Below are 56,731 nucleotides of genomic sequence, written 5' to 3'. Positions count from 1 at the left end.
GCAGCGCCTTACTGTTCACCAATCCCCCAGAACAGTATCGCGACGATACTGATTCCAAGCATCCACAAACAATCCAAGCAAAGTGACCGGAATTAAACCCAGAACGATTCCGCAGAGAAGTGGTTCGATCATGGCCTCGCGCCCAGTTGAAAGATTAAGCACAATTGTTTCATGCTCCTGAACTCACCGTGACGGGCCCGTCATCAAACAATCAAAGCAAAAACGGGTTCATTGGAGCCCTAGTGGTACTGGCAGCAGCTGTCTGCATTGCAATTTTGTTATGGGTACTAGGGCACTCACAACGAGACCCCTACGTCAACGCCACCCTTGATTTGGAGGGATCTTTGGAGCAAGGAGGTCGGCTGTTCCGCATCAACTGCGCTGGCTGCCACGGGATTACTGCCCAAGGAAACTTAGGCCCGAATCTCCTTGACGTGAGCGAACGCCGCAACGACGCCCAGCTGATCAGGCAAGTGGTAAGCGGCAATACGCCGCCGATGCCCAGATTCCAGCTGGAACCTCAAGAAATGGCCGACCTACTGGCTTATTTAAATTCCCTGAATTGAACAAGGTCATCCGCTCAATCCAAACGACTGTTGTTCTGGTTGAGCCAATTGGTCCACTGAATCTGGGCAGTGTGGCCAGACTCTGCGCCAACTTCGGAGTACAAGAACTACGCCTGGTCTCGCCCCGCTGCGACCCTGCTGATCCCGAGGCACGACGCATGGCTGTCCATGGCGTAGCAATGCTTGAGCAGGCAAAACAATTCTCATGCTTGCTCGATGCCGTAGCTGACTGTCACAGAGTTGTAGCCAGCTGCGGCCGATTGGATCATGGCAACATCCCCCTGCAACCCCCCGAACAAGCAGTGTCATGGTTACTAGAGAGCATGAGTGCAGCACCTGTGGCACTGGTATTTGGCCGTGAAGACAGGGGCCTTACCAACGAGGAACTTCAACTCGCCCAACGTGTACTCACTCTGCACAGCTCCCACGGATATCCATCCCTCAACCTCTCGCATGCAGTAGCGATCGTGCTGCATGAGCTACAACGTTGCCAAGGGCAAGGAACGCTCAGGGAATGGCAATCGGCATGGCCGGACCCAGCATCACCTCGTCAACTCGACGCATGCTTAACAGACGCACAGGATCTCCTGTTAGAGGTGGGATTTCTTTTGAGCCATACGGCCCAAGCCCGCATGGCCAAAGTCCGTGGTTTACTTCAACGCGCTGCCGTCCGTCCCGAGGAAGTAGCCCTGCTGAGAGGGATGGTGAGGCAACTGCGCTGGGCCATCCATTCTCGTCACTCTTAACCTCAGCCGAACTCACTGATCTTCACTTCCTTGTCAAGCAGTCGCCCTTACCGCAACCGCTCAAACGGGGCTGGACCCCTACGGCTTTTGTTGCGTCTGATCTTGATGGGCATCGGCCTCGGCGTGATTACAGGTTCAGCGCTCAAGATGCTCGGCCCACAGGTGAAGCAGGGCAAACTGGACTTGCCGGAGTGGCTTCCTGGGCGAAATTGGATTTCCCTGAAGGGCCTCCCCAGTGGCTTCAACATCGTTGAGGAAGCCACAAACCCCATGCTCAGCAATGGGAATAGTTTGCAACTAGGCAATTTCCAGACGAAGCAAGAACTCACAACGTTGAGCAACCGCTGGAGAGAACTGGCCAAGCAACAAAAAGACTTACAAGCAAGCGCATTCTTGCTAGTGCTTGATGATGGACGCTATGCCGAGCTCTCCGCCGAGACAGCACTGCCTGCAGCTAGCTCAATCAAAACAGCAATCCTGCTGGTAGCTCTCGAACTCATCGATTCCGGTCAGCTCAGCTGGAATGAACCCCTGAAGCTCACCAAAGAGATTATTGGTGGTGGTGCTGGCTGGATGGCCAGCAAGCCGCTTGGCAGCCAATTCCCTGCCCACGAAGTTGCCACCGAGATGATTCGGGTGAGCGATAACACCGCCACCAATCTGCTGATTCAACGCATTGGTGGCAAGGACGTCCTCAATGCACGCTTCAATGCTCTCGGCCTGAGCTCCACGGTGGTGAATAACTGGTTGCCGGATCTACAAGGCACCAATACCACCAGCAGCCACGATCTGGCACGGGCCATCGCACTTGTCGATACTGGGAAAGCCCTTAGCCCACGCACACGGGATCTATTCAGGGAGGCAATGAGCACCTCCGTCAGCAACCGCCTATTACCTGGTGGATTTCTTAAGGGACTGGGCGGCAAGCAAGGAGAGCCTGACAACAGCCTCCTGGCAAAGGGCTACCGCATCTACAACAAAACCGGCGACATCGGCATCGCTTATGCGGATGCTGGCCTGATCGAACTACCTGATGGCAGTCGTGCAGTGGCAGGGTTCATGGTGAAAGGCCCCTTCAACGACCCCCGCTCCACAGAACTGATCCGCGACATGTCAGCCGCTATGGCTCCAGTACTCAAGCCAAAGCCATCGACACCTCGAACGGAATCAACAAAAAGCAATCAGCCATGAAGATCCCCGCCCTTTTGTCATTTGCGCTTTTCAACTTATCCGGAGCAGTGCTTGACACCCCCGCTCTGATTGCTGCCCCAACCGTCAAACAAAGACAGCAACAGGTCAGGCCCCTACCAGGCGGGCTTGACAAGGTGCTGATGGTTAATGACAACAATCCCGAACTCATTACAGGCGAAGGGATTCTGCTCTCCACCTTCCCTACCAAAAACACACAAAGCTCAAGCGCCAAAGCTGACAAAAGCAACCTAGCCGTGCCACTCGATGGTCGTTTCGATCTATTCAGTCACCACGTGTATGCCGGCCTTCCTGATCATCTCGAATCCACCCTCTGGCTAGCAGTGCTGGCTCAGCCACGGGGTGACGAGCCTGTGCAACTGACCCTATTGAGAGGCAGCACCTCCCTATCGCAAGCCACCGAAGCAGGACAGACAGCTGCACCATTTCTGCCTCTGCCGAAAGTGATTGCCGAAACCACGAGCCCTATTGCCGCTGGCCCAGGCAGCAGGGTAGCTGGCGATCTCCTGCGGGGAGAGCGAGCTCAAGAGCTGCCAGAGCGATGGGAACTCCTGCCAGGCAGCCCGAGTGCCCTATTGGTACTCCCCATTCCCGTAGCAGGTCTCGATCCACTGCTCAACGGTCGCAACCTTCAAATGCGGCTGCATAGCTCCGGCCCCATCTCACTGGCAACCGTGGCTGCATACGGCAATCCCAAAACAGCCCCTCCACTCTCTCGCTGGATTGAGCTGCTTGAAAGCGGCGAACTCAGCCCCAAGGAACATCACCCCACGCCTCGAGGTAGCAGCGGCAAGATCGTGTATTCGCGCGTCAGCGGAATCCAATTGGGCAGCACATGGAAGACAACCCTGACTGATCCTGATAGCACCGTGCTAAGCGCAATCAACACTCCCATCTCCTGGCCTATCAGCAGCCTCGAGAGGGGCAGCCTCGGCACAGATCAGGTCCAAACTGCTGAATTACAAGCGCACTACGACAACACGGCATGGGCTGCCCATGGCAACTACGGAGTTGAATATGACCTCACCCTGCCGCTACACAACGGATCAAAGCAGGAAAAATCCTTCTTGCTGACCCTTGAGTCCCCCTTAAAGAAGGACAACAACAACACAAGCCTGGACTTTCGCGTTTCAGCCAGCGGACCTGTGATGTATCGAGGGCTAATCGAGGTCAGTGGACTCGATAGCGAGTCCAGTCGACCCATGGGCCGTCGCCGCTTCCACCTAGTCCTGCGGCAGGGGCAGATGGGGCCAGACCTTGGTCGCATCAGCTTGACGCCAGGAGAAACTAGAGATGTCCGAATTCGACTGATCTACCCAGCTGATGCCACCCCACCGCAAGTGCTCACACTCCTGCCTGTGAAACAATCCAAAACAACTCCAGACATCAACCCGTGAGTTCAACCCGCAAGCGCAGGGTCTTTCCCTTTACCGCCGTGATTGGCCAGGAAGAGATGAAACTGGCTCTGCTGCTCAACGTGATCGACCCGCGAATCGGCGGAGTCATGATCATGGGAGATCGAGGCACGGGCAAGTCCACCGCGATCCGAGCCCTAGCAGATCTCCTTCCAGGGATTGATGTCGTCGCTGGCGACCCTTACAACAGCTCACCCACTGATCCGGATCTACAGAGCAGTGACGTACGCCAACGCATTGAACATGGTGAAAGCCTTGCCACTGAGGAGCGACAGGTGCCGATGGTGGATTTGCCTCTCGGTGCCACTGAAGATCGTCTTTGCGGCACCATCGACATCGAGAAGGCCCTCAGCGAAGGAGTTCGTGCATTCGAGCCAGGCCTACTGGCCAAGGCCAACCGCGGCTTGCTCTACGTCGATGAAGTCAATCTGCTTGACGACCATCTTGTCGATGTGCTGCTGGATTCAGCGGCATCAGGATGGAACACGGTGGAACGTGAAGGGGTATCAGTGCGACACCCTGCCCGATTCGTACTGATCGGCTCCGGCAACCCCGAGGAGGGCGAGCTACGCCCCCAACTCCTTGATCGCTTTGGCATGAGTGTTGAGGTGCGCACTGTCCGCGATCCAGATCTACGGGTGCAGGTGGTTGATCAGCGCACCGCCTTTGATAGCGATCCCGATACCTTTGCCACATCGGTGCAAGCCAACCAAGATGCCTTACAACAACGCGTTATTGAGGCCCAGCAACGTCTTGAACAGGTGAGCCTCGACAACGATTTGCGCCTACGAATCTCGGCTGTCTGTGGCGAACTAGATGTAGATGGACTACGTGGCGATATCGTCACAAACCGTGCCGCCAGGGCTCTAGCAGCCTTTGCAGGACGAACAGAGGTTTCGGAAGAAGATGTGGCACGCGTGATCTCTTGCTCTCTACGCCATCGATTGCGAAAAGACCCCCTCGAGCAGATTGATTCAGGGGATCGGGTCGTCAAAATTTTCTGCAAAGTGTTCGAACGCAGCGAGAACAGCGATCAGGCTGACTTCGCGCTAACAACTCAAGCAGGCTGAACGCTTGCGCATCCTTGGCATCGACCCTGGCATTGCCAGGGTGGGCTACGGGGTCATCGACACCAGCAACGGACAACAGCAGATGCTCGATTGCGGCATCATCCGCACCAATCCCGGCATTGACGATGGTGAACGGATGGTGGAAATCGCCAGCGATCTACGCCTGCTCATCCGTCGTTGGAAGCCCCAACTGGCCGCTGTGGAGAAATTCTTCTTCTACCGCTCCAGCACGACAATCAGCGTGGTCCAGGCACGTGGAGTCATCATCATGACCCTGGCACGCTTTCGAGTGCCAGTGATGGAATTCCCACCGATGCAGATCAAGCTTGCTCTGGCGGGCTCAGGCCATGCTGAAAAAGATGAAGTGCTCGATGCGGTGATGCGTGAATTGAATCTTGATCAGCCGCCCCGACCCGATGATGCCGCCGACGCCCTGGCCATAGCACTCACGGGTTGGTTCCAGCGCTAAAACCACTGATGGACTCCTCCTGCTCACCAAAACACGGCTGGTTTGACAGCGTGGCTGAGTCCTACGCCCAACAGCGCCCCTATTACCCGGAATCCCTGTTTACCTGGATCAGCAGTAAAGCCGCCAGCCACCAACGTTGCTGGGACGTTGCCTGTGGTAGCGGCCAGGCCTCTCTAGGGCTTGCAAGGCACTTTGATCGCGTCGATGCAAGCGATCTCAGCCCAGCTCAGGTTGCTGCCGCACCAGCTCACTCAAACATTCATTACCAAGTAGCAGCAGCTGAAGATTCCGGGTTTCCCAACGCATGCATGGACGCAATTGTGGTGGCCGCCGCCATTCACTGGCTAGATGTACCCCGATTCAACGAAGAAGCATTAAAGGTGGCACGCCCAGGTGGACTGATGGTCTGGGTGGGCTATGACCCCCCACAAGGGGCTCCCCCTGCACTGCAGTTGTGGCTAGACCAGCTTTACAGCGAAAGGCTATCGAGCTGGTGGCCTCCCCAGCGTCACCATGTCGACAACCACTATCAGGACCTGCCATTCCCCACCATCAGCAAAACGTTGCCCCAAGAGCTCTTCATCTCCCTCAAATGGAGCTGTGAACAGCTGATCGGTTACATAGGCACCTGGTCGGCTTTGAGGAAAGCAACGCAGGAGGGACATGACTTGCTGCCACAACTAAGCATGGAACTGCAGAGACTCTGGCCAGCAGATCAAACAACAATCCCCCTAATCTTTCCACTCATGGGCCGCTGGGGTTACATAACGCGATGAATCAAGCCATCGCCAAAGCCAAGCTTCGTCGTCAATTCAAGGCACTGCGCGCTCAACAATTACCTGCAGTTCAAGACACAATCATTCAGCAGGTTGTCAACACTATTCAGGGTTACTTAAAAGCTGGGAAGCTACGAGGACACATTGGTGTTTATTGGCCGCTTAGCGGAGAAGTAGATCTCCGCGAACTGAAACTCAACTTGAAGTTGCCTTTGGCACTACCAGTCAGTGGGGAGGACGGAAGACTCAGTTACCACCCTTGGACTCTTACTCCACTGCGAAAAGATGCCTGCATGATCCCCGCCCCGCTAGATGAAGCCATCCTTGATGCTGATGCAATAGGCCTCTTGCTGATCCCTGCTCTGGCGATGGATCAACGAGGGATCAGACTCGGCTATGGAGGCGGTTTCTTCGACCGCTTCAGAAGCAATTTGGCTTGGCGCAAAGTGCGAACGCTTGCAGTCTTGCCACAAGCCTGCATATCAACAGAGTTACTGCCTCGTGACAGTTGGGATATACCCCTTGATGGCTGGATTAGTGAAAGAGGAGTTGCCAGAGTAAAATAAAAACTTAGAATCAGCTACCAAATTACGAATAAAAAATGCATCAAGAAAGCCCTGGCATTAAAAAGAGACAAGCTTTATATTTAATATTTTCTTGACTATTAGCCATCACTGAACCAGCCTGCTTTGAGGCTTAAGCGATCGAGCAGAATGACAGCACTAGCACTTAATTCATACACAAAAGTTCAGTCCATAGAGATAGACGGCGAAGAATACGTGATCACCCTTAGACCAGTTGTTCAATCTAACTTATTCAATTCACTCGGAGTAGGCGATGATTATATATTCCAGACAACTATCGACGACAAAACCTTCACCTTTCAGGCTGTTTTTGATGATCAAGGGCCAAGCATAATCCTTGAACTAGAGAATGATGATGCCGATGCAATCATTGAGACAATCGACCAAAACAATGACAATAAGATTAGCGATGAGGAATTCGAGGAAGGCATGGAGAATGCCGTGGTGTTATACGAGGAGGATATTGAGCTTCACCAAAATCATTCCTTAGACTCAGAAGTGAGATTACTGCTAGAAGCAGAGGATATTGTTTTTTTTCAATACGATCCCATAGAAGGCAAGACTGGGAAACTGTTATTTGGGCAATCAATCGCTTCAGTCGAGACGGATAATCAGGGAAATATCCTTTCATTCATTTGCCCTCAAAGGTCATTTAATACGTCTTTACTAGGCTACACTCTTGACCTTACAGGAGAAGTAGAAGTCGGCCAAATTGGAGGAGCGATCGACCCGATTACAGGAGAGGGAAACATCTATGTTGATGAACTCAAATGGCTATTTGGGGGGAACATCATCACACCACAAGGCAATTCATATGAAGTCACTAAAAACGAAGCTGCATTCATCCCCATCAGAGATGCAGATAATAACAGTGGTCTACTAACCCTTGCTAGCATTGAAAATTCAGCCCATGGCAGCGGGAATATAGAAAACGTCTTCAGCTCTTATTTTGTCAACGGGCTGCAAGGCTCTACAACTCAAGATAGCTTTTAAAAAGACTTAATGCTTCAAGGAGTCAATCAACTTTATCCAGGTCTTGCTACTGAAGGCACTGCAATTCAATGGAATATCGACTTACAACATCCAACTCCTGTTTGAGGTCGTGATTATGAAGACATTGCTCATTCGTTGCACATGGGTCATTGATCAATTGAAAGCTAAAACAAAATAAATTGGAGTTGAATCAAATCTAATTCCAAGAATTGGTCTCAAAAAATATTCAACTCGACATTGCTGCCATTTTTCAGCAGCCAAATATGCGCCTGTGGCAAATATTTCGTACGACAATAATCACACGTCTCAAAGGCTGCCACACAGGCACTAGTCAATCCTGCAAGAATCTCTCAAAATGATTTTCAGAGTTTTCAGAGATCATTCAATGCGGACCCTGATCCAGCCTTTGTTTCTATTGATCGCAACAACATCTCTTGGTCTCGGGCAAGGTCAGGCAGCGAAAGCCCATGCCATTGAAAGCACTCTCAACTACCTCGATGGCAGCCTGGAACTTCAAAGCCATTTCTCAACGGGAACACCTGTTGAGGGAGCAGTGGTACGCGTCTTAGAGGCCAACGGAGCACCAGGCCGAGAGCTGGGTCGAATGGATCAACAGGGAAAACTGAGCTTGAGCCTGCCAGACATGCAAGAAGGAACCCTCGACCTGCAGGTGGATGCTGGCCCAGGTCACCGTGACTATCTGATGCTGCCAATCCGCTCAGGCAAGGTGAAGCTCGATGAGGTGGTCAGCCAACCCAAAACTCCACAAACACCATGGTTCCTCGCCAGCACTGGCTCGCCTCTCCTGCTTGGTCTTGCAGGTGTTTTGTTTAGCGTGCGTGAACAGCGCCTCAAATTCTGATCCTTCGCCATGGCTGAGCCCACCGCCGCACCCTCAAGCTTTGGCAGTGAAGCCCTTGACAGCATGGTCGAGAGACTTAACGGCACCTCTGATCCCCGCCGCCGCTACGAATATGTTCTATGGCTGGCCAAAAAGCTGCCACCAATGTCCCCGGAATTACAAACCGACGCCATCAAGGTGAAGGGATGCATTTCCCAGGTCCATGTGCTTGGTGAACTCGTGGAAGGACGGCTTCACTGGCAGGGAGACTCCGACGCGCTGATTACACGAGGCTTGCTGGCAATGCTGATTCAAGGCCTCAACAATCTCACGCCTGAGCAAGTCATGGCCGTGGATCCAAGCTTCATTGAAGCCACAGGCCTTCAAGGCAGCCTTACCCCCTCAAGAGCTAACGGATTCCTCAATATCCTCCTCAACATGAAGGCCCAGGCACAGCAACTTGCCAGGGTTTCGTCTTCAACAACTTCTTAGAGTCCGGCCAGCAATTACACGACTGGACACAGCTGCCATGGGCACGAAATTAGGAATCGGTCTCCTGGGGCTTGGAACAGTAGGCGCAGGTGTAGCAGGCATCCTCCAAGCCCCTGAAGGGCGGCATCCACTGGTGGCTGAGCTTGAACTGGTCCGTGTAGCGGTTCGAGATCTGCAAAGACCTCGCCCGATTGAGCTCCGCCCATCCTTACTGACCAACAACCCACAGGCCGTTGTTGATGATCCCTCTGTTCACGTGGTTGTTGAAGTCATGGGAGGGATCGAACCAGCCCGAACCCTGATCATGCGAGCCATTGCCGCCGGCAAAGCGGTCGTTACAGCTAACAAAGCAGTGATTGCAAGACATGGCGAAGAGATTGCCTCTGCTGCTGCTGCTGCTGGGGTCTACGTCCTCATCGAAGCTGCCGTCGGCGGTGGCATCCCGATCATCGAGCCACTTAAGCAATCACTAGGTGGCAACCGGATCGAACGCGTGAGCGGCATCATCAACGGCACCACCAACTACATCCTCAGCCGCATGGCACAGGAAGGGGTGGCCTATGACGACGTGCTCAAGACCGCCCAAGATCTTGGCTACGCAGAGGCAGATCCAGCGGCCGACGTTGAGGGGTTCGATGCGGCCGACAAGATTGCCATCCTCACTGGACTCGCCTTCGGTGGACCTGTCGACCGTGACTCAATTCCCACCCAAGGCATCAACAACCTTCAAAGCCGCGATGTGGACTACGCCACACAGCTTGGCTACAGGGTGAAACTATTGGCTATCGCCGAACGTCTCAACTCAGATGCTCAGACCAGTCAGTCCTTGCCCTTAGCTGTAAGGGTGCAGCCAACCATGATTCCTCTCGACCACCCGCTTGCTGGCGTGAATGGCGTGAACAACGCCATCCTGGTTGAGGGCGATCCGATCGGCCGCGTGATGTTTTATGGCCCAGGAGCAGGCTCTGGACCCACCGCCTCAGCTGTGGTGGCGGACATCCTCAACATCGCTGGCATACGCCAATTAGGGGAAATCAACGGCAGCCTCGACCCCCTTCTTGCCGCAAGCAGTTGGCGTTCCTGTCACCTCGTTGATCCAAGCGCAATCCGTCAGCGCAACTATGTGCGCTTCAACGCAGAAGACGCCCCAGGAGTGATCGGTCGGATCGGTAGCTGCTTCGGCGATCGTGGCATCTCGATTCAATCAATCGTGCAATTCGATGCCTCAGAGACCGGCGCCGAAATCGTTGTGATTACCCATGAAATAAGCCAAGGCCAGATGCAAGATGCCCTGACTGCAATTACCTCTATGGCTGAGGTCAAAGGAGTTGCCGCCCATCTCAGCTGCCTTTAACTTCCAGCCCCCCTGAGGATGAGCCCCCTGCTTACGTAAGAGTTATAAAACAAGTTGAGAGGCAAGTCTGCAGACGCTGACCTGTGCCCCCAAAGGTTCATGTCTACCGCTTCGATGATGTCAAGAGTCCAACTCTTTTCCAAGCCGGACTTCCGACCAATCATGGATCTCCATCAAGGCGACTGTGTTCAACTCCTCAATGGTAAAGAGCAATTCCAGGTAATCGGAATCGACGATGACCACAATCGCTGTTGGGTGAGACGTTGGCCACTACTGCCCAATGGATCCCCGGTGTTTGAAGTGTCGATGCAACACATCACCTGCTCTTCCCATAAAACACAACGACACTCACTAGCAAATCTTTGAATCAAGGCCATCCGATCCGCACTCATTGTGCCCAGCTCCGGCCGTCGTAATTCTCTAGGCTGGGCGGCTGCTCTCTTTGGTTTCTCCCTAGCGCTGAGCCAAATTGCCTGTCAGCCTGCTCGCCTTAGTCAGCGACTCATCGTGGCTAGTGCTGGCAAGATCACATCCCTCGATCCTGCCCAGGCCAGTACTTTTGATGCTCTGCAATTGCTGAGCGCCCTGGGGGAGCCCCTCTACCGGCTTAATCACAAAGGGGACCTAGAGCCACGTCTGGCATCCGCTCCACCTCAGATCAGTGATGGCGGCCTCACCATCTCGATCCCTCTACGGAAGGATGTGCTGTTTCACGATGGCACCCACTTCAATGCCGCCGCGATGGCGTTCAGTCTGCGGCGATTTCTGCGTATCGGCACCCTCAACTACGTGATAGGTGGACGGATTGCCACCGTGGAGACAGCCAGTCCCTACCTGCTACGCCTTCGATTAACGCGACCCTCAAGTTCTCTAGAGGGACTACTCACCTCAATCAATCTGACGCCGATATCACCAACTGCTTACGCCAAGCACAAAGATCAGTTCCTCAATAAGCAATTCATTGGAACCGGCCCTTACCGACTCACTAGCTTTCAAACCCAGCAACAACGCCTTGAGCCTTTTCTGCAGTACTGGAGTACCCAGGCCAGTAATGCTGGAATTGATTTCATTAATCTGAGCAACTCCACTGCCCTATTTGGTGCTCTACGAAGCGGTGAAGTGGATGTACTCCTCTCCAATTCACTGGACGAAGACCAACGCCTTGCGCTCCATCACCTTGCCAAGCAAGCGAAGCTCCGCGAAGGAGAGGGACCAGCACTTGAGATCGGCTACATCACTCTCCTCAGCAATGCCCCTCCACTCAATCAACCCCTCTTACGTCAGGCCCTCGCCTACAGCCTCGACCGTCAGCTGATGGTGAAGCGCGTGAGCTATGGACTAAGACGCCCGCTGCGGTCTTTAGTGCCGCCAAACTTGCAGGCTGAACCACTCACACCTTGGCCCAGCTACAACCCTCAACGAGCCAAGCAGCTGCTGAAAAAGGCAGGCTATTGCGGAACTCAAAAGCTGACACTCCCTTTTACTTTCCGTTCCAACGTGCCAGCAGACAAGTTATTGGCGCTTACATGGCAGGCACAGGTGGAACGTGATCTCTCGGATTGCCTGACACTGAAGCTCAATAGCGTCGAATCGACCACCGTTTACCGCCAACTGGGGGAAGGCGCATTCCAGGCCGTCATCCTTGAGTGGCGAGGCGCCTATCCCGACCCGGAAGCCTATTTAGCTCCATTATTAAGCTGCAGCAAAGCCAATGGATCTGTATGCGAAGAAGGGGAAGCGGCAATTAGCGGCAGCTTCTGGACCACAGATGGGCTGGAAACGAGCCTTCGCCACAGCGATGAACTTCGCGGACCCGATCGTCTCCACCAGCTCAGAGAGATCGAACGCTCCGCCGCCGGCGGAGCGGCCTATCTACCAATCTGGCTGGTAGCTCCACGAGCTTGGGCCCAGCGGCGCTTATCCAAGCCAGAGTTTGACGGGAGCGGCCATTTAATGCTCCAGCGTCTACGGGAGCTGCACTGATGGGCCGCGGGAGAGAACTACTGCGCTACAGCTCCACCCGCTTGGCCCTGGCACCGCTGATGCTCTGGCTCATTGCCAGCATGGTGTTTCTCCTCCTACGGGTGGCACCAGGAGACCCAGTCGATGCCGTATTAGGCAATCGTGCGCCGGCTGCAGCCCGCGCTGCTCTGCGCACCAAGCTTGGACTGGATCAACCGCTTTTGCATCAATACCTGCACTTCATCAAAGACTTAATTCATGGCGATCTAGGCCAAGCTCTTCTCAACCAGGAACCAGTGAGCAAGATCATTGCCAGAGCCCTACCAGCCAGCTTGGAACTAAGCCTGACGGCACTATTGATTGCAGCAGTGGTTGGTCTGGTCGTTGGTTTCAGTGGTATTGCCCGCCCGGAAGGCAAGCTAGATCTCGCAGGCCGCCTCTACGGCATTGGCACCTATGCCCTGCCACCGTTCTGGGCCGCGATGATTGTTCAACTGCTGTTTGCAGTCATTCTCGGTTGGCTACCAATTGGCGGACGTTTTCCCCCGAGCTTGCTACCACCAGAGGGGAGCGGCTTCCTGATCCTCGACAGTCTGCGGAGCAGCGACTGGATATCTCTTCAAGGAGCAGTGAGACACCTGGTGTTACCGGCAGGGACCCTAGGCCTTCTCCTCAGTGGGATTTTTACCCGTACCCTGCGACTCAATCTAGGCCGCACACTGCAATCCGATTACGTTGAAGCTGCCCGTAGTCGGGGGCTGAATGAGCAACAGGTGGTGCTCAACCATGCCCTCCCTAATGCCCTTCTGCCAGTACTCACCATTGCTGGGATCACAGTGGCATCGCTGATTGGCGGCGCACTGTTAATTGAAGTCACCTTCTCCTGGCCAGGCATCGCCCTACGGCTCCAAGAAGCAATCAACCAACGTGACTACCCAGTGGTTCAAGGAATTGTGGTTGTCGTGGCTGCCCTGATGGTGCTGGTAAGCGTGAGCGTGGATCTGCTCGTTGCTCTGATTGATCCCCGCGTCCGCTACTGAGATTTGCGAAGTCTCTCTGCTGCGTTGCGATCCAAACGATGAAGCCGCAAATCCCCGACCTGCTGATGTTTGGAGCCCTGAAGGGCTTCGCCAGCCTCAACCTGCTCCAAAAAGATTTGAATCTCCACTGCCAACAATCGCTGCACAGCTAGCGGCTCACGCCCTACCAGCTCTTCGCCTAGTTGAAAGAGATCATCGCCACGACCCTCACCCATCTGACCTTCAACCCGCACCGGTGAAAAATGGCTAGCGCCCTCCACAAGCACGACTCGACTAGCGGGATGGGGTGAGATTGCCAAAAGCAAATCGAGCTGCTCACTCAGCGGAGGAGTAATCAAATCAAGGGTGCCGCCAGTCAGTAACACTGGAACCGACAAAGGCACAGCCCCATCACGAGGCCACAGCAAGCTACCAAAACTGTTGAGAGCCACGATTGCCTCTAGCTGAGGGATTGACTGCAGTTTTGGTATTTGCACATCAACCAACTGACATTGCAATAAGCGCGAGAGATTGGTGAGAGGAAGATCGTCTAGAGCCTTACGACAACGGGTATACAAACCAGGATCCGGGGTCATACCAGCAGCCAATAGAGCCGTCAGTGCCCCGAGGGAGTGACCCATCAGCACCAACTTCTGACCAGGCAATACCAACGTGCCTTGCTCTCGTGCCTGCAGGACAGCCTGCAGATCCGCCAAGCGGTCAGGCAACACATCTGCTCCAGGTGGAAGTCGTTGCCCCTTCAGCAGGGCATGCACCGCTTTGGCATCACTCCCTGGATGCTCAAGCACCACAACCGGCCAGCCCTTACGTTGAAGGCTGAGAGCCAACCAACGAAAATGATCCTGGCTTCCACCCAAGCCGGGCATGAGCACCACCCAGCTCGACCGCAACGGAGTGCCATCAGGTGGGCGCCACAGCTCTAGCTGGAGGGGCTTGGTGCGATGAGCCACTGGCAAAGATTTGAACTCAGGCCCTGCGGCAAAAACTTCCTGACCTGCCAGCTCTTGCAAAACTGGAACTTGTGTGGCGGGAAACCTCCCGAGCGCTAACACCAACTGCTGCTGCTGTTGCAACTGACGCCGCCAGCGACTTGCTACCTGAAGTAGAGCATCAAGATCGAGGCGTACATTTTCAGCAGGGAGCTCCTCAAGCAAGTCCAGAGCGGTCACCTCTGACTGACTGTTCAAGAGCAGTTCCAGAGTGTTGAACAAGACAATGCCACTACTGTCGGCATCGACCCTCACCAAATCACTGACGGCATCAAGCAGCTGACGTCCTGCCCAACTACGCAGCATCTGTCGAGCCATGCTCTGATCTGTAAGCAAAGATGCCTGAAGCAGCTCAAATAGATCGAAGCGGCTATCGGCATCGAGCAAATTGAGCCAGGGGATGAGTTCAGAACTACTGCTGCCCCCAGGCCGCCCCAAATCGACCAACTCCCTAATCCAAACCGGTATCACCATCCCCTCAAGCTGCACCTCCAATCGCTCCGCAGCTCTCAGCGGCGATACTCCAGCAAGTCCGAACAGCCAAGCGCCAAATAGCCCAATCACAATTCGCTGTCCAATTGGGCGTGTTAATGCCAACGCCGAATACCGCTAACGAGTCAAACCATTTTCACTCAAGCCTTGAAAGGCTTAGATCGGTTCAGTGAATGGTGCTCCTGGGTGCCATCGACAGATCAGATGCCGCCATTGAACTTCCAACTTCTGCTCAAACCTGGCGAGAAACGACTTATCAGCAGTGTCCGCCATTTGCCAAGCGAACCAATTAGCCGAGAAAGAGCTACCAAAGAACAATCTCGTCAACACCTATACCTGAATAATCAACACAGCGAATAACAACAATCATTCCCCCAAAACACCTCGCATAAGATCTTTAGCCGAAAGCTATCCGGCTATATGATTGTTCAAATTAAAGCGGCACTCTTGCTAGAGCACCAGACAGGCCAGCAGAAGAGACGAATCAAACAATGAAAGGCGATCCAAACAACAAGCAAGCATTAAAGGCTAAGAAGAGTGGTACAAGGAAATATTTGCGCACGCAAATGCATGGATCATTCATCAAGCCTATAATAGGCAATAAATTTATAAAATATATTATGATTGCCAGCAATTTCCACCCCTATAAAAGACAACATCCAAGCAACATGAGAATGCTATTAGGCGCAACAACTGCTATGGCACTTCTGATTACATCCGCAGCCTCCGCCAATGAAACCAACCTTCAAATCAAAAACGCCAGCAAACAACTTGCGGTGAGCATTCGCGCCTTTGCAACTGGGACATCTGCCGCTAGCGAATGTCTCGTCAAAAGCGGACAACTGAGCAAGAGGATTGCAAAAGAGACATTACCCTTATCACTTCTCGAGGTTGGCATTAGCCCTGAAGTCCTTGACAATCCTCAGGTCATCAAAGCAACCTCAATCTTGAGCCCTACACTTAATGCTGACTGCACATCGACGAAGATGAGCATCGAAGCCATCAATCGTCTGATAAAGGATGAGCTATAGAAATACTTCCAACCGGAAAACAAATCAATAAAAGAAAAAATCTATAAATAAGTCTCTCCCAAAGCATATGAACTAGACCGTTCAGCCTGGCCAAGGGATACAAAAAACGTAGACAATAGGTAAAATACTTACTCGAAGCAAGAAATGCGATTCAAATGACAAAGATAAGATAAGTAATTAAGACCTGTAAGCCGGCTCTAGAGCAGCCTATGATTAGTGATGTTTGCCTAAACACCAAAGATGGCTTACCCCGAGTCTCAAGTCGTAATGGGCGGTTTGGTGCATATCCCCATTATTATCGGTGTTTTTTGGGCGCTAAACAACCTAACCACAGGCGGCAGCAAAGCCAAGAAAGCCGCAGAAGCTCAGGCCAAACAGGCGGCTGAGGAAGCAGCTGCCAAAGCCGCTGCGGAAGCAGCAGCCAAACAGGCTGCTGAGCAAGCTGCTGCCAAAGCTGCAGCGGAAGCTGCAGCCGCCAAAAAGGCTGCTGAGGCCGCAGCCGCAGCTCCAGCAACAACAGCAGTGGCTCCAGTGAGTGGCGAAGCCGATGCATCACAAGCCTCTAGCAACGACAATCAAGCCACTCCTGCCCAAGACCAAGAAGCGCTCTAGGCATAGAACAGATCACCAGAAGTCATAAACATCAAACGATATCGATAAACGTTCCGAAAAGTTGTTTACAATTACACAAGCCTAGACGAAGGCCTGTTTTTCAATGCATTCAACTTTAAATAAATAGCCTCATAAGAAAAATTAATAGCATAAAATATAATCAAAAAAGGCTAGCTTTGCCTAAGGCTTACCAAAGACATAGTTCATTAATAAGCTGATATCTAACCAATCAATACATAGACATCTAGAATCAGGACATTCCAAGCAAAAGCAAACCATCAAATACGCAAGAAGACGAATAACAATTGGCCACCAACCATAACTCTTCATTTACATTCAGCCGCCAATACGCAACAATCCCTAAGAAGACATGAGCAGATCAGGAAATAGCATCAGCAAATCAACTCATGCTCACGAATGAAGTGCTAAATTCGAAGAACCTAAACAAACCATAAGGAAGAATTCGGCACGTTTAAAAAAATGGTCGCTAAACAATGTTCGCCAGAAAAGCCGATACTTTTTCACGAGTAAGTAAAACGAGAACTTTGATTAACCACACATATTTCTCTTGAATATCTAATGAGCAAACTTGAAACTTAATTATAGAAATAAATTCACGAAACACTAAGCACTACAGGCCTAATTTCCACGCCAAGATGTGTTTAAGGAGAAGTTAATGACCAACATTCAATTGGCGCATTGCGCCTATCTGTGTGAGGAACCAAATGAAACTCTTCCAGCAATTGCTGGTGGCACCTGCTGCCTTGGGCCTTATGGCGCCAATGGCTGCTAATGCCGCAGACCTAGACATCAAAGGTGTGTCCGATTATTCGGCCTCCAGCGAGCAGGTCACCAGCATCTCTCAATTCCAAGATGTTTACCCAACTGATTGGGCTTATCAGGCTCTGAGCAACCTGATTGAGCGCTACGGCTGTGTAGCTGGCTATCCAAGCGGTAGCTACCTGGGCAACAGAGCAATGACCCGCTTTGAAGCGGCTGCTCTATTGAATGCTTGCCTCGACCGCATCACTGAAGTCACCGACGAACTGCGTCGCCTTCTCAACGAATTCGAGCAGGAGCTCGCCATCCTCAAGGGCCGTGTTGATGGCCTAGAAGCGCGCGTTGGTGAACTCGAAGCCACTCAGTTCTCCACCATCACCAAGCTTGTTGGTCAGACATTCATAATAAGTCGACGTCTCAACGAAGGCTGGATCAAATGCGTTGATCAATACAAATACTGCTTTAACTTTTAAAAAGATGATATCGGCTTACAACAATCATCAGTAAAGAGCTAGCTCAATCAGGCCAAGCAAAAGAGATCTTCTCAACGTCTATACATATAAGGTTAGTTCAATAACGAACCATCAGCATTACAATCACGTAGATCATTCCACTTGGCCAAATTTTCTTCTAAGTTGTCAAACTCATTTTCTGAGTCATTGATTTGATGGGCTTTAATTAATGCTTGAAATGCCTCGACGCCATACTTGCTTGCGATTCTTTGCTTGATACAGGCTTTATACTTAGAGCCAGCCTTTAATTCCTCCTCCGCTCCTCTTAAATTATCCTGAGCCAACTCACTCTTTTCTCTCCATTCCAGCATGTGGTTCGTGAATTCTTCTTGTGCCCCATCAGCGAAAGCAGATTCACTATGTACTACAAGCAAGAGCAACAACACTAATCCTGCTAAGAAATGACGCATTCCTCGTCCCTAGAGGCCTCATGATTATCCCATAAAAGTTTATAGAACCATTTCTCTTTCGGCGAATGCCTAACTCTTTCGACACCTTTCTTTGTTAAAATAAAGATTGGCTCACCTGATTCTGAGACCTGCTTGATATCTACATTACCTAGCATCCACATGCGCATAAATACTTGATTGTCCGTCATGGTCCCAAGATATTCCTTGCAACTTTTACCAACATCAATAAACCAGAGAGAAAGTAGATCTGCCTTCTCTCTATCTCCCTTACAAAGCTGAAGCGTAGTCCGAGAAATAGCCGTTGCATCGCCTTGCTTAAGAGCAAAACGAATCAAGGCATTTCCAAGACTAATCCGTTCGCGATCTACACTCATGGCGCCATTTCTGCTGGGCATATATAAGGAGTCGAAAATCGTAAGCAAAGTTATAAAATTGACTCTAGCCAAGAAAGCAGCTTGCACTCCGGCCTAAATGCTCGCAAGTTATGGAATGAAGATGCGCGGCAAGATGGCTTAGTTTTGAAGGATTTACAAGCTGAACCTATCAAGCTAACATTCTGTTCAAATAGAATCTAAAAGGTCTAAAAAGGTTATTGAAAGCCTAACATTCAAAACCATTTTCTATCCAATTGGATTAGTAACCTCTCTGGTATAACGCAAGCCAAGCCTGAAAAAGGTTTATTTAAGAGCAATCAGAGCTGAGTTAGCACAATCAATCCCACCTCAGCAGCCATTGCAAGGGTAATACAAACTCATCAAAGCAACGAGGTTCTCTTGAAGAAACCTCCAAAAAGATTGGATACCGTTAATGAAAAAGGTAAGTCACAACCAAGCCTTGAATTGATCGTCTAAACAAAACTATCAATACATACTCAACAGACTATCCTTAATAGCTAGAGGCCCTAGTCCAAAGAAGAGGAGCGGCCTCTAGCTAAAAAGAATTTTTCAAAAGATGCCTGGAATAATCCAGCCAGTCAGTGCATAATCATAGCGATTAGACCTTTTAACAAGCCTTTTCGTGAATTTCTTGAGAGAGTTAAGGGGATTGAATTCCATAATAAGTTAGAAGAGATTATTAATGCCCTAAAGTTTTCACTTAAGGGCATTAATATCTATAAATTGCTTAAAATAATCCAGGGATAATCTGCCCTGTAGCCGCATAACTGGCGAGTGCTCCAATAAAGCCAATCATTGCCCAGCGGCCGTTTTGTAGCTCTGCATTTTCATTCATGATGATTGAGAGGTAGAGGAATTGTGTAAGGAAAGGTCAGGAAAGGCAAAAAGGTCTCATGCCAATTGGCAATCAGACAAGAATGAGAGTCAATGGCATATTCTCCGCTAATCCACTGTTTAAAAAAGATGATTAGCCTGAATAATGATCATTAAAATCAAAAAATGCCTGGTAAGATTTGCCCTGTGAACAAATAAGCCACGACAGCAGATAAGAAGCCAATCATTGCCCAACGTCCGTTGGCCAGTTCTGCTTCTTTACTAAAAGCGGTGTATTCAGGATCAATTTGCATGCGAGGTTCGCTTGCATACATGTTCTGACGTCCACCGTCTTCAGTGATGACATTTGTAGAAGAAGTCATGATCTTTCTGCTTAAACCACACCAGGAATAATTTGGCCTGTCGTTAGATAGGCTCCGACCGCAGCCCAAAATCCCATCATTGCGGCCATTCCATTAACACGCTCAGCGGTTAACTTCTGATTTTCGACCCTATTGGTCTTGGGTGTTTTTTCCATAAGAAGGAATTTGAGTTCAGGTTCCTTTGATCACGAAGACCAGCGCTCCGGCCTTCGTTACAAAAGCTTAACACAAGAGGTTGCGAAGTGTGACGATCCTGTTTACAGGGGCAGGTTCACCGGCTTAAAGCTCTCAAAACTCCCTTTAAAGCATGGTATTTACATGCCTATATCTTATCACCAAGCTCTCAAATTAATGCATTAAAAGAAGAAAATTTTAGAAATATACGCGAATTTATACTCCTAAGATGTTTTTTTTGGACGCCTTGGCTTATATGCTCTCAATCATTCATGGCAGTCTCAATGACTCCTTATCAACATTTGATGATGTAAACATCACCAAGCCTATTGGATTTGAATTCTTCTCACTATTCTTGTAAGAGAGTTTAGAAACTTAAGCCTCTATCATTTCTCTATCTAACTCAATATAGAGGCAGGCGACTAATGAATGCTCAAAACAGCACTCCGTCCATGCTTGCTCAACCGCTCTCTCAATTTTAGAACTTGCATCAAAGCCTCAAAAGGCTTGGACTGCACAAGCCTGAATCAAGCAAAAATCCCACGACCTCCAAAGCTTTAGGTGTAAACACCTAGGCGCTGCTTGATATGGGCCGTAATTGGAAGAATTTATTTCAAAGCCCTCCCTAGTCTCTTGAAAGAGCTATTCCATAGATACTGGCATTTGGCTGATGGCGACAAGCTCATCACATTCAACAAACTGGCAAGAAGCCTTTATTGGTGCTCTTACCACCTGTTCAAGTCTTTTAAATTACCGTTTGCCAGGTAGATCATCTATGCGAGTTCAGCTTAGTGAATTCAGAACTCAAGGTGAACTGAATAGAAATTAGATTGACTTGATCAATCAACAAACCAAGAGTTTTGCTTACCTTCAGGGCTATGGTTTGGTTTGCTTTTTTTGGTCGAATAGAAAGTATGCCCCAGAAAAATAAAAACTAGACGTTAAAGAGAAACTCCATAACATCACCCTCCTCTACGACGTAGTCCTTACCCTCACTACGCAGCCAGCCCTTGTTGCGTGCTTCAGCAAAGGAACCGGCCTCAAGCAACTTCTGGTAAGCAATGGTTTGAGCACGTATGAAACCACGCTCGAAGTCAGTATGAATCACACCAGCTGTCTGCGGCGCCGTCATGCCGGCCTTAAACGTCCAAGCACGGGTTTCCTTCTCCCCTGTGGTGAAGTAAGTACGAAGACCTAGAAGCCGATAGGTCGCCTTGATCAAACTCTTCAACCCCCCCTCACTCACTCCGAGGCCTTCAAGGTAATCAATACGCTCTGCTTCGCCGAGTTCAATTAACTCAGCCTCCACCTGGGCTGAAATCCGCACGCATTCAGCATCCTCACGCGTCGCCAAGGTCGTCACCTCCTCACAGTAGGCATTGCCGTCGGCAAGATCATCTTCGCTCACATTGGTGGCGTAAATGATTGGCTTAGCCGTTAGCAGGCCAAGCGGTTTAATCATCTTTGCTTCTTCATCACTGAGCTCTACAGCACGAGCAGCACCACCTTGCTCAAGCACAGATTGAATCCGCTCAAGCGCAGCATCTTCGAGCTGGGCGTCATTGCTTGTGCGCGTCTGTTTTTTCAAGCGCAAGCGCCGTTTCTCGATCTGACTGAGATCGGCAAAGCCGAGTTCAAGGTTGATGACCTCAGCATCCCTAGAAGGGCCAACTGATCCAGAGACATGGATCACATCCTCGTCTTCAAAGCAACGCACCACATGCACGATGGCGTCAACCTCGCGAATATTGGCAAGAAATTTGTTGCCCAACCCCTCTCCCTCACTAGCCCCCTTGACCAAACCAGCGATATCAACAAACTCCATGCGCGTTGGAATCAGCTCCTTGCTCTTGCTTAGATCGCAAAGCAGCTGCAACCGCTCATCAGGTACCGCAACACTGCCCACATTCGGTTCAATGGTGCAGAAGGGAAAGTTGGCAGCTTGAGCCTGCGCGTTGGCCACAAGTGCATTGAAAAGCGTGGACTTACCCACATTTGGTAGTCCAACAATTCCGGCTTTAAGCATGAGGGCAAATCTAGCCGTGCCCATGCCAGAAACCATTGCAAAAGCAAGATGGCACTGCACAACAACGATAGAGACGCTTGGCGGAGACGTAATCGTGCCTTGCTGCAGTCAGGCACACTGACCAGCGAGACTGCTTGACATCGTTGGTGGGTTGATGGCCAGCACAAAGGCCTCGCCCATATCGGCACATCAGGAGCAGAGATTGGTCCATCTCACACAACTCAAAGGTGCTTTAGGGCAACGCAAACGCTTGATCAGCCTCAGTGCAGCTGTGGTGCTAATCACCGCAGGGGGGATGGCCTGGAGGTTCAGCTCCCAGCAGCGCTTGGGTCGCGATCTCAGCAATTACACCGTAGAAACCGAGAGGGGCACCCTTCCTGGGATCGTGAGCGCCAACGGCGAATTGCAGGCAAAGCGGAGCGTGAATGTCAGTCCCAAAAAAGCAGGTTTGCTGAAAGAGCTCTATGTCGATCAAGGCGACGAGGTCAAAAAGGGAGAGGTGCTCGCTCGCATGGATAGTGGCGACTACAACGACCGCTTAGATGAAGCGAAGGCACTTGAAAGAAAAGAGCAAGCTGAATACGAAACGAGAAAAGCAGACCATGAGCGGCGCAACAACCTCTACCAACAAGGAGCCATCTCAGCCGACGACGCGAGCAAATATCGCCGCCTCTACCTGACCAGCCGCGCCAACCTTGCCGCCGCACAAGAGCGTGTTCAACAACGCATTACTGAAGGGAGCGAACTGCTTATCAGAGCACCCTTCAGTGGTGTGATCACAGCCCGTTATGCGGAGCCAGGAGCCTTTGTGACCCCAACAACAGCAGCCTCTGCAACTGCCGGCGCCAGCAGCTCCTCCCTGGTTGAACTCTCAGAAGGAATGGAGGTGAACGCCAAAGTGCCCGAAAGCGACATCGGCCGCATCCGCATCGGCCAAAATGCCAGCGTGCGTGTTGACGCCTTCCCAGAACAACGTTTTATGGCCCGCGTCAGTGAGATCGCCCCGAGGGCAGCAAAAACTGAGAATGTCATCTCTTTCGCAGTCAAGCTCAACCTGATCAAGCCTTCGCCCCAACTGCTGATAGGCATGTCCGCAGACGTGGATTTTCAAACGGGCAAGACTGCACCCAGCACGTTGGTTCCCACCGTGGCGATTGTGACTGAAAAGGGCAAACCTGGTGTGCTTCTGGTGGGGCAAAAAAATCAACCACGCTTTCAAGCGGTGGAACTAGGCACCAGTAGTGGCAGCAAAACAGCCATCCTGAGTGGAGTTAATCCCGGCACACGCATCTTTATCGATCTGCCCCCATGGGCCAAACCAAAACGCGACTGATGCCATCCCCCATCAATCCGCCCCATGCCTGAGGCTGCTAACAAGCCACTGTTGCTGCTGGTGGATGGCCACTCGCTGGCCTTCCGCAGCTTTTATGCCTTCAGCAAAGGTGGCGAAGGGGGATTGGCCACAAAAGACGGTACCCCTACCAGCGTTACCTATGGCTTCCTAAAAGCCCTGCTGGACAACTGCAAGGGCCTTAGCCCGCAAGGGATTGTGATCGCCTTTGATACAGCTGAGCCAACCTTCCGCCATCAAGCAGACGTCAACTACAAAGCCAATCGTGATGTTGCGCCAGACATCTTTTTTCAGGACCTCAAACAACTGCAAGAGATCCTTGAAAACAACCTACAACTTCCCCTTTGCCTTGCCCCTGGCTATGAAGCCGATGATGTGCTCGGCACCCTCGCCAACCAAGCGAGCAGAGATGGTTGGGGTGTACGCATCCTCTCCGGCGACCGTGACCTCTTTCAGCTGGTTGATGATCAGCGCGACATTGCCGTGCTCTATATGGGTGGTGGACCGTACGCCAAAAACAGTGGTCCCAGCCTGATCGATGAAGCTGGGGTGCTCAGCAAACTTGGTGTCATCCCAAGCAAGGTGGTTGAGCTCAAGGCCCTCACTGGCGACAGCTCTGACAACATCCCCGGGGTCAAAGGTGTGGGTCCTAAAACAGCCATCACCCTTCTTAAGGAGAATGGCGATCTCGATGGCATCTACAACGCGCTGGCTGAAGTGGAAGCAGAAGGCGAGAAAGCCAGCCGCGGTGCCATTAAAGGAGCACTCAAAAGCAAGCTCAGCAACGATCGTGATAACGCCTATCTGTCGCTCCATCTCGCAGAGATCCTGGTCGATATCCCCCTACCAAAAGCGCCACGCCTAGAGCTAGGCAGCGTTGACAACGATGGACTCACTGACCGCCTGAGCGCCCTGGAACTCAACAGCCTGGTGCGCCAAGTACCAAGTTTCGTGGCCACCTTCTCCAGCGGGGGATTCAAAGCCAATCGCCACGAACTTGAACCATCCAGATCTGCGACAAGCCCAGTAGAGCCTGACTCTTCAACAGAAACAAAGGCTTCAAACGACAACGAACTACCGGCGCTAGAGCCACAACTGATTACCAATCCAGAAGAGCTGCAAGAGCTTGTCAAACGGCTGATGGGCAGTCGAGATCGCCTCAAACCAGTGGCAATCGACACAGAAACAACCGCCCTCAACCCCTTTTGCGCCGAACTGGTGGGCTTAGGCGTCTGTTGGGGTGAGGGGCTGCAAGACCTGGCCTACATCCCGATCGGGCACCATCCGCCTGCCGCACTACTGGATGCAGACGCTGCATGCCAACTCCCCCTAGAGGCTGTGCTCAAAGCGATAGCTCCTTGGTTGGCGAGTAACGACCACCCCAAAGCACTGCAGAACGCCAAATACGACAGGCTCATCCTTTTGCGCCATGGACTCGCCCTCGAGGGGGTCGTGATGGACACGTTGCTGGCCGACTACCTCCGTGATGCCGCCGCCAAACACGGCCTGGAAGTGATGGCAGACCGTGAATTCAAGATCACGCCAACCGGCTTCAGCGAGCTGGTTGGCAAGGGCCAAACCTTTGCTGATGTCGCAATCCCAACGGCCAGCCTCTACTGCGGCATGGACGTGCATCTCACCCGACGACTTGCCATCCGACTGAGAGCTCAACTTGAGAACATGGGAGCCAAGCTGCTTCCCCTACTGGAGCAAGTTGAGCAACCCCTAGAACCGGTTTTGGCGCTGATGGAAGCCACCGGTATCCGCATCGACCTGCCTTATTTAAAGGAACTCTCGGTTGAACTTGGCAACACCCTCGAGAAACTTGAGCAACAAGCCCAAGAGGCCGCAGGGGTGAACTTCAATCTGGCCTCCCCCAAGCAATTGGGAGAACTGCTATTCGAAACACTTGGGCTCAATCGCAAAAAATCCAGGCGCACCAAAACGGGCTGGAGCACCGATGCCAACGTGCTGGAAAAACTCGAAGCTGATCATCCCGTGGTGCCGTTGGTGCTGGAGCACAGAGTGCTCAGCAAACTGCGCAGCACCTACGTGGATGCCTTGCCGCAGCTTGTGGAATCAGAAACCGGCAGGGTGCACACCGATTTCAACCAAGCGGTTACGGCAACAGGCCGGCTGAGTAGCAGCAACCCCAACCTGCAAAACATCCCCATCCGCACGGAATTCAGCAGACGAATCCGCAAGGCTTTTCTTCCCCAAAAGAACTGGAAACTGCTCAGTGCGGACTATTCACAGATCGAATTGCGCATCCTCACCCACCTCTCTGGAGAGGAGGTTTTGCAAGAGGCCTTCCGCAATGGGGATGACGTGCACGCTCTCACTGCAAGGTTGCTCCTCGATAAAGATGAGGTGAGTGAAGATGAACGCCGACTCGGCAAGACCATCAACTTCGGCGTGATCTATGGCATGGGCGCCCAGCGCTTTTCACGTTCAACCGGCCTTAGCCAAGCGGAGGCCAAAGACTTCCTTAGCCGTTACAAACAGCGCTACGCGAAAGTGTTTACCTTCCTCGAACTGCAAGAGCGGCTTGCACTCAGCAAAGGCTATGTAGAAACCCTGTTAGGGCGGCGACGGCCCTTCCATTTTGATCGCAACGGATTAGGCCGATTGCTGGGCAAAGATCCAATGGACATTGATCTCGACGTAGCCCGCCGCGGTGGCATGGAAGCCCAACAGCTCAGGGCGGCAGCCAATGCACCGATCCAGGGTTCCAGTGCCGACATCATCAAAGTGGCGATGGTGCAGTTGCAACAACAGCTAACGGCAGCAGATCTACCGGCACGCCTGCTGCTACAGGTGCACGACGAACTGGTGTTAGAAGTAGACCCCACCGCACTTGAAGATGTTCAGCAGTTGGTGATGCAAACGATGGAAAAGGCTGTTGAGCTGAGCGTGCCACTCGTGGTGGAAACAGGCATTGGCGATAACTGGATGGACGCGAAATAAAAACCTCAACAGACAAAAAACTAGACGGCAGTTGACCTCCATCAACAAGGCCAAGCAAACACTTGTTTGTATCAATTCAGAGCATGCGTTTAAGCAATAAAAAGGCCCGCTAAGCGAGCCTTGCAATAGATCTAAATCTGTGGATCTACTAAATCTGTGGATCTAAATTGATGGTTCATCCAAACAATAAAATCGCAAGCCTGAGAGAGAAAGTCTTGGGTACTACAAGCCAAAAAGGCAGCCCAGCAATAGTTTTAGAGTTGACTAGATATTCTTAAATTGAACGAAGAATAGATTTGTTAGAATCAACTCTTCCATAATCCTCATCCAATATGCCTGAAAAGAACTAGCCATATTCCCTGATTCAATAAAACCCTCCACAAGGCAATCCTGCTGATGAATCTCAACCTGCGCAAACGACTGCAAAACCTAAAGCTTGTAGCCGGTCTGGCCAACTTTTTAAAAGATCCTGACCTGGACAGCGTGTTTGCAGTTGCAGGCAGTCTTCAAGACAGCCCACTGGCCGAGAAGATGGAACGCCACCTGATGGCTAATGCACGCTTTAAGGCCATCGTTGACGAGGGTTGGCGGCCAAAACCGATAGACCTCAACGATCTGCAGAAGCTTCCGCAAGGAAGCCTTGGCCGCAGCTACGCCGATCAACTCCTCAGCCAAGGCATCGATCCAAATGCGCTGATTGATCCAACACCTGTGACTTCCCCCAAGGAGTTCATCGTGCATCGCCTCAAGGAAACGCACGACATCGTTCACGTGCTAACAGGCTTCGGCATCGATGGGGTCAGTGAGCTAGGCCTGCAAGGGTTCAACCTTGCTCAGAACCATTCACCCCTGGCCGTGATGTTGATCTTTGGTGGCATGCTCAACGCACTGCAAGACGATGAGCCGCTTGGCCCGCTGCTTCAGGCTCTAAGCCAAGGCTTCCAGATGGGACTGGATGCTGACTTAGTTATTGCTCACAAACTTGAAGAAGGCTGGGAGCGGCCACTTGTGCAATGGCGCGAAGAACTAAGGCTGCCTCACCCCAACGCGAGCTAAGAATCAGCTCGAGCCGAACACAAGTTCAGAACGCTTGGCCCTAGCCTCAAAGCAAGCTCCAGCCCTACCAGTGTCCCTGCGGCTCACAAACACCCTCACTCGCCGCACGGAACCCTTCACTCCGCTCAAGGACGGGCACGTCAGCATTTACTGCTGCGGCGTCACGGTCTACGACCTCTGCCATCTCGGCCATGCCCGCAGCTACATCGCCTGGGATGTGCTGCGTCGCTATTTGATCTGGCGTGGTTACACAGTCACCTTCGTGCAGAACTTCACTGATATCGACGACAAAATCCTCAAGCGTGCCGCTGAAAAGAAATGCTCCATGCAGGAGATCAGCGAGCAAAACATCGAAGCCTTCCATCAAGACATGGATTCCCTAGGCATCCTGCGGCCCGATCGCATGCCCCGCGCCACACAATGTCTAGACGGGATACGCGCCTTGATCAGTGAATTAGAAGCTAGTGGGGCTGCCTACTCTGTCGATGGCGATGTCTACTTCGCCGTGATGAAACATCACGGCTACGGCAAGCTCAGTGGTCGTGATCTCGAGGAGCAGCAGCAAAACGCAGATGGTCGTATAGCCGATGCCGAAGAGGCGCGCAAGCAACACTCCTTTGATTTCGCACTATGGAAGGGAGCTAAAAGCGGAGAGCCAAGCTTTCCCTCACCCTGGGGAGCAGGGCGCCCGGGCTGGCATATCGAGTGTTCCGCCATGGTGCGCGAGGAATTGGGCGAAACAATCGACATCCACCTGGGGGGAGCTGACCTGATCTTCCCTCATCACGAAAACGAGATTGCTCAATCTGAAGCAGCTACCGGCAAGCAGCTTGCTCGCTATTGGCTACACAACGGCATGGTGAATGTCGGCGGTCAGAAAATGAGCAAGTCACTCGGCAACTTCACCACGATCAGAGCCCTACTAGAAAGCGGCGTCTCCCCAATGACGCTACGCCTGTTCATCCTGCAGGCCCATTACCGCAAACCGCTCGACTTCACAGCCGATGCCATCAACGCTGCAGCCACCGGATGGAAAGGTCTCAACGCAGCCCTTGGCCTCGGGAACATCTATAGCGAAACCCTGAGCTGGCCTGAATGCAAACCCCTGCCACAAGGAGTCATTCAACCCGCCCATCCCTCCAATCAGGAGCAATGCAACGAAATACGTCAACACTTCATCGATGCACTGGACGATGACCTCAATAGCTCAGGGGCCATCGCCGTGCTGTTCGATCTTGCCCGCCCCCTGCGTGCCCTAGCGAACCGCTTGGAGCGTGGTGACACAAAGGCAATTCAAGAAACAGCGAAGCTGAACTTGCTCCCACGTTGGCAACTGCTGGTGGAGCTGGCCAATGTGCTCGGGCTTGAGGCCGAAAAAGCCGCGCAACCAGCCCCCGAGAGAAACAACAGGGTTGATGAAAACCATATCCAACGCGCCATTGCCGCTCGCAAAGAGGCCAAAGCTGCCCGTGATTTCGCCAAAGCCGATCGCATCCGCGAAGAGCTGCGCGCCCAAGGGATCGAACTGATCGATAAACCAGGAGGCCTCACAGACTGGATCAGCAGCTGATCATCATCCGCGGAACGTTCTAGTTTTCAACCATCAGCGCCTCGATGAGCGACTTCGACTTCGCCAGCTCTAGGGATACAAACGCTTCAGCCAAATCGACAATGCCACCTCTGCTTTAGAGAACTGAGTGCATGAGCCCCAACCGTGAACGCTTGATCAGGTCCCAGTCCATGTCTGCAGCAGATCCACGACGCTAACGATCAAACCAAAAGCCACAACAGGTGGTGACACCCAACGCAGCATGAACAGCAACAAGCGACTTAACCCAAATGGTGTCTCACAACCAGCGAGATCCTCCTTGAAGCGACGGGGCACCACCCAACCCAACAAAAGAGCCAGCAGTAATCCGCCAAGAATTAACAATAGATTCAGCAAAGAATCCATCCAGCCCAGAACATCCGTTGATGTAGCCGCAGGCAGACCGAGCACAAAAATCACTGCTACAGAAAGCCATACCGCCCGAATACGGCTGCAACCAAAGCGATCGATCAGGCAAGCCACTGGCACCTCAAGCAAAGACACCGCAGAGGTGATAGCAGCGATGTAAGCAAGCGCGAAAAAAAGCACAGCCACAACACGACCAGTGTCTCCGAGAGAAGCCAACCCCGTAGGGATAGAAATGAATAAGGCTCCAACGGTGGAATCGCTGATCACATCCTTGAGAGCAAACGTCATCACCACTGGGAAGGTGATCATCCCTGCCAACAAACCCACGGCTGTATCCATGCTCACCACTGCTACCGCTTCGCGAGGCAGGTGATTGCGGCGATCCAAATAGGCTGCATAGGCAAGGATGCAGCCAATACCAGTGCCAATTGAAAAGAAGGCTTGGTTAAAGGCGTTGCGCACCGTCGTGGTATTGAACAACTGATCAGCGTCCCAGCGGAACAGGAAGGTGTGATAGCCCTGCAAGGCTCCCTCGAGAGTGGACGCCCAACACGCCAGTGCAATCAGCAACAAAAAAAGCAAAGGCAGCCCCCAGCGAGAGAGGCGCTCAATACCACCACGAACACCGGCTGCCACAACCAAAGCAGTAAGCACCAAGCTGACCATCTGACCCCATAGGGCGTTGCTGCCCTTGCTCACGACGCCGAAGAAGCTCTCCGCCTCCGTCATGTCAGCGGGCAAACCCACCAACAGGGCATGAAACAGGGTGTGACCGGTCCAACCCATCAACACGGCATAAAAAGCCAAAATTCCGCAAGGGGCAATCACAAACAGCCAGCCCATCGGTTGCCAGCGGGCCCCAGCTGCTGCAACCGGTGCTAGCAGAGGACTTTTGCCCGTACTGCGGCCAAGCACCATCTCGGCAATCAACACCGGCAGGCAAACCACCAACACAATCACGACATAGAGGAGCAGAAAAGCCGCCCCACCCCCCTGAGAGGATCGATAGGCGAAGCCCCAGAGATTGCCAAGCCCCACTGCACTGCCTGCAGCGGCAAGCACAAAGCCCAAGCCCGATCGCCAATGTTCCCGAACTGCCATAACTGGAGCTCCTTGTTAAGACAAGCTTGCCAGTGTCTGGCCATCTAGTGGGAGACTGGCTTCAACTGCCGGAACAGTGTGAAAGCCATCAGCGTGCTGGGCTCCACAGGTTCGATCGGTACTCAAACCCTCGAGATTGCCGAAGAATTCCCTGAGCGCTTCCGGGTGGTTGCACTCACGGCCGGCACAAACGTCTCTCTTGTCGTGGAGCAGATCCAACGACATCATCCCGAGGTTGTAGCGCTCGCCGACGCGTCGCTACTGCCAGAGCTGAAGCAGCAACTCAACGCACTGCCTAGCGAGCAACAACCACCTCACTTACCTCAGTTGTTAGCGGGCCCAGAAGGGCTCAATGTGGCCGCCTCATGGGATAGCGCTGATCTCGTGGTAAGCGGCATCGTCGGCTGTGCTGGGCTACTGCCAACACTGGCAGCAATCAAAGCCGGCAAGGATCTTGCCCTCGCCAACAAAGAAACCCTGATCGCTGCAGCACCTGTCGTGCTGCCGGAATTAAAACGCAGCGGCAGTCGGCTGCTTCCAGCAGATTCCGAACACTCGGCCATTTTCCAGTGTCTGCAAGGAACACCCTGGGCTGAGAACGCACGTCTCTCCACAGGAGTTCCTACCCCTGGACTGCGCCACATCCAGCTCACAGCATCTGGAGGTGCCTTCCGCGACTGGTCAGCAAAAGACCTTGAGAAAGCCACCATTGCCGATGCAACCAGCCACCCCAACTGGAGCATGGGACGCAAAATCACCGTGGATTCAGCCACCTTGATGAATAAAGGGCTAGAGGTCATCGAAGCCCATTACCTCTTTGGCATCGACTACGACCAAATCGAGATCGTGATCCACCCTCAAAGCATCATCCACTCGATGATCGAGCTGGCTGATTCCTCCGTGCTGGCGCAGCTCGGCTGGCCAGACATGAAACTACCTATCCTCTACTGCCTGAGCTGGCCGGAGCGGCTCGAAACTCCTTGGCGGCGACTGAATCTCGCCGAAGTAGGCGAACTCACCTTCCGCGCCCCTGATACCAAAAAATACCCCTGCATGAAACTTGCCTACGCCGCAGGACGTGCCGGCGGAACCATGCCAGCCGTACTCAATGCTGCCAATGAAGAAGCAGTGGCCCAGTTCCTTGAGGAGCGCATCCATTTTCTTGACATCCCGGAGGTGATCGAGGCTGCCTGTGAACGCCACAAGCCCGACCTGCAGACACAACCCAAGCTTGATGACGTGCTTGCCGTCGATGCATGGGCACGCAAGGCCGTACAAGAGCAGGTGAAACGGGGCACCCGTCGCCTACCACTGCCAGCCCTGACAGCATGAATTTCAAGGTGAGTCATCACCTACTTCTTTGCGCCACAGCCAACAAGGCGGCCTGTTGCAGTGCAGATGTCGGCAACGCCAGCTGGGCCAATCTCAAAAAACTAATCAAACATCATGACCTCGAAAACATCGATCGCCCAGAAGGTGTGGTTCTGCGTAGCAAGGTTGACTGTCTTCGCATCTGCAACGACGGACCAATCCTGCTGATCTGGCCAGACGGGATCTGGTATGGAGGAGTGACACCAGAACGAATCGAATCAATCGTGAAAGAGCATGTGCTTGGCGGCCAACCAATCGAAGCCTGGATCATCCGCCGGACCCCTCAGCAGCAGAGACATCCCTGAGTTTTTACTGGGTTTTTAGTCAAGCTCCAAACTTTGACAGCCAACGGGCCACCACCTGATCCCCCCAGCAACCTCCGATGGCATGGAAACCATTGTGGCCGCCTTGAGCTGTCAACAACACTTGGATTCGCTGCTCACTGGATGGAGACATGTTCGCTGCCAACTGTTGAGCGGCTTCTGCTGGCACCCAGGGATCATCTAGCGCTTGCAGGAGCAATGTTGGCGGCAGGCGGCTGGGGTTCTCAAGCAAGGCGATCAACGGTGAGGCGCCAGCGTAGTAAGCATCAACATCGCCATAACCCCAGCGCGGTGCTGTGATGGCAGCATCAAACTCTCGGATCGTTGCTGGCGGGCTCTGACCCTTCTCCCCATTGAGCACTTCCCTTTCCTGCACAGTCACGCCGAAGGGATCCGCCAAGGTTTGACGAATCAATCGCTGCAGCAACCAACGCTGATAAACCCTATTGCGGGGTCGCTCGATTGAGGCACTGCAAGCCGCTAAATCAAGGGGACTACTGGTACAAACCAATCCATCCAAAACCGCTTGGCCAGGCGCGCGCGCGTGGCTTGGCTCAAGACAGGCATTGAGAAGCATCGTGCCCCCAAGGGAAATACCGGCCCCAAGCAGAGGAACTGCCCCTCTCGAAGCAACACCCTCGCGACCAAGCTGATCACAGAGCTGCCTGGCCCTTAACAACACCGGGCCAAGATCGCTGTTGCACTCAGCGGCATAGGTCCCTGCTGAGAGATGCCGCCCAGGGTCTGCACCACGCAAATTCAAGCGCAGCACGGCAAAACCAGCCGTCTGAAGAGCGCAGGCCATGCGTCGTAGACCTTCGCGTCGACTGGAGCCCCCCAATCCATGCAGCAGCAAAACCAAGCCACGCGCCTGGCGGGTGCTTTGAGGGCGATCAAACAAAGCCAACAACTGACCAGAACCCGCCATACCGCTCGGCAAGGCTGGTACTTCAATTTCAATCTCTTCGCCTCGATCACTCGGCAAGCGCACCGGTCTCAGGGTGTCTCTGAGGGTCTGCAAATCACCGCCCAGCCAAGGCAATCTCTGTCTAAAAGAAGGCATCCCGAGCTGCTTCAGCAGCTCGGGATGGGGTTCACCCCTTCTTGCCAACACCAAGCTCCTTTAGTTCAACCAAAAGATCACCCAACACCTTCTTGGCATCACCAAACACCATGGAAGTATTGGCAAGTTCAAATAGATCATTCTTAATCCCTGAGTAGCCCGCACTCATACCCCGCTTCACTACGAACACCGTGCGAGCTTCCTGCACATCAAGCACAGGCATGCCATAAAGAGGTGAACTTGTATCGGTCTTGGCCTGAGGATTCACAACATCGTTCGCCCCTAGCACAAGCACCACGTCAGTGGCTGGGAACTCAGGATTAATCACATCCATCTCCTTGAGCTGCTCATAAGGAACATCAGCCTCAGCCAAGAGAACGTTCATATGACCAGGCATCCGTCCAGCAACGGGATGGATGGCATAGGTGACCTCAATTCCAGCTGCTTCCAAAGCACGGGTGACTTCCCTAAGCGTGTGCTGGGCCTGTGCTACAGCCAGGCCGTAACCGGGAACGATGACAACCCGCTCTGCTGCCTCAAGGGTGAGCGCACACTCCTCAGCGCTGCAACTGGTGATGTTTTTATATTCACCACCGCCGCCAGAAGCAGCGCTTGCTCCTAACGCTCCACCAAACAATACGGATACCAAAGAGCGATTCATGCCGTTGCACATCACCTGAGTAAGGATCAGACCAGCCGCTCCAACCATGGCGCCAGCCACAATCAGCAACTGACTACCAACAACGAAACCTGCCGCCGCCGCCGCAACACCCGAATAACTGTTCAAAAGTGAGATCACCACTGGCATATCAGCACCGCCGATCGGTAGCGTCACGCCGATTCCCAACAAACCAGACCCGATCACCAGCAACCAAAGCGCACTGACGTTGTCGCCACGGCGGCCAAGTTCGATGGCAGCCACTAAAGACATCACAGCAAGCGCAATGTTCACGACATGCCGAACCCTGCTCTGCATCCAAGGGGGTGTTGACAGCCAGCCCTGCAGCTTTGCCATCGCCACGATGGATCCTGAAAAGGTGATCGAGCCAACAAAAACAGACACCACAATCGAGATGTCTTCAACCACTGCGCTGCCTGCTTCGCCAGCACCAGCGGCTGTCGGGAAGATTGCAATGCCGAGAGCTACCAACAACGACGACATGCCTCCGCAGCCGTTAAACAGAGCAACGGTCTCCGGCATGGAGGTCATCGGCACTCGCTGCGCTGTGATCGCACCGAGACATCCACCGACCACCGTGCCGAAGATGATCCAAATCCAGGCTTCAGCAGCGATACCGCTGGTGCCGAGATAGTTCACGATCAAGCCCACCACGGCAAGCGCCATGGCAAAAGCTGCAAGGAGATTGGCCTCACGAGCAGAGCGCACCTTCGAAAGGCCCTTGATCCCAAGGGCAAGGAGTAAAACCGCGACCAGATCAATCGCGAACTTGAGGATCTCAGCAATATTCATCAGTGGTTGTCCTTGCGGCGAGCGGACTTGCGGCTGAACATGGCCAGCATCCGATCAGTAACGAGAAATCCGCCAATCACGTTGAACAAGGCGAAACCAAGAGCAACAGCACCCATCGCCAGCAGAGGGATGTTGTTACCGGCCTTGATGATCAGGGTGAGAGCAGCCAACATCGTGATCCCCGAGATCGCATTGGCACCACTCATCAAAGGCGTATGCAAAGTGGGGGGCACCTTGCCGATCAGTTCAAGGCCAAGCAGGCTGCCAAGCAGCAGCACCCAAAGGGCCTCACTCAAGAACGACATCAGTTGGACCCTCCCATGTTGAACACATTGTTATGGCGAATCTCACCGTTGTGACTGATCAGGCATCCTGCAATTAACTCATCCTCAATGTTGAGACTGAGCTGACCGTCCTTCAAAACGGGCTCCAACAGAGCCACCAAATTGCGGGAGTAAAGAGCACTAGCGTGATTGGGCACACTGCAAGGGAGATCGGAGGCACCGATCAACTTCACGCCGTTGCGATCGACTGTTTCACCAGGACGCGTATTCGCACAATTTCCACCCTGTTCAACGGCAAGATCGACCACCACAGCTCCTGGGCGCATGCGATCGAGCATGAGATCACTGATCAATCTGGGAGCTTTTCTCCCAGGCACCTGAGCAGTACAGATCACCACATCGGCCTCCGCTAACTGATTGGAGAGCTGCTCACGCTGAGCCGCCAGGAAAGCCTCAGAAGCCTGCTTGGCATAGCCACCAGACTCATCTGGCCTCTGCTCAATCTCAGGGGGATCGATAAAGCGTGCTCCAAGTGACTCCACCTGCTCCTTCACGGCAGAGCGAACATCACTGACGTAGACCACCGCACCCAGCCGCTTTGCCGTAGCAACTGCCTGCAATCCAGCCACACCAGCACCCAATACCACGACCCGTGCTGGCTGCACTGTGCCAGCTGCCGTCATCAACATCGGGAAGTAACGATCAAGGGCAGCTGCAGCCAAGAGCACCGCTTTGTAGCCAGCAATATTGGCCTGAGAGGAAAGAGCATCCGCAGACTGTGCCCGACTAATTCTCGGCAGCAGCTCTAGGGCCATCGCTGAGAGCTTTGCTGTCTTCAGAGACGCTGCTAAAGAACTGTTGGCATAGGGCGCCAACAAACCAACAACAAGGGCCCCAGATCGCATCCTTGCCAAAGCACTAGCAGAGGGAGATTGAACGCATAGGACGACATCGGCCTCGCTCCAGGCCTGTGAATCTCCCGGAGCAACCAGCTCCGCACCAATGGTGTTGAAATCACCATCAACAAAACCTGCGGCAAGGCCGGCACCCCGCTCAATGGCAACCTTGCTGCCCAGAGAAAGAAACTTTTTCACCGTGTCCGGCGAAGCCGCAACACGGGTTTCTCCCATCGCCGATTCCAGCTGAATTAAGAGTCTGGGCAAGAGAGAAGACTGGTTTAACCAGGCGAGATTACGGGGTCGACCTCCCGATACCGGGAGCTTTCCTGAAGAAAAGTTTTTTTAGCTGAACTTTTAGCTATGAAGGAGTGTTGACTCCAACTGCCTCAATGGGCCTAACCGCAATCGAATGTCCAGATGGTGTTTGCCATAGCCATCACGGAGGCCATGCCGTGGAGCGCTCCACAATGCAGAACAACCTTCAGGGACACGGGAGAGAATGGTGTGAACGCCTAGCAGAACGGATCTACGAGATTTCGGTGGATACCTTCTCCCAAACAGTGATGCCGAGCCTCCATTCCGCAGGATGGCAGCGACGCCATTTGGATTGGGAATTCAAGCTCGACAAACAGGAGTCGGAGCCTGACAAGGCTTTGGTAGACGGGATTATCAACGCCACCGAGAGTTTCCTCCGCAGCAGTGAAGTCCACAGACTGTTCATTCAAGAACTGGTTCAGGGAACCTTTGCTGAAGCCGGTTCAGACACCCTGAGGGCATCAGCCGTTCAAAAGCTGATCGAAAACGAATTGCTAACGATGCTCAAGGAGAAAAAGGAGCAATTGCTCGATCGCTTAGCTGGTCAACTCATGGATGAGGCTCAGGGCAACTTCGAGATCGCACACACTGCCGCAAGCGAAGGCCTCAATGAGGTTGAGCACCTGCTCGTAAACCACACCGAAGCGCTCTGAACTCAGTCAGACAATTGGTAACAACTCCTGTTCCATAGCCAAGGCCTCAAGCTTCAACCCTTGGCTATGGAGCCAGCGTGCTCTCAGGATCAGCGGATCAATGTCAAATTCATGAAGCCAGCACTGCTCCAGGCTGCGGCGTTGCTGAAAAATAAACTGTGATGAATGGCGGCGCTTGGCCATGGTGCCAGGGGGCCGAAAACCCCAGAAGCTCTTGGCCAGAAGCTAAAGATGCCAGCAGCGAAATAAATGGTTAGAAAGACCTATCTTCTCGTGCAATGTCATCTCCAAGCCTTCCTTTGAACTGCTGGGAGAGTCCTGCCAGCCCAAAATCCGACCCCGGATTTGGCAGCAACAGCTGATTCAGCTGCTTCGTCGCAGACTGTCTCCACAGGCAATCCAAGGGCGAAATGTGCTTGTGCATGCGGGCCCAGGTGCAGGCAAAACCCTCGGCGCCCTCCTCAGCTTCGAGGCCATGCAGCGAGGGGGTGGCTTAACGCGATTCATAGTTTTTTGCCACCGCAACTCGATCCTGAATCAATGGCACCAAGCATCTAAACAACTAGGACTCAACTTGCAGGACTGGGAAGCCTGCCCAGAACGACCCGAGATCCTCCAACAAGCAGACGGCTGGGCAGTGACCTATCAAGGTGCCGGTCTTCAGTTAGAGACCCTGATAGCAGAACTAAAAGACTGGGCCGGTGACGGCTTACTCGCTATTGCCGATGAAGCCCACCACCTCGGGATGAATCCAGATGAACCTCAGGGGCCAGCCTGGGGACGCACCTTTGTTGCTCTCACTGGCAGCAGCAAAATACGGCTTGGTCTGACTGGCACGCCCTTCCGCGCCGACAATCTGGCCTTCTGTGCAGCCCGAAGAGTGCGCGTAGAAGCCGAGGGAGCTCTGGTGGAGCAGATCAGCCCAGATCTCTGCGTGGAACCCAGTGAGCTGATTCATGCAGGAGATGTGCGCCCCCTCGAATTCCGCTTCCAGGATGGCTGGGTGGAACACAGCCGTCCTGGACAGCCCGATCGAGATGTCTCACCCCTCTCTGCTGAAGTGCGTGAAAGCTGGCGAGCACGCAATCTACGTAGGGCTATTCGGATCTCAGACTCAAGCAGTATTGCCTTGCAACTGTTACTACGTGCACGACGTCAACTTGAGAAGGTACGTCGCCACCATCACGATGCAGCAGGCCTTGTGATCGCTAGAGATATCGAACACGCTGGTGGCATCGCCCAGCTCCTGCAAGAGGAAGGCGATCGTGTCGAGCTGGTGCACTCCCAAGACCGTGATGCCAGTGCTCGCCTGGCAGCCTTCCAAACAAGCAAAGCCGACTGGTTAGTCAGCATCGACATGTGTGCCGAGGGATTCGATGCCCCAAGACTTCGCGTGGTTGCTTATCTCACAACGGTGGTAACGCGCAGCAGATTCATCCAGGGAATCACTCGCGCGGTAAGGATCTCCACAGCAAGAGCATCGTTAGAGCCGGTACCTCGTCACCCTTCCTATGTCTTTGCACCTGCAGATCCCTTACTGATGGGCCATGCCCGAAGCTGGTCGAAGACAGAGCCATATCTCATCAAAGACAGCGAAGCGAAAGCAGAGGAAAACACAACGACGGGTCACTGGCGAGGCCCAAGCCTGCCACTCGAAGCAGTCAACGATGGAGCAGGTGCTGTCATCCGACTGCGCACACCAAATCTGCCCAGTTTTTTGCAGCGTTGACGACAACTTTTCCAAAAGAAAAATGCGACGTTCTATAAAATCAAACCAAATACAGACCACTTACATGCAATTCTCTGGCCAATGGGGACCAATCATGAACACAGCTATTCGACGACGTATAAGCGTTTCAACGTGTTGGGCATCCGCCAGAATCGCTTTACTAGACAGCAAAGAGAGCTACGAAGACAGTTACGCCATCACCCAAGAATTCCGCGAGTGGATCACATGTCCAGGTGGACATCACGAACTACTTGAGGCCTCAGTTCTTGCGGTGCCGAACCTTTCCAGCAAAAGCCATTCCTACGACAAAACAAGCGACGCAGACGAGGCCCTAGAGATCTAGGCAAATTTAACCAGGGATTTCTGCTGACTTGAAATATTTTACGCGCAGAAGTCAAGCCGTAAGAGAACCAATGAAAGCCTCAACTCATGAGAGCATAAATTATCACTTCTCAGAGATAATTACCAGAGCTGTTCTCAGCAAAATATCATCAACTAGGCTATTTAATTGATCAAGACATCAAGCAATTATTTAGTATAAAATTGGCATCAAGCAACAAAGATTTGCCTACCAGTAAAAAAACAGCTTGCATCATTATCACATGAAAGTTGAAGTGGCAAAACCTAATAAGCAGCAGTGTCAATCCTTATAAGGATTCAAGCCCAGCCCATCTATTCTTATGAAGCTGATTAACGTCGTCGAGGGCCACCTGGGCGATTTCCACCCGGGCGCCCCCCTGGGGCTCCAGCATTTCGCTCTCGATAAGTGATTCTGCCTCGAGTGAGGTCATAGGGACTGATCTCCACCAGCACCTTGTCACCAGCGAGCAATTTGATGCGGAACTTAGTGAGCTTGCCGGCGGCACGACATAAACACTGATGACCGGCGGGCTGCTCAAGGGTGACCAGATAGAACCCGTTGCCTTGTTCCTTCTCAATCACACCCGAGGTTTCGATCATGCGGTTGCGCCGTGGCTCATTGGTTCAATCGGAGTTTAGGTTGCGGCCCCTGCAAACACGGCAGAGTCAAAAAGTCTCTAGGGCCGATTGTCATTTCGCCACGCTCCATGATGGTCCACCGTTAAGACTCAGGCTTAAACGATGACTCATTTCTATTGAAGCAATCAAGCGCTGACGATCCCTACAACGATTTATCTATGCTGATACTGCTCGCGTCTACTGACTAATCAGCTGACCACCCAAGCAGACGACTTCACGACCCTTCTGCTGAACAAGCCCTACGGCTTCCTAAGCCAGTTCACCCCAGAACCAGGCAGCCAGTGGAGGTGCTTAGCAGACTTGATCCCCATACCCAGGGTGTATGCGGCAGGCCGCCTAGATGCTGACAGTGAAGGCCTCTTGGTTCTCACTGCCCATGGGCGCCTGCAGCATCGACTCACCAATCCCCATTTGAGCCACTGGCGGGTTTATTGGGTGCAAGTAGAAGGTTCTCCTAGTGAAAGTCAACTACAAAAACTTGCTTCAGGAGTGATCATCAAGGGAAAGAGAACCCGTCCTGCCCTAGTGAGCTGGCTGAAGGGAAACTCTGCTCCGATCGTGAGAGAGCGTGAACCACCCATCCGTGTGCGAAAAAGCATCCCCACTAGCTGGCTTGAATTGAAGTTAAAAGAAGGGAGAAACAGACAGGTTCGACGGATGACAGCAGCCGTAGGGCTGCCAACCCTTCGCTTGATCCGTCATCGCATCGAGCTTTTGGATGGTGAGCCACCCCTCAGCATTGAAGGGATGGATCCTGGCCAATGGAGGCAGGTCTCATCAAGAGAGACCAACCTCCTGCTGTCCCTCCTCAATCGTCCGGCAGCTGACCCACAAGCGTGACGGCGCGAAATTCAATGTCTTCAACCACCTGCCAGGGTTGATCAGAACGATCGGCATAGCTCACCTTCTCAAAGCCCAAAGCACGAAAATCCTGCAGGAAGGCCTCTTCCTGCCAGGCACCACTAATGCAGCCACTCCAGAGTTCCGGATCCTGCTGAAGAGCAAGGGGTACTGGCTTATCACAGACGATATCGCTAACAGCAAGCCGTCCACCTGGCCGCAAAACCCTGCGAATGTTGGCCAGCAGATTCTTACGATCTGCAGGATTCACCAAATTGAGCACACAGTTGCTCAACACCAAATCAATCGACCGATCGGCAATAAGCGGAGCTCCATCGACCTGAGGGGCTTCAAGCGCTTCGATAGCGCCCTCCACAAAGCGCACATTGGCAAAGCCAATCCGCTCCGCCACAACTGGTGCGGCCTGTCGAGCCAGGTTGAGCATCTCAACATTGCGATCCACCCCAATCACCGCACCCGCCGAACCAATCAGCTGGGCACAAATAAAAGCGTTCTTGCCACTGCCACTGCCAAGATCAAGCACAGTGTCACCAGGCTTAACCCAGCGAGTTGGGTCACCGCAGCCGTAATCGCGCTCCACAACTTCACGAGGGATGGCCTTAAGCAGGCCGAGGTCGAAAGCCACCGGGGTACACAAACAAGCTTCCTGGGCATGCGCTGCAGCTCCATAGCGCTCCTCTACAGCCTGCGTCTGATCTAACGCATCAGCTCCAGAGCCTGAAGCAGAGGGACTACAGCAGCTACTGCTCATGAAAAAAGCCCTTCAAGAAAGATCAATCCATTGTGGTCGGTAGGGAAAGAATCGATGGCTAAACCTGGATGACCCAAGGCATTAGCCCAAGGCCTCCAACAGCTCATTCACTGTCTGCAACTGGCCGTAGTAGTAATTGGCCCTAGCCCGGCGCTCAGCATCCTCGAGGCCGTCAAAGGCATCGAAGCCAAGGTTGCGCCAAAGCTCATGCCCACAAGCCCGATCGAGCTCCTGAGTAGCCTCACAAGACAAATTGTCTAGTCGGCGCTGCAGGTTTTTAACTTGAACAACAGACATGCCAGCAGGAGCAAAACAGATACGCGAATGGTACAAATAAACCATCCTCGCGCCAGTGTTGGATGGAGGATTCCTTAAAAAGGCAGCTTTTTCCTGCTTTCCTCGTCGAGATCTGCCTCCATCTCACGCAAACGCTTGAGGATCGTGTCGTAGTACTCGGAGATATAACTTTCAAGAGGGGTGGTTTCCGAAGGATCCAAGCCAAAGCAGGAATAGGTGTCATCCATCGGTGCATCCAAAGCAATTCCCCCTCCAGTGACCTCTGCAAAAGCAAGCCTTTCAGCCATATTCACTGACTGTTCAAAGAATGAGACCACTCTCTGGCTCAATCCGATCAGAAAAGGTGACACACGAATCACCTTGGCTGTTTTACTGCTGGACTTTTCGCAAAATTGCACAATTTCTTCGGAGGTCCAAGCCTTCGGACCCACGACAGGAAAGCTGCGGCGGATCGTTTCAGGACGCTCCAAAGCAGCCACAGCAAAACGTGCGACGTCTTGGGTATTCATGTATGCAACTGCTGTAGGCGTTTCACTCACCCAAACCGTCTGATTTTCAAGAACAGGTATGGCGATTTGACCGATCAACCCCTGCATAAAGGCCACACCCTGCAAAATCGTGTAATCGAATGACGAATCTGCCAACAGCCTCTCGGTGCAGAATTTGATGTCCATCAGTGGCACGTTGGGATGCTTCTCAGCTGCCAACAAAGAAAGAAAGACGTAGCGCTTCACTCCTGCTTTCTCACAAGCCCTCAGCAGATTGAGCTTTCCATCCCAATCGGTTGTGTAGACACTTGCAGAATCATCGGGACGGCTCGTGGCCGCATCAATGACAGCATCGATGCCATCAAGAGCGTAATCAATAGTCTCCGGATCAAGCAGATCGCCGCAGGTGAGCTCGCAACCCCACTCCTGCAGGAAAGCCCCTTTCCGAGGTTTACGGACCATGCAGCGGACCTGATGGCCAGCATCAATGGCACGACGAGCTATCTGCCGCCCAAGGGTGCCAGTTCCACCAACCACCAGAACCTGCATAGGGCCCTTCAATACAAGCAAGGAGCCTATATCGAGCGACTCCAGTCTGCGAACCTCAGTCCCCCTGAAGCTTCAACAAGAGAGCACCACCTGCAAGACCAACTGGGATCAATACCCAGAAGACGGCAGCAATCCCGAAAATCTCCGAAGCCATGAATGGGCATGTGAATCACGCACACCATTTAACGCCCTTCCTGACACATCTCGTGGCAAATCCGCAAAAGCTCGGTCACTGTCGCATCGGTTCGTAGTTGTCCTGCCATCACGGCACTGCCGCAAGCCTCATGGCCAGCAAAACGCAAAGCCCTGACCAATGCCAAAACAGACGGCGGGCCAGACAAAACCAGACGCTTGGCCAGTTCAGCTGTGGACCAGCAATAGACCGGCAAGCCGATATCAGACTGCAAGCGATGCAACAGCCGAAGTGTGGCGGATGCGATCGGAACGATCGACTGTTCTGCTAACACCAACAAATCGGCCAACACAACTGGCGACTGAAGGGGGCCCAGCCAAAGGGGACCGCTCACCGCCCAGCGGCCACCTCCTTGAGAACACATACACCCTGACCATCCCTGCAGGGAGAGCAGTGGTTGAGCAAGCTGAGCACCACAAGCCTCACAGCGAGCTAAAAGCCCAAGCTGGCTCTCCTCACCAGCAGCAATTCGACGCTTGATCCTTACCGCAACACGAAAAGTACGACCTTCACTAAAGCTGACCAGGGGCTCCAAGCCACGCCCTAGCAGCCAGGCATGTCGTGCAAGAACCCCAAGCTGCAGCCTCAAAGCGATCTCCCAGCTGGCTGGATGCACCCGAGCCGCAGCAGCCAAACTTCGAATTGCCCCTGGCCGGTCATGACCTGTGGGAGAGCGCCCATCACTGCTTGCAAGCAGCAACAACCCCTCAGAAGCGAGAACCTGCAACACAGGTTGCAGAAACGCATTCGGACAACCAAAACAATCGAGATCAATCAGATCAAAACGACACTGATCGAGGTAGGCACGGCTCAGCAGGACCTCAGCGGGCTGATGAAAAAGCTTTAGCGAGATTTGCTCTTGGCGCAGAGGGGCCAGATTCCTCTCCAAAAGAGAAGCGCGCTCAAGATCGGCATCATTCACCCACAGCTCTGGCAGCTGCTCTACTCCTGACGCCAAAAATGAGGGCTTAACAGCCTCCAACCCCCAGCGCAAAGCACGAATACCGCAACCAGCCATAAGGTCCAACCAGCGCAAAGCAGGCGAAAACTTCTCTCTCCTCTGCTGCTGAAAAGCAGCCAATAAAACCGAAAGGTCACGGGAAGGACGAGACTCTGGGCGGAAGAAACCACCTCCTGGCTCCAAAACGACTGAGCCTTCGCGATAGTGGGTGGTGGGTTGGTTCAAGCCGCTTTGTTTGCAACTGACTTCCAGACTGCCGAGCGGGCCATTCAAGAGACAGGTGCTGACTGGGGCGAATCCCATGATTGGTATTGGCAAGGCCTACGTTGTCACTGGCGTGTACTGGGAGCAGAGGATGCACGGCCACTCGTGCTCATCCACGGATTCGGTGCCAGCAGCGCTCATTGGCGAAACAATGCTTCACCCCTAAAAGCGGCAGGATTCCGCGTCTACAGCCTTGATCTGATCGGTTTTGGAGCTTCAGCCCAACCAGGACTGAAACAATTTCGACGCCTCGACAATCGACTGTGGGGCAAACAATTAGCAGCCTTTCTTAAGCAAATTGTCCAGGCCAGCCCCTCTCAACAAGCAGTACTAATAGGCAATTCTCTAGGAGCACTAACGGCTCTCACCACAGCCGCATTCCGCCCAGACCTTGTTGGAGCTGTGGTAGCAGCTCCATTACCGGATCCTGCATTGATTGAACCATTGAGCTTCCGCCCCACACGCTGGTGGCGCCGGTTGAAGCACAAGTTGATCGCAATCATCTTCCGCCTCTTGCCTCTGGAACTGATTGTTCCTCTCATCGCACGAACGCCACTCCTTAAAGCAGCGCTTCAGATGGGCTACCACCACTCCATCCAGTTAGACCATGAGCTACTACACCTGATCGCCCAACCTGCAAGGCGACCCTCGGCAGCTCGCGCCCTACGAGCGATGTGCGTTGGCATGACACTGCGGCCAGTTGGCTGCACAGCTCCTCGCTTACTAAAACGCCTGGCTAGCAGGCCCGATCGCCCCCCCATATTGCTTCTCTGGGGACGAGAGGACCGTTTTGTGCCATTAAAAATTGGCCATCGACTGCAGCATCAATACCCATGGATAACGCTTTCAGTGCTTGATGAAACTGGCCATTGCCCCCATGACGAATCCAGTCAGGCTTTTGATCAAGCCGTGTTCAGCTGGCTGAACCTTAATTTAGGTAATGAACAATAAAGGGCATGAAGCACACCCTTTCAGTGCTAGTCGAAGACGAATCCGGAGCTCTAAGCCGGATCGCAGGACTTTTTGCACGCCGTGGTTTCAACATCGACAGCCTTGCGGTGGGCCCAGCCGAAACGCCTGGACAATCCCGACTGACGATGGTTGTAGAGGGAGACGATCATGCCCTTCAACAGATGAGCAAACAGCTCGACAAACTCGTCAACGTCCTGCAGGTGCTTGATCTAACCAGGCAACCTGCAGTCGAACGAGAACTGATGCTGCTCAAAGTTTCCGCACCCGCTCACCAGCGCAGCTCCATTTTCGATCTCGTTCAGGTCTTCCGAGCGAAAGTTGTTGATGTGGCCGATGGCGCGCTTACCCTTGAGGTGGTGGGTGACCCAGGCAAGCTGGTGGCGCTCGAAAGCTTGCTGACCCCTTACGGGATCATCGAAATCGCCCGCACCGGCAAGGTCGCTCTTGTAAGGGCCTCAGGGGTAAACACCGAACTCTTAAAGGTCTCTCCGAGCGGGAGCCGAATACCGGCCTAAGTGATTAGCAATGTCTTAAGGGTTTTTATTTCGCCAGTACCAGGCTGGCTTTAAAAATACGATCACCCTGCTGAATCGAATCCACCACCTCCAACCCCTTGATCACCCTGCCAAAAACGGCATAACGGCCATCAAGTTCGGGCAAAGGGCGCAAAGCAATGTAAAACTGAGCACTGGCTGAATCCAGCGCCGGAGAACGAGCCATAGCCAGAGCCCCCTTCTTATGAGTCAATTGCAATTGCAGCAACTCTCTGGGGTTGGTGATCAACTTTCCATAGCGAGGCTGGTCATCTGTTTTCAACTTCACTTCAAAAGGAATGAAGCGGGCCTGAGCACTGGCGGGATCGATGAAACTACCCTTCCCGTAATTGGTCTTGAGCGTTTTAGGATCCTTTGAAGCAGGATCACCGCCCTGAATAACAAAGGAAACGGGCTCTTTCACGACCCGATGAAAAACAGTGCCGTTATAGACACCACGTTTAACAAGATCGACGAAATTACCTGCGGTAACAGGAGCAGCATCACCATCCACCTCAAGGGTGATTGAGCCTCGATTCGTACTCATCAGCACATTGGCTTTGCCTTGCAAGCAGGGGCTAGTCAGCGAGGAACAAACCGCCTTGATCGATGCCGTAGTGGACTTGCTGCAGCCAACCAATAAGGGCACACAAAGCAGAAGTCCCCAGATGTGTTGACGCCGAATCAAACGCGCAAGGGATGAGAGCAACACAATTCAAAGCCCTTCAAGATTCACGTCAAGAAAACGCGCTAGCTCAGCACCATCCTGTTCTAACTGTGCGAGGGGGAGAGGCTGACCGACGCGGGTAAGAGTGATGTCTCGCCGACCTTGAACCCGCAAGGACAAGCGGCGAAGGGGATTGAAACCATCACGTACCTCAACCTTTACGGCTTTGACATCCTTGAGGGGGAACTCCGCGCTGATCAGCTTGAAATATCCGCGACGGCAAATTTTCACCATCCCGGAAGCCTTGTCAAAGTTGTTGCTACCTGCACCCAAATTGATGTTGATCATTGCCCAGAGGTAACTCGCAAGCAGCAAACCTGCTATGCCATAGAGACCCATCACCAAGCCCTGAGGCACGAATAGGAGAGTCGAAGGACTGCCGATGGGAAGAAGATCTCGCCCCAAATAACTAGACAGACAAGTCAGTGTGAAGCCAAGGCCGCCGATTGTGACGATGACGGCCAAGAGCTGATTGGAGAGACGTCGAAAACCGAGAACCGATTGCTCAAGCCGCTCTAGAGAAGCATCTCCGGCCTTAGGGGTTTCCTGGAGATCAGCTGACATGACTACCCAATATGAATCTCCATTCTGGACTGCTACAGCCCACAACGGGCAGATTTGAAGCAAGCCAAAGGAGCAACACCACTACAAGGGGTTTCAGCTCATGGCAACTCTCTCCCAAAGGCCCCTTGGGGATTGTTAAAGTCTTCGGGTATCCCACAGCTTGCGGCAGAACCGCACCGTTTTTTTTTCCCATGACGATCGCTGTAGGACGCGCGCCTCAGCGGGGATGGTTTGACGTCCTCGATGATTGGCTCAAGCGCGACCGCTTCGTTTTTGTTGGCTGGTCTGGCCTCCTCTTGTTCCCTACGGCCTACTTGGCCCTAGGAGGCTGGTTTACCGGCACCACCTTCGTTACCTCCTGGTACACCCACGGCATTGCAAGTTCCTATCTGGAAGGCTGCAATTTCCTTAGCGCCGCTGTAAGCACCCCCGCAGATGCGATGGGGCATAGCTTGCTGCTGCTATGGGGCCCTGAAGCTCAGGGTGATTTCGTGCGCTGGTGTCAGCTTGGTGGCCTCTGGACCTTCGTAGCCCTTCACGGCTCCTTCTCTCTGATCGGCTTCATGCTGAGACAGTTCGAGATTGCCCGTTTGGTTGGCATTCGCCCTTACAACGCACTTGCCTTCTCAGGCCCAGTCGTTGTCTTCCTGGCGTGTTTCCTCATTTACCCCCTAGGACAACACAGCTGGTTCTTTGCTCCCTCGTTTGGGGTTGCAGCAATCTTCCGCTTCATTCTCTTCCTTCAGGGCTTCCATAACTGGACTCTGAATCCCTTCCACATGATGGGAGTAGCAGGAATCCTCGGTGGAGCCTTGCTTTGTGGCATCCATGGCGCAACGGTGCAGAACACCTTGTTCGAGGATGGCGCTATGTCAAACACCTTTAAAGGGTTTGATCCCACCCAGGAAGAAGAGACCTATTCAATGGTCACCGCCAACCGTTTCTGGAGCCAGATTTTCGGAATCGCCTTCTCCAACAAACGCTGGCTGCACTTCTTCATGCTCTTCGTGCCTGTCATGGGCATGTGGACGCCTTCGGTTGGCATCGTTGGCTTAGCAGTCAACCTGCGTGCCTACGACTTCGTGTCGCAGGAAGTACGCGCCGCTGAAGACCCCGAATTCGAGACCTTCTACACCAAGAACGTTCTTCTTAACGAAGGTATCCGAGCCTGGATGTCCGTTGCGGACCAACCTCACGAAAACTTTGTATTCCCTGAAGAGGTAATGCCACGTGGAAACGCCCTTTAAATCTGGTTCCATACTGCAGAATGCCGGGGGATACAGCCTTGAATCCACCGGTTATGCATGGTGGGCAGGTAATGCCCGGTTTATCAACCTTTCTGGACGCCTCCTTGGCGCCCACGTTGCCCATGCAGGTCTGATGACTTTCTGGGCAGGAGCCATGATCCTGTTCGAAGTCAGTCACTTCACCTTCGACAAGCCAATTTTCGAACAAGGCCTGATCTGCATGCCACATGTGGCAGCGCTTGGTTATGGCGTTGGTACAGGTGGCGAAATCGTAGACATCTACCCGTTCTTCCATTGCGGGGTGATGCACTTAATCATCTCTGCTGTGTTCGGCTTAGGTGGGGTCTATCACGCCTTGGTCGGCCCTGAAAAACTGCAGGATTACAGCTCTCCATTTTTCAGGCTTGATTGGAAAGACAAGAATCAGATGACCAATATTCTTGGTTACAACCTGATTTTTCTAGGCTGGGGAGCTCTTGCTCTGGTTCTCAAGGCCTGCTTCTTTGGCGGCATCTATGACACCTGGGCTCCAGGTGGTGGCGACGTGAGATTAATCACCAGCCCCACACTTGATCCCGGCGTGATCTTTGGATACGTGTTCAGTTCTCCTTGGGGAGGTACCGGTTGGATCACTGGTGTCAACTCAATGGAAGACCTGATTGGCGGCCACATTTACGTTGCTGCTCTTCTATTCGTTGGGGGCCATTTCCACATTGCCACCAAGCCATGGGGATGGGTTCGTAGAGCCTTCATCTGGAACGGAGAGGCCTACCTCAGCTACGCCCTTGCTGGCCTGAGCTGTTGTGGTTTCATTGCCACGGCCTACATATGGTTCAACGTCACCGCCTATCCATCAGAGTTCTACGGTCCATCGAACGCCGAAGCCTCTCAAGCCCAGAGCTTCACCTTCCTTGTTCGTGACCAACGCCTTGGAGCAAATATTGGTACTGCCATGGGGCCAACTGGCCTTGGTAAGTACCTGATGCGTTCTCCCACTGGTGAAATCATCTTTGGTGGAGAAACGATGCGCTTCTGGGACTTCCGTGGTCCTTGGTTAGAACCACTGCGTGGACCTAACGGCCTGAGCCTTGACAAGCTTCAGAACGATGTTCAGCCATGGCAAGTGCGCCGTGCTGCTGAATACATGACCCACGCCCCCAACGCTTCCATCAATTCAGTAGGTGGAATCATCACGGAGCCAAATTCGGTTAACTTCGTGAACCTTCGCCAGTGGTTAGCTGGTCATGCGTTCTTCCTAGCTTGGTTCACCATCGTGGGGCACTGGTTCCACGCTGGTCGCGCCAGGGCTGTTGCAGCCGGGTTTGAAAAAGGCATCGATCGTAAGACCGAACCAGCCTTGTCAATGCCTGATCTGGACTGATTCTCAAAATCAAGCATCGATCTTGTTAATCGGGAAAACCTTCAACCCTCGCCATTGCGGCGAGGGTTTTTTTCTTGCAGCCAAAGCGCATCAAAAAAACACAGCGCAACAATCACATGCTCAATAGAACCTAAAGAACAACAACTTGCCTCAAAAAACCACAGCAATGATCAACCTTAACAATGGAAAAATCAACGCCAAGCTTTCAATAACTCACTATCAGTTAATCCAACTTATTCATTAATAACTAGCAACCAGCGCCGCAACAGGGGCAAACTCAAGCCAATCACATTGCTAAAACAACCCTCAAGGCGCTCCACCATCAAGCCACCCTGACCCTCAAGAGCAAAGCCACCCGCGCATAACAATGGTTCACCAGTAGCCACATAAGCCTCGATCTCAGAATCACTCAAGGCAGCAAACAGCACACGTGTCGTTACTGTTTCGCTGAGGCGCTCACCATTAACACTGAGCAAACAGTGACCGGTATGCAAAAGCCCCCACGCCCCAGCCATTCGCTGCCAACGGCTACTGGCTTCCACCGCCGTGGCTGGCTTGCCAAACACTGTGCCATCAAACTCCAACACTGAATCGCAGCCAAGCACCGGCAAAGCCGCCTTAATTTGTTGATGCACCACCCCAGCCTTCGCCTCCGCTAAATGCTGGACAAGCCGCACTGGATCAAGATGGTGGATAGTCTCTTCATCAACCCCACTCACCATCACTTGATGGGGAATCGCGGCCTGTTGAAGCAGTCGGCGGCGGGCTGGAGAAGCCGAGGCAAGCATCAACACAATTACAGCAGCGAGAACAAGTTCTTAGGCTGCCATTAATGGTCGACCTTGCCTCCGTTGCCATGACAAGCGAGATGGAATTGCTTGACATGCGCAGCAAAAAACGTGCTGCCCAAGCCATGCGTTGTCTTCGGTTTGACACCAGGTTTTATACCGATGCCCAAGCAACAGGGCTCAATGCTGAGAGCGTTTGGCAGCAAGCCCGGCAATACTGCTTGCCTGGATGCAGCTGGTTTCAGCGTGCTGATGCTGTTGAAGCCGATTTTCGCTGGTTGATTACCGTTGGTGTGTTGCGCCGTGAAGTCGATGGGCAGGGGTTGACAGCGAAAATCCGTCTCACCCCCTTGGGCCGCCAGCTACTTGAACAGTCACCAGGGTTACCAACACAACGAGCTGGGATTTTCGAACGACTGCAACACAATCTGCGTCGACTTTGGCCCAGACAATGAGCACCGATGGGATGTCGACCCCCCTGATGGTGTTAGGCACATCCAGTGGAGCTGGTAAATCATTAATGTCGGCCGCTCTCTGCAGGTTGCTGCTTCGTCGAGGCGAAACTCCCATACCCTTCAAAGGGCAAAACATGAGCAACAACGCCTGGGTTGATGAGAGCGGCGGAGAGATGGCCTATTCACAAGCCCTGCAAGCTTGGGCGGCAGGACTCAAGCCCCAATGCGCCATGAACCCTGTGCTGCTCAAACCCCAGGGAGACAGCACCAGTGAAGTCATCCATCTGGGTCAAAGCGTTGGCACGGCGCGTGCCGAGACCTACTACGAGCAATGGTTCCGTCCTGGATGGAGCGTCATCCGTGAGGCGCTAAAAGACCTTCAATGCTCTTACACCCATGGCCGGCTTGTCTTGGAAGGTGCAGGCAGCCCAGTGGAAGTCAACCTGCAACGGCGAGACCTCACCAACCTGCGATTGGCTCAGTTCCTGCGTGCCCGCTGTTTGCTCGTTGCCGATATCGAACGCGGTGGTGTTTTTGCCCAGATCATGGGAACCCTGTCTTTACTGAAGCCGGTAGAAAAGCAGTTGATACGCGGGCTACTCATCAATCGTTTCCGTGGCCGGCGCGAACTTTTTGAGGAAGGGCGCGATTGGCTAGAAGCCGAAACCGGAATTCCCGTCATCGGTGTAATGCCATGGCTGGAAGAGCTCTTCCCGCCCGAAGACTCCCTTGATCTACTAGAGAGAAGAGGCAAAAAAAATGATGCCGAGATCGAAATCGCCGTCTTGAAATTGCCATCCCTAAGTAATTTTTCAGATCTCGATCCATTAGAAGCAGAACCCACAGTTCAGCTGCGATGGGTGGAACCCGGCACATTCCTCGGGATACCAGATGCTGTCATCATTCCCGGCAGCAAGCAGACACTGCGCGATCTAAATTCGCTAAACCGCAGTGGTTTAGGGCGTCAGTTGCAAACCTACGCCCAAAGCGGTGGGCATGTGTTTGGCATCTGTGGCGGCATGCAAATGCTTGGGCGAACTCTGGCAGATCCACTAGGTCTGGAAGGCGCCACAACAACAGAACCATCAAGCAGCATGGCAGGACTCAATCTGCTGCCTCTAGATACCGTTTTCAAACGCAGCAAGGCTCTAAGACAATGCCAAAGGATTACCCAGTGGCCAGACAATGCCAAGGTGAAGGGGTTTGAATTACACCATGGCAATAGCCAACTCATTCAAGGGAGCCATGAGTCTGTCCTCCCTATGGCTGACGATCCCTCAATGGGTTGGGTCAGTAAAAATGAGAGCTGCGGCCAAGTCGCGGGAACTTACCTGCACGGGATTTTCGAGAATGGTCACTGGCGAAGGCTGTGGCTCAATCTGATACGGAAGCAAAAGGGCTTAGCAGACTTGCCAACCGATATATCCAACCATGAGCAACAAAGAGAACAACTACTCAATCGTCTCGCCGATGTTTTCGAAGAACATGTCAACATCAACCCACTGCTGGGAACATGACGATCTCTAAGATTGAGATTCAATGGCCCAATGGCACAAGCTCCCTTACAGAAGCAGGGATTGATTGGCTCCAGGTTGCTCGAGACGCAGGAATCATCATTCCCACAGGTTGCTTACAAGGAAGCTGTGGTGCTTGTGAGATTGAAGTGAATGGAGAAGTGGTGAGAGCCTGCATCGCCATCGTTCCCAGAACGAAGTCATGCCAACTCAAGGTGGAGTTCGCCGATGATCCTTTCTGGTGATCTGTCGCAGAGCTATCAATCCTTTTTAAACAGCATTTGACTGACAGCTTTTGCAGGAAGCAACGGGGGTTAGCACTGATGACTTTCTAACGGGAGAAATAAATGCAGCGACTAATAGTCAGCAAGCAGCAATTAATGCCTGCTCTACTGATTATTTCTGATGCAAGCCCATTCCTACTCATGATTTTTCCTAGAGACAGCCTGGCTTGGTGGCCACTTTGAAAGCAATTCTCTCTAGTTGTGACATCGGCATTGCCTACATCGACTCCTGCCATGTCTAGGCCTCCAAGCTTGCTGGCATGGCGACGTTGTAGGAGGCAGCCCCTCAAGCCTGCTTAAGCCACCTCTTGTCGGATTGAATCCTTGGTAAACACTTTTAAAAGGGCATCGAGCAGCCGCTCTACTGTTGAGCCTGCTAATCAGCAAGCTGCGCTGTCCATAGCTTCTCCTTCCTCAAGCATCTCTTGATGACTCTGATTCCATGAAAGATCAACAGCTCGCTAAAGTGATTGCAACAAACAAAAGAACGTGCTTCCTGGAGTAGACGCCTCAGCGCATGTGGTTAATTGCTTTAGGGCAAAATATACCAACATTAGCCTCGACAACTTTGCACATTTATGGGTCACCAAACCAGCTGAGAAGCTTGCAAATCGATACCTTAAGGAGGTAGGTGAATCCGAAGATATTGCCCACTGCCTCAGACATCGATTTTTCTAGAAAGGCTTCGAGGGTTCCACATTCAAGTAACAAATGGAGTGTTTATCAATATTGGCGCCGGGTTCACCAATTACCCCTATCTAATCAACACTCCCATAGCATCCTGCGAAGTAGACAAGCCCAACCTTATCAAGTCAAAGCAGCAAAGAATACAGAAGCTTCAATCCTCTCAGCAGCTCCCAGAAAGAGACATTCTATTCCTCTGTACAACAGACCTCAATAACAGCAGCGAAAACAAAAAACTATTCGACTCATTAAGCCAATGGATAGGATCACGCCAATCATTTATCCTCATGGAAGGGCTTTTATACTGGCTTTCGCAAGACTCAGTCAATTCACTTTTTAAACATCTACAGCAAACACAAATAGCCGGAAGCCTTCTCGCACTGAATGCATTCAAACCAAGCGAAACTTCTAAGGCAATGTTTCAAAGGCTAAGGAAATTCAGCGAGAAAGGCTACGGGATAGGACACTTTTCTCCCAATACACTCAGCGAAACATTCCACGAGAATCTCTTAGGCTATAAATTGATCGATCAAGCGAATTACCTCAGCCTCTCAAAGCAACTTGACGAAGTCAAAGAGCTTGGCGATGAAGACTCAGTCCTAGAAGAGGATTGCTACTTGTTACGTAAGCTATAGAGGGGAGTAGGAAAACAGATAATCAATTTTATATGTAATAAACAGGCAAGAGAAAAGTGAGGGGTTTAGCCCTCAAACTCACGGCGAGGTGAACTAACACCAGCTGGTTGCACACCCTTCATGTAAGCGAGCATCGTATCGGCATCAGAGACCTCAAACGGGTCACCATCAGCATTATCACTAAAGCCAGGCTCAACAAACATTTTTTCAATATTACAATCATTCACTAGCATCGAATAGCGCCAGGAACGCAAACCAAAGCCTAGGTTAGATTTCTCAACAAGCATGCCCATTTTACGAGTGAACTCTCCATTTCCATCAGGGAGCATAAAGATATTCTTAGTACCCAAATGTTTGCTCCACTGGAACATTACAAAAGCATCATTCACTGAAAGACAGATAATCTGATCAACACCTTGGGCAACAAGTTCTGCATGCAACTCCTCATAACGTGGCAAATGATTGGATGAGCACGTAGGTGTAAAAGCACCTGGTAGGGCTAACACCACAACCTTGCGCCCCTTAAAGATTTCAGCACTAGTCAGGTCTTGCCAACGGAATGGATTAGACCCGGGCACAGATTCATCGCGCACGCGAGTCTTGAAGGTGACATCTGGAACGCTTTGAGGGAAAGGCATTGCAAGGCTGATGTTGATGCAAACAAAATCTCATACACCTCATCTAATCTTGTCAAATAATCAAATTGTTGAAACCTATCGGCGACGGCGTGAATCGATCTGCAGCAGATCTCTCACACGCCGAACCTGACTAGCCAACTGAGGATCACTGGACAACCTTTTCTCCACTTGCTCGATGGCATACATCACTGTGGTGTGGTCCTTTCCCCCAAAAGTCTCACCGATGCGAGGCAAGCTCAAATCCGTGCCCTGACGCATCAGGTACATGCCCACCTGCCGAGCATGGCTAACGGCCCGCCTACGACTGCTGCTACGCATGTCTTGAGGAGTCACGTCAAAAACCTCAGAGACCTTATCAATCACTTGTTGTGGGGTAACGTCCACACCTTGACCATTAGGGTCAAGCATTGGCGCTACCGATTCAACTGTCATCGGCAGCCCCGTGATCGAAGCAAAGGCAACTGCCCTGGTCAAAGCCCCCTCAAGTTCACGGATATTGGAGGTGAAGCGCCCAGCGATGTACTGAATTAAATCGCGAGGCAGCATCATGCGTTCCTGTTCCGCCTTCTTCTGCAAAATTGCCATGCGAGTCTCAAGGTCAGGCGACTGAATATCAGCGATCAAGCCCATAGAGAATCGAGAGATTAGGCGTTCTTGAAGCTTTGGAATCTGACTTGGAGGTCTATCACTAGCGATCACAATCTGCCTACCTGCTTCATGGAGAGCATTAAAGGTATGAAAGAACTCTTCCTGGGTGTATTCCTTGCCTTCAATAAACTGAATATCGTCAACCAAAATCAAATCAGTGGCCCGATATCGATCTCGGAAAGCTTGCATACCATCCTTCCGAATAGCTTGAATTAAGTCATTCGTGAAGGTCTCTGTAGAAACATAAGCCACCTTTGCTTCAGGATTGATCTCAAGCCTGTAGTGACCAATAGCCTGCATCAGATGAGTCTTGCCCAGGCCAACACCGCCGCAAATGAATAAAGGATTGAACTCTCGCCCAGGAGCTTCTGCAACGGCTAGCGCAGCAGCATGGGCCATGCGACTATTCGGCCCCACGACGAACCGATTGAAGACATAGCGCAGGTTCAGGCCTGAAAGAATCCGCCGAGGGCCACTAGAAGGGGCTACAGAGGTAGTGGTTGTTTCTGCAGTAGGCAAAGGTGAAGGGATGGGCGCCGATGTCATTGGTGGCAACACCCTCTCAGCAGAGTCTTCCTCCTGAGCCTGAACGGACACCCTCACTGACTGGCCGTAAATCTCGGCCGCAGCCGCCTCGATTGTCTGAACGTAATTCTTGCGAAGCCAGTTACTTGCAAAGCTATTTGGAGCAATCAGAGTCAACTCCCCGTCCCGAAAACCACTACAAATGGCAGGACGAATCCATGTCTCAAACGTAGGTTTGCTGAGATTGTGCTGAAGGGCCTGCTGCACCTTTGACCACAGCTCATTGCCCGTTAGCACCACATCCTTTCCTCTGCGATGGCTGAATCTACGCAACTTCTATCTAGCAAGCCGTCTTTAATAAGACCCTGATGTTCTCGTTCCCTGGCACCTGCGTTTGTCATGACCCTTGCCCTATCTGCCCACAGGCTGCATCCGCTCAGATGGCTTGGCTTGATCCTCATCAGCATCAACCTAAGTGGCTGCAACGAAGGGTTACGTCAACGTATCGGCATTGGTTCTAAGACAAGCCCAGACAACACCCCTGTCGTCAGTGATCCACCCAAATCAGCGCCTCTGCAGCCTGGCACCAATGTGATCGTGATTGCGGTGGAACAAGTTGGTCCGGCAGTGGTGCGCATCGACACGGTGAAACGGATCGCAAACCCCCTTGGCAACTTTTTCGGCGGCGGACCTCCCATCCAACGGCAAGCCGGCCAAGGGTCAGGTTTCATCACACGCTCTGACGGGCTGATCTTCACCAATGCTCATGTGGTTGATGGGGCAGAACAGGTATCAGTAACCCTTCCAGATGGACGCAATTACAGCGGCAAAGTGCTTGGTGGTGATCCCCTTACAGATGTAGCCGTGGTCAAAGTCGTAGCGAAGAAACTTCCCGTAGCCCCACTCGGCAATTCCAACAACATCAAGCCTGGGCAATGGGCAATCGCGATCGGCAATCCTCTTGGACTCAACAACACCGTTACTGCAGGCATCATCAGCTCCGTCGACCGCACCAACGCCTTAGGGGGGGGGCAACGAGTTCCTTACATCCAAACGGACGCCGCCGTAAACCCTGGCAATAGCGGAGGACCACTCATCA

Annotated in this window: 61 protein-coding genes and 2 pseudogenes (1 of these 63 cut by a window edge); 37 read left to right on the top strand and 26 right to left on the bottom strand. The window is 52.6% G+C overall.

Going from position 1 to position 56,731, the window contains the following annotated elements:
* Positions 1-15: 15 nt before the first annotated feature.
* Positions 16-132 (bottom strand): cytochrome b6-f complex subunit V, encoded by a 117-nt coding sequence (gene petG / locus SIB66_RS07720; RefSeq protein ID WP_011130502.1) that lies wholly within the window; start codon positions 130-132, stop codon positions 16-18.
* Between the two features lie 56 nt (positions 133-188).
* Between petG and SIB66_RS07715 the strand changes: the two genes are divergently transcribed.
* The 15 genes from SIB66_RS07715 to SIB66_RS07645 all read left to right on the top strand — a co-directional run bounded on the left by SIB66_RS07715 (position 189) and on the right by SIB66_RS07645 (position 13,517).
* A complete protein-coding gene (locus SIB66_RS07715) occupies positions 189-566 on the top strand; it encodes a c-type cytochrome (protein WP_063402979.1) in 378 nt (125 codons plus the stop codon).
* Positions 563-1,312: an RNA methyltransferase gene (locus SIB66_RS07710; protein ID WP_063406525.1), complete on the top strand. Its 750-nt coding sequence runs from the start codon at positions 563-565 to the stop codon at positions 1,310-1,312. The genes SIB66_RS07715 and SIB66_RS07710 overlap by 4 nt, the downstream gene beginning before the upstream one ends.
* A 30-nt stretch (positions 1,313-1,342) precedes the next feature.
* Positions 1,343-2,503, top strand: a complete 1,161-nt coding sequence (locus SIB66_RS07705; RefSeq protein ID WP_063406524.1) for a serine hydrolase — start codon at positions 1,343-1,345, stop codon at positions 2,501-2,503.
* Positions 2,500-3,918: a DUF3370 domain-containing protein gene (locus tag SIB66_RS07700; RefSeq protein WP_063406523.1), complete on the top strand. Its 1,419-nt coding sequence runs from the start codon at positions 2,500-2,502 to the stop codon at positions 3,916-3,918. Before SIB66_RS07705 ends, SIB66_RS07700 begins: the two co-directional genes overlap by 4 nt.
* Positions 3,915-5,006 carry a magnesium chelatase ATPase subunit I gene (gene bchI, locus SIB66_RS07695; protein WP_063406522.1) on the top strand — a complete coding sequence of 364 codons (1,092 nt, stop codon included), beginning with the start codon at positions 3,915-3,917 and terminating at the stop codon, positions 5,004-5,006. The genes SIB66_RS07700 and bchI overlap by 4 nt, the downstream gene beginning before the upstream one ends.
* A gap of 4 nt (positions 5,007-5,010) precedes the next feature.
* Positions 5,011-5,475 (top strand): crossover junction endodeoxyribonuclease RuvC, encoded by a 465-nt coding sequence (gene ruvC, locus SIB66_RS07690; protein WP_063406521.1) that lies wholly within the window; start codon positions 5,011-5,013, stop codon positions 5,473-5,475.
* A gap of 8 nt (positions 5,476-5,483) precedes the next feature.
* Positions 5,484-6,251, top strand: a complete 768-nt coding sequence (locus SIB66_RS07685) for a methyltransferase domain-containing protein (protein WP_063406597.1) — start codon at positions 5,484-5,486, stop codon at positions 6,249-6,251.
* Positions 6,248-6,817 (top strand): 5-formyltetrahydrofolate cyclo-ligase, encoded by a 570-nt coding sequence (locus SIB66_RS07680; RefSeq protein ID WP_063406520.1) that lies wholly within the window; start codon positions 6,248-6,250, stop codon positions 6,815-6,817. The genes SIB66_RS07685 and SIB66_RS07680 overlap by 4 nt, the downstream gene beginning before the upstream one ends.
* 147 nt (positions 6,818-6,964) lie before the next feature.
* Positions 6,965-7,828 carry a hypothetical protein gene (locus tag SIB66_RS07675; RefSeq protein ID WP_063421540.1) on the top strand — a complete coding sequence of 288 codons (864 nt, stop codon included), beginning with the start codon at positions 6,965-6,967 and terminating at the stop codon, positions 7,826-7,828.
* Positions 7,829-8,213: 385 nt separating this feature from the next.
* On the top strand, positions 8,214-8,690 hold the full coding sequence (locus SIB66_RS07670) for a hypothetical protein (RefSeq protein WP_063406518.1): 477 nt from the start codon (positions 8,214-8,216) through the stop codon (positions 8,688-8,690).
* Between the two features lie 9 nt (positions 8,691-8,699).
* Entirely contained in the window at positions 8,700-9,161 is a 462-nt protein-coding gene (locus SIB66_RS07665; RefSeq protein ID WP_063421542.1) for a SufE family protein, read from the top strand.
* 37 nt (positions 9,162-9,198) lie between these two features.
* A complete protein-coding gene (locus SIB66_RS07660) occupies positions 9,199-10,515 on the top strand; it encodes a homoserine dehydrogenase (protein ID WP_063406596.1) in 1,317 nt (438 codons plus the stop codon).
* A 99-nt stretch (positions 10,516-10,614) separates the two neighbouring features.
* Entirely contained in the window at positions 10,615-10,881 is a 267-nt protein-coding gene (locus SIB66_RS07655; protein WP_236070272.1) for a hypothetical protein, read from the top strand.
* A gap of 27 nt (positions 10,882-10,908) precedes the next feature.
* On the top strand, positions 10,909-12,498 hold the full coding sequence (locus SIB66_RS07650) for an ABC transporter substrate-binding protein (RefSeq protein ID WP_063421544.1): 1,590 nt from the start codon (positions 10,909-10,911) through the stop codon (positions 12,496-12,498).
* Entirely contained in the window at positions 12,498-13,517 is a 1,020-nt protein-coding gene (locus SIB66_RS07645) for an ABC transporter permease (RefSeq protein WP_063406515.1), read from the top strand. The genes SIB66_RS07650 and SIB66_RS07645 overlap by 1 nt, the downstream gene beginning before the upstream one ends.
* Here SIB66_RS07645 and SIB66_RS07640 read toward each other — a convergent pair.
* Positions 13,511-15,103 carry an alpha/beta hydrolase gene (locus SIB66_RS07640; RefSeq protein ID WP_063421546.1) on the bottom strand — a complete coding sequence of 531 codons (1,593 nt, stop codon included), beginning with the start codon at positions 15,101-15,103 and terminating at the stop codon, positions 13,511-13,513. The two genes, SIB66_RS07645 and SIB66_RS07640, sit on opposite strands and share 7 nt — an antisense overlap.
* Positions 15,104-15,489: 386 nt before the next feature.
* On the opposite strand from SIB66_RS07640, the gene SIB66_RS07635 reads away from it, so the two are divergent.
* The 3 genes and pseudogenes from SIB66_RS07635 to SIB66_RS07625 form a co-directional block, all read left to right on the top strand.
* Positions 15,490-16,029 (top strand): glutamyl-tRNA amidotransferase, encoded by a 540-nt coding sequence (locus SIB66_RS07635; RefSeq protein ID WP_236070271.1) that lies wholly within the window; start codon positions 15,490-15,492, stop codon positions 16,027-16,029.
* A 240-nt stretch (positions 16,030-16,269) separates the two neighbouring features.
* The gene (locus SIB66_RS07630) at positions 16,270-16,641 is read left to right on the top strand and encodes a hypothetical protein (RefSeq protein ID WP_063406513.1); all 372 of its coding nucleotides are present in this window, start codon (positions 16,270-16,272) and stop codon (positions 16,639-16,641) included.
* 725 nt (positions 16,642-17,366) lie between these two features.
* Positions 17,367-17,828: pseudogene (locus SIB66_RS07625) on the top strand (iron uptake porin); the annotation flags it as partial.
* A 158-nt stretch (positions 17,829-17,986) separates the two neighbouring features.
* Here the strand turns inward: SIB66_RS07625 and SIB66_RS07620 are convergent.
* The 6 genes and pseudogenes from SIB66_RS07620 to ychF all read right to left on the bottom strand — a co-directional run bounded on the left by SIB66_RS07620 (position 17,987) and on the right by ychF (position 22,134).
* On the bottom strand, positions 17,987-18,343 hold the full coding sequence (locus tag SIB66_RS07620) for a hypothetical protein (RefSeq protein WP_063406511.1): 357 nt from the start codon (positions 18,341-18,343) through the stop codon (positions 17,987-17,989).
* Entirely contained in the window at positions 18,328-18,717 is a 390-nt protein-coding gene (locus SIB66_RS07615) for a hypothetical protein (protein ID WP_236070270.1), read from the bottom strand. The genes SIB66_RS07620 and SIB66_RS07615 overlap by 16 nt, the downstream gene beginning before the upstream one ends.
* 748 nt (positions 18,718-19,465) lie before the next feature.
* Positions 19,466-19,567, bottom strand: a pseudogene (locus SIB66_RS07610) (chlorophyll a/b-binding protein); the annotation flags it as partial.
* Positions 19,568-19,730: 163 nt separating this feature from the next.
* Entirely contained in the window at positions 19,731-19,934 is a 204-nt protein-coding gene (locus SIB66_RS07605; protein ID WP_063397986.1) for a chlorophyll a/b-binding protein, read from the bottom strand.
* 11 nt (positions 19,935-19,945) lie between these two features.
* The gene (locus SIB66_RS07600) at positions 19,946-20,089 is read right to left on the bottom strand and encodes a hypothetical protein (RefSeq protein WP_063406509.1); all 144 of its coding nucleotides are present in this window, start codon (positions 20,087-20,089) and stop codon (positions 19,946-19,948) included.
* 953 nt (positions 20,090-21,042) lie between these two features.
* Positions 21,043-22,134, bottom strand: a complete 1,092-nt coding sequence (ychF, locus tag SIB66_RS07595; protein WP_063406594.1) for a redox-regulated ATPase YchF — start codon at positions 22,132-22,134, stop codon at positions 21,043-21,045.
* Positions 22,135-22,288: 154 nt separating this feature from the next.
* On the opposite strand from ychF, the gene SIB66_RS07590 reads away from it, so the two are divergent.
* The 4 genes from SIB66_RS07590 (at position 22,289) to cysS (ending at position 29,078) form a co-directional block, all read left to right on the top strand.
* Positions 22,289-23,467, top strand: a complete 1,179-nt coding sequence (locus SIB66_RS07590; RefSeq protein WP_236073719.1) for an efflux RND transporter periplasmic adaptor subunit — start codon at positions 22,289-22,291, stop codon at positions 23,465-23,467.
* 24 nt (positions 23,468-23,491) lie between these two features.
* Positions 23,492-26,452: a DNA polymerase I gene (polA, locus tag SIB66_RS07585; protein ID WP_063406507.1), complete on the top strand. Its 2,961-nt coding sequence runs from the start codon at positions 23,492-23,494 to the stop codon at positions 26,450-26,452.
* Between the two features lie 396 nt (positions 26,453-26,848).
* Positions 26,849-27,508 (top strand): Coq4 family protein, encoded by a 660-nt coding sequence (locus tag SIB66_RS07580; RefSeq protein WP_063406506.1) that lies wholly within the window; start codon positions 26,849-26,851, stop codon positions 27,506-27,508.
* 70 nt (positions 27,509-27,578) lie between these two features.
* On the top strand, positions 27,579-29,078 hold the full coding sequence (cysS, locus tag SIB66_RS07575; RefSeq protein ID WP_236070289.1) for a cysteine--tRNA ligase: 1,500 nt from the start codon (positions 27,579-27,581) through the stop codon (positions 29,076-29,078).
* Between the two features lie 156 nt (positions 29,079-29,234).
* Here the strand turns inward: cysS and SIB66_RS07570 are convergent, their stop codons facing one another.
* Entirely contained in the window at positions 29,235-30,566 is a 1,332-nt protein-coding gene (locus SIB66_RS07570; RefSeq protein WP_063403774.1) for a sodium-dependent transporter, read from the bottom strand.
* A 78-nt stretch (positions 30,567-30,644) separates the two neighbouring features.
* On the opposite strand from SIB66_RS07570, the gene SIB66_RS07565 reads away from it, so the two are divergent.
* Together SIB66_RS07565 and SIB66_RS07560 are read left to right on the top strand one after the other, a co-directional pair.
* Positions 30,645-31,898 (top strand): 1-deoxy-D-xylulose-5-phosphate reductoisomerase, encoded by a 1,254-nt coding sequence (locus SIB66_RS07565; RefSeq protein ID WP_063406504.1) that lies wholly within the window; start codon positions 30,645-30,647, stop codon positions 31,896-31,898.
* A complete protein-coding gene (locus SIB66_RS07560) occupies positions 31,895-32,242 on the top strand; it encodes a (2Fe-2S) ferredoxin domain-containing protein (protein ID WP_063406503.1) in 348 nt (115 codons plus the stop codon). The genes SIB66_RS07565 and SIB66_RS07560 overlap by 4 nt, the downstream gene beginning before the upstream one ends.
* A gap of 19 nt (positions 32,243-32,261) precedes the next feature.
* Here SIB66_RS07560 and SIB66_RS07555 read toward each other — a convergent pair whose 3' ends face one another.
* From SIB66_RS07555 to SIB66_RS07540, 4 genes are read right to left on the bottom strand one after another with little or no spacing between them, the layout of a single operon-like run.
* A complete protein-coding gene (locus SIB66_RS07555) occupies positions 32,262-33,374 on the bottom strand; it encodes an alpha/beta fold hydrolase (RefSeq protein ID WP_063421553.1) in 1,113 nt (370 codons plus the stop codon).
* A complete protein-coding gene (locus SIB66_RS07550; RefSeq protein WP_063406502.1) occupies positions 33,355-34,794 on the bottom strand; it encodes an NAD(P)(+) transhydrogenase (Re/Si-specific) subunit beta in 1,440 nt (479 codons plus the stop codon). Before SIB66_RS07550 ends, SIB66_RS07555 begins: the two co-directional genes overlap by 20 nt.
* Positions 34,794-35,099: an NAD(P) transhydrogenase subunit alpha gene (locus tag SIB66_RS07545; RefSeq protein ID WP_011130536.1), complete on the bottom strand. Its 306-nt coding sequence runs from the start codon at positions 35,097-35,099 to the stop codon at positions 34,794-34,796. Before SIB66_RS07545 ends, SIB66_RS07550 begins: the two co-directional genes overlap by 1 nt.
* Positions 35,099-36,208, bottom strand: coding sequence for a Re/Si-specific NAD(P)(+) transhydrogenase subunit alpha (locus tag SIB66_RS07540; protein ID WP_236070268.1), 1,110 nt, complete (start codon positions 36,206-36,208; stop codon positions 35,099-35,101). Before SIB66_RS07540 ends, SIB66_RS07545 begins: the two co-directional genes overlap by 1 nt.
* A gap of 158 nt (positions 36,209-36,366) precedes the next feature.
* On the opposite strand from SIB66_RS07540, the gene SIB66_RS07535 reads away from it, so the two are divergent.
* Positions 36,367-36,945, top strand: coding sequence for a hypothetical protein (locus tag SIB66_RS07535; RefSeq protein WP_041384487.1), 579 nt, complete (start codon positions 36,367-36,369; stop codon positions 36,943-36,945).
* Between the two features lie 6 nt (positions 36,946-36,951).
* Here SIB66_RS07535 and SIB66_RS07530 read toward each other — a convergent pair whose 3' ends face one another.
* Positions 36,952-37,128, bottom strand: coding sequence for a hypothetical protein (locus SIB66_RS07530; RefSeq protein WP_236070267.1), 177 nt, complete (start codon positions 37,126-37,128; stop codon positions 36,952-36,954).
* A 184-nt stretch (positions 37,129-37,312) separates the two neighbouring features.
* On the opposite strand from SIB66_RS07530, the gene SIB66_RS07525 reads away from it, so the two are divergent.
* Both SIB66_RS07525 and SIB66_RS07520 read left to right on the top strand, forming a co-directional pair.
* Complete coding sequence (locus tag SIB66_RS07525) at positions 37,313-38,674, top strand: DEAD/DEAH box helicase (RefSeq protein WP_413681459.1); 1,362 nt, start codon at positions 37,313-37,315, stop codon at positions 38,672-38,674.
* Positions 38,675-38,768: 94 nt separating this feature from the next.
* Entirely contained in the window at positions 38,769-39,017 is a 249-nt protein-coding gene (locus SIB66_RS07520; RefSeq protein WP_041385095.1) for a hypothetical protein, read from the top strand.
* Positions 39,018-39,364: 347 nt separating this feature from the next.
* Here SIB66_RS07520 and infA read toward each other — a convergent pair whose 3' ends face one another.
* Positions 39,365-39,634 (bottom strand): translation initiation factor IF-1, encoded by a 270-nt coding sequence (gene infA / locus SIB66_RS07515; RefSeq protein WP_006041809.1) that lies wholly within the window; start codon positions 39,632-39,634, stop codon positions 39,365-39,367.
* 231 nt (positions 39,635-39,865) lie between these two features.
* Here infA and SIB66_RS07510 point away from each other — a divergent pair, with 231 nt between their 5' ends.
* Complete coding sequence (locus SIB66_RS07510; protein ID WP_074160849.1) at positions 39,866-40,513, top strand: pseudouridine synthase; 648 nt, start codon at positions 39,866-39,868, stop codon at positions 40,511-40,513.
* Here the strand turns inward: SIB66_RS07510 and SIB66_RS07505 are convergent.
* From SIB66_RS07505 to SIB66_RS07485, 5 genes are all read right to left on the bottom strand, one after another.
* Entirely contained in the window at positions 40,482-41,285 is an 804-nt protein-coding gene (locus tag SIB66_RS07505) for a methyltransferase domain-containing protein (RefSeq protein ID WP_063406499.1), read from the bottom strand. The two genes, SIB66_RS07510 and SIB66_RS07505, sit on opposite strands and share 32 nt — an antisense overlap.
* 81 nt (positions 41,286-41,366) lie before the next feature.
* Positions 41,367-41,582, bottom strand: coding sequence for a hypothetical protein (locus SIB66_RS07500; RefSeq protein ID WP_063400325.1), 216 nt, complete (start codon positions 41,580-41,582; stop codon positions 41,367-41,369).
* 74 nt (positions 41,583-41,656) lie between these two features.
* Entirely contained in the window at positions 41,657-42,619 is a 963-nt protein-coding gene (locus SIB66_RS07495) for an NmrA family NAD(P)-binding protein (RefSeq protein WP_063400223.1), read from the bottom strand.
* 55 nt (positions 42,620-42,674) lie between these two features.
* On the bottom strand, positions 42,675-42,773 hold the full coding sequence (gene petM / locus SIB66_RS07490) for a cytochrome b6-f complex subunit PetM (RefSeq protein ID WP_011130544.1): 99 nt from the start codon (positions 42,771-42,773) through the stop codon (positions 42,675-42,677).
* Positions 42,774-42,801: 28 nt separating this feature from the next.
* On the bottom strand, positions 42,802-44,076 hold the full coding sequence (locus SIB66_RS07485) for a N2,N2-dimethylguanosine tRNA methyltransferase (RefSeq protein ID WP_063406498.1): 1,275 nt from the start codon (positions 44,074-44,076) through the stop codon (positions 42,802-42,804).
* Between SIB66_RS07485 and SIB66_RS07480 the strand changes: the two genes are divergently transcribed.
* Both SIB66_RS07480 and ilvN read left to right on the top strand, forming a co-directional pair.
* Positions 43,990-44,988, top strand: a complete 999-nt coding sequence (locus SIB66_RS07480; protein ID WP_236070287.1) for an alpha/beta fold hydrolase — start codon at positions 43,990-43,992, stop codon at positions 44,986-44,988. The two genes, SIB66_RS07485 and SIB66_RS07480, sit on opposite strands and share 87 nt — an antisense overlap.
* Before the next feature lie 5 nt (positions 44,989-44,993).
* Entirely contained in the window at positions 44,994-45,524 is a 531-nt protein-coding gene (gene ilvN, locus SIB66_RS07475) for an acetolactate synthase small subunit (protein ID WP_011130547.1), read from the top strand.
* 25 nt (positions 45,525-45,549) lie between these two features.
* Here the strand turns inward: ilvN and SIB66_RS07470 are convergent, their stop codons facing one another.
* Genes SIB66_RS07470 through SIB66_RS07460 form a run of 3 tightly spaced genes read right to left on the bottom strand, consistent with a single transcriptional unit; the run spans position 45,550 to position 47,026 of the window.
* On the bottom strand, positions 45,550-46,254 hold the full coding sequence (locus tag SIB66_RS07470) for a peptidylprolyl isomerase (RefSeq protein ID WP_063421557.1): 705 nt from the start codon (positions 46,252-46,254) through the stop codon (positions 45,550-45,552).
* Positions 46,255-46,257: 3 nt separating this feature from the next.
* Complete coding sequence (locus SIB66_RS07465; protein WP_011130549.1) at positions 46,258-46,833, bottom strand: photosystem I assembly protein Ycf4; 576 nt, start codon at positions 46,831-46,833, stop codon at positions 46,258-46,260.
* Positions 46,823-47,026, bottom strand: a complete 204-nt coding sequence (locus SIB66_RS07460) for a hypothetical protein (RefSeq protein WP_063403764.1) — start codon at positions 47,024-47,026, stop codon at positions 46,823-46,825. The genes SIB66_RS07465 and SIB66_RS07460 overlap by 11 nt, the downstream gene beginning before the upstream one ends.
* Between SIB66_RS07460 and psbD the strand changes: the two genes are divergently transcribed.
* Positions 47,025-48,080: a photosystem II D2 protein (photosystem q(a) protein) gene (gene psbD / locus SIB66_RS07455; RefSeq protein WP_011130550.1), complete on the top strand. Its 1,056-nt coding sequence runs from the start codon at positions 47,025-47,027 to the stop codon at positions 48,078-48,080. The genes SIB66_RS07460 and psbD overlap by 2 nt on opposite strands.
* Positions 48,064-49,461: a photosystem II reaction center protein CP43 gene (gene psbC / locus SIB66_RS07450; protein ID WP_063406496.1), complete on the top strand. Its 1,398-nt coding sequence runs from the start codon at positions 48,064-48,066 to the stop codon at positions 49,459-49,461. The genes psbD and psbC overlap by 17 nt, the downstream gene beginning before the upstream one ends.
* A gap of 233 nt (positions 49,462-49,694) precedes the next feature.
* On the opposite strand, the gene SIB66_RS07445 is transcribed toward psbC, so the two are convergent.
* A complete protein-coding gene (locus tag SIB66_RS07445; RefSeq protein ID WP_063406495.1) occupies positions 49,695-50,255 on the bottom strand; it encodes a nucleoside triphosphate pyrophosphatase in 561 nt (186 codons plus the stop codon).
* A gap of 62 nt (positions 50,256-50,317) precedes the next feature.
* Between SIB66_RS07445 and SIB66_RS07440 the strand changes: the two genes are divergently transcribed.
* The 4 genes from SIB66_RS07440 (at position 50,318) to SIB66_RS07425 (ending at position 53,821) form a co-directional block, all read left to right on the top strand.
* The gene (locus SIB66_RS07440; protein ID WP_231901254.1) at positions 50,318-50,704 is read left to right on the top strand and encodes an Npun_F0494 family protein; all 387 of its coding nucleotides are present in this window, start codon (positions 50,318-50,320) and stop codon (positions 50,702-50,704) included.
* Complete coding sequence (locus tag SIB66_RS07435) at positions 50,701-52,221, top strand: cobyric acid synthase CobQ (protein WP_413410290.1); 1,521 nt, start codon at positions 50,701-50,703, stop codon at positions 52,219-52,221. The genes SIB66_RS07440 and SIB66_RS07435 overlap by 4 nt, the downstream gene beginning before the upstream one ends.
* Positions 52,218-52,463, top strand: coding sequence for a 2Fe-2S iron-sulfur cluster binding domain-containing protein (locus tag SIB66_RS07430; protein WP_063406494.1), 246 nt, complete (start codon positions 52,218-52,220; stop codon positions 52,461-52,463). Before SIB66_RS07435 ends, SIB66_RS07430 begins: the two co-directional genes overlap by 4 nt.
* Before the next feature lie 755 nt (positions 52,464-53,218).
* Positions 53,219-53,821, top strand: a complete 603-nt coding sequence (locus tag SIB66_RS07425; protein WP_236070266.1) for a class I SAM-dependent methyltransferase — start codon at positions 53,219-53,221, stop codon at positions 53,819-53,821.
* Positions 53,822-53,886: 65 nt separating this feature from the next.
* Here SIB66_RS07425 and SIB66_RS07420 read toward each other — a convergent pair whose 3' ends face one another.
* The gene (locus SIB66_RS07420) at positions 53,887-54,459 is read right to left on the bottom strand and encodes a peroxiredoxin (protein ID WP_063406493.1); all 573 of its coding nucleotides are present in this window, start codon (positions 54,457-54,459) and stop codon (positions 53,887-53,889) included.
* A gap of 75 nt (positions 54,460-54,534) precedes the next feature.
* A complete protein-coding gene (gene dnaA / locus SIB66_RS07415; protein ID WP_063406492.1) occupies positions 54,535-55,932 on the bottom strand; it encodes a chromosomal replication initiator protein DnaA in 1,398 nt (465 codons plus the stop codon).
* Positions 55,933-56,031: 99 nt separating this feature from the next.
* Between dnaA and SIB66_RS07410 the strand changes: the two genes are divergently transcribed.
* Positions 56,032-56,731, top strand: the 5' portion of a protein-coding gene (locus SIB66_RS07410) for a trypsin-like peptidase domain-containing protein (RefSeq protein ID WP_063403759.1). The gene runs 455 nt beyond the window's last position; 700 of the gene's 1,155 nt are visible here — the first part of the coding sequence; it begins with the start codon at positions 56,032-56,034; the stop codon falls past the right edge of the window.

It is taken from the genome of Prochlorococcus sp. MIT 1318 (assembly GCF_047304505.1).
GTDB classification, from domain to species: Bacteria; Cyanobacteriota; Cyanobacteriia; order PCC-6307; family Cyanobiaceae; genus Prochlorococcus; species Prochlorococcus marinus_D.
The sequence above is the reverse complement of the archived record's forward strand: the minus strand, read 5'-3'. Positions and strand labels throughout refer to the sequence as shown.

Excerpts from the sequence above, each read along its gene's own strand:
- petG (WP_011130502.1), bottom strand. The coding sequence starts at position 132 with ATGATCGAACCACTTCTCTGCGGAATCGTTCTGGGTTTAATTCCGGTC.
- SIB66_RS07700 (WP_063406523.1), top strand. The coding sequence starts at position 2,500 with ATGAAGATCCCCGCCCTTTTGTCATTTGCGCTTTTCAACTTATCCGGA.
- SIB66_RS07685 (WP_063406597.1), top strand. The coding sequence starts at position 5,484 with ATGGACTCCTCCTGCTCACCAAAACACGGCTGGTTTGACAGCGTGGCT.
- SIB66_RS07680 (WP_063406520.1), top strand. The coding sequence starts at position 6,248 with ATGAATCAAGCCATCGCCAAAGCCAAGCTTCGTCGTCAATTCAAGGCA.
- SIB66_RS07675 (WP_063421540.1), top strand. The coding sequence starts at position 6,965 with ATGACAGCACTAGCACTTAATTCATACACAAAAGTTCAGTCCATAGAG.
- SIB66_RS07670 (WP_063406518.1), top strand. The coding sequence starts at position 8,214 with ATGCGGACCCTGATCCAGCCTTTGTTTCTATTGATCGCAACAACATCT.
- SIB66_RS07665 (WP_063421542.1), top strand. The coding sequence starts at position 8,700 with ATGGCTGAGCCCACCGCCGCACCCTCAAGCTTTGGCAGTGAAGCCCTT.
- SIB66_RS07660 (WP_063406596.1), top strand. The coding sequence starts at position 9,199 with ATGGGCACGAAATTAGGAATCGGTCTCCTGGGGCTTGGAACAGTAGGC.
- SIB66_RS07655 (WP_236070272.1), top strand. The coding sequence starts at position 10,615 with ATGTCTACCGCTTCGATGATGTCAAGAGTCCAACTCTTTTCCAAGCCG.
- SIB66_RS07645 (WP_063406515.1), top strand. The coding sequence starts at position 12,498 with ATGGGCCGCGGGAGAGAACTACTGCGCTACAGCTCCACCCGCTTGGCC.
- SIB66_RS07635 (WP_236070271.1), top strand. The coding sequence starts at position 15,490 with ATGAAAGGCGATCCAAACAACAAGCAAGCATTAAAGGCTAAGAAGAGT.
- SIB66_RS07630 (WP_063406513.1), top strand. The coding sequence starts at position 16,270 with ATGGCTTACCCCGAGTCTCAAGTCGTAATGGGCGGTTTGGTGCATATC.
- SIB66_RS07620 (WP_063406511.1), bottom strand. The coding sequence starts at position 18,343 with ATGCGTCATTTCTTAGCAGGATTAGTGTTGTTGCTCTTGCTTGTAGTA.
- SIB66_RS07615 (WP_236070270.1), bottom strand. The coding sequence starts at position 18,717 with ATGAGTGTAGATCGCGAACGGATTAGTCTTGGAAATGCCTTGATTCGT.
- SIB66_RS07605 (WP_063397986.1), bottom strand. The coding sequence starts at position 19,934 with ATGACTTCTTCTACAAATGTCATCACTGAAGACGGTGGACGTCAGAAC.
- SIB66_RS07600 (WP_063406509.1), bottom strand. The coding sequence starts at position 20,089 with ATGGAAAAAACACCCAAGACCAATAGGGTCGAAAATCAGAAGTTAACC.
- ychF (WP_063406594.1), bottom strand. The coding sequence starts at position 22,134 with ATGCTTAAAGCCGGAATTGTTGGACTACCAAATGTGGGTAAGTCCACG.
- SIB66_RS07590 (WP_236073719.1), top strand. The coding sequence starts at position 22,289 with ATGGCCAGCACAAAGGCCTCGCCCATATCGGCACATCAGGAGCAGAGA.
- polA (WP_063406507.1), top strand. The coding sequence starts at position 23,492 with ATGCCTGAGGCTGCTAACAAGCCACTGTTGCTGCTGGTGGATGGCCAC.
- SIB66_RS07580 (WP_063406506.1), top strand. The coding sequence starts at position 26,849 with ATGAATCTCAACCTGCGCAAACGACTGCAAAACCTAAAGCTTGTAGCC.
- SIB66_RS07570 (WP_063403774.1), bottom strand. The coding sequence starts at position 30,566 with ATGGCAGTTCGGGAACATTGGCGATCGGGCTTGGGCTTTGTGCTTGCC.
- SIB66_RS07560 (WP_063406503.1), top strand. The coding sequence starts at position 31,895 with ATGAATTTCAAGGTGAGTCATCACCTACTTCTTTGCGCCACAGCCAAC.
- SIB66_RS07550 (WP_063406502.1), bottom strand. The coding sequence starts at position 34,794 with ATGAATATTGCTGAGATCCTCAAGTTCGCGATTGATCTGGTCGCGGTT.
- SIB66_RS07545 (WP_011130536.1), bottom strand. The coding sequence starts at position 35,099 with ATGTCGTTCTTGAGTGAGGCCCTTTGGGTGCTGCTGCTTGGCAGCCTG.
- SIB66_RS07540 (WP_236070268.1), bottom strand. The coding sequence starts at position 36,208 with ATGGGAGAAACCCGTGTTGCGGCTTCGCCGGACACGGTGAAAAAGTTT.
- SIB66_RS07535 (WP_041384487.1), top strand. The coding sequence starts at position 36,367 with ATGGGCCTAACCGCAATCGAATGTCCAGATGGTGTTTGCCATAGCCAT.
- SIB66_RS07530 (WP_236070267.1), bottom strand. The coding sequence starts at position 37,128 with ATGGCCAAGCGCCGCCATTCATCACAGTTTATTTTTCAGCAACGCCGC.
- SIB66_RS07520 (WP_041385095.1), top strand. The coding sequence starts at position 38,769 with ATGAACACAGCTATTCGACGACGTATAAGCGTTTCAACGTGTTGGGCA.
- infA (WP_006041809.1), bottom strand. The coding sequence starts at position 39,634 with ATGATCGAAACCTCGGGTGTGATTGAGAAGGAACAAGGCAACGGGTTC.
- SIB66_RS07505 (WP_063406499.1), bottom strand. The coding sequence starts at position 41,285 with ATGAGCAGTAGCTGCTGTAGTCCCTCTGCTTCAGGCTCTGGAGCTGAT.
- SIB66_RS07500 (WP_063400325.1), bottom strand. The coding sequence starts at position 41,582 with ATGTCTGTTGTTCAAGTTAAAAACCTGCAGCGCCGACTAGACAATTTG.
- SIB66_RS07495 (WP_063400223.1), bottom strand. The coding sequence starts at position 42,619 with ATGCAGGTTCTGGTGGTTGGTGGAACTGGCACCCTTGGGCGGCAGATA.
- petM (WP_011130544.1), bottom strand. The coding sequence starts at position 42,773 with ATGGCTTCGGAGATTTTCGGGATTGCTGCCGTCTTCTGGGTATTGATC.
- SIB66_RS07485 (WP_063406498.1), bottom strand. The coding sequence starts at position 44,076 with ATGGGATTCGCCCCAGTCAGCACCTGTCTCTTGAATGGCCCGCTCGGC.
- ilvN (WP_011130547.1), top strand. The coding sequence starts at position 44,994 with ATGAAGCACACCCTTTCAGTGCTAGTCGAAGACGAATCCGGAGCTCTA.
- SIB66_RS07465 (WP_011130549.1), bottom strand. The coding sequence starts at position 46,833 with ATGTCAGCTGATCTCCAGGAAACCCCTAAGGCCGGAGATGCTTCTCTA.
- psbD (WP_011130550.1), top strand. The coding sequence starts at position 47,025 with ATGACGATCGCTGTAGGACGCGCGCCTCAGCGGGGATGGTTTGACGTC.
- SIB66_RS07460 (WP_063403764.1), bottom strand. The coding sequence starts at position 47,026 with ATGGGAAAAAAAAACGGTGCGGTTCTGCCGCAAGCTGTGGGATACCCG.
- SIB66_RS07440 (WP_231901254.1), top strand. The coding sequence starts at position 50,318 with ATGACAAGCGAGATGGAATTGCTTGACATGCGCAGCAAAAAACGTGCT.
- SIB66_RS07435 (WP_413410290.1), top strand. The coding sequence starts at position 50,701 with ATGAGCACCGATGGGATGTCGACCCCCCTGATGGTGTTAGGCACATCC.
- SIB66_RS07430 (WP_063406494.1), top strand. The coding sequence starts at position 52,218 with ATGACGATCTCTAAGATTGAGATTCAATGGCCCAATGGCACAAGCTCC.
- SIB66_RS07420 (WP_063406493.1), bottom strand. The coding sequence starts at position 54,459 with ATGCCTTTCCCTCAAAGCGTTCCAGATGTCACCTTCAAGACTCGCGTG.